Below are 45602 nucleotides of genomic sequence, written 5' to 3' on the forward strand. Positions count from 1 at the left end.
CCCTCACCCCGCCCCTCTCCCCGCGCGCGGGGAGAGGGAGCGCGCCGGCGCCTCGGCCAGCGTAGGGCTCAGCGCGTCAGGTCGAACGAGATGTCGGTCTTGGCCGGGATCTCGCTGTCGCGGTCGAGCTTGTCGAACACCTTGTCGAGGATGGTCCGCAGGAGCTGCAGGCCGCCCTGGTAGCCCATCAGCGGGAAGCGGTGATGGTGGTGGCGATCGAAGATCGGGAAGGTCAGCCGGATCAGCGGCGCACCGGTATCACGCTCGAGATACTTGCCGTAGGAGCTGCCGATCACGAAGTCGACCGGCTCGGTCAGCATCAGCGAGCGCAGCGCCCACAGATCCTTGCCGGCCCACACCTTGGCGTCCTTGCCGAACGGCGAGGAGGCGAGCAGCGTGTTCATCTCCTCCTCCCACGCCTTGCCGCCGTTGGTGGCGAGGCAGTGGGTCGGCTCGCCGCCCATCTCCATGACGAAGCGCGCCATCGCGTAGACGAAGTCCGGATCGCCGAAGATCGCGTACTTCTTGCCGTGCAGATAGGCTTGGCTGTCGGCCATGGCGTCGACCAGGCGACCGCGCTCGAGCGTGAGGCTCTCCGGGATCTCGACCCCGGCCAGCTCGGCGATCTTCATCAAAAGCTCGTCGGTGCCGGCGACGCCGAGCGGATAGTGGAAGCTCGCCGTCTCCTGGCCCGTCTCGCCGATGTAGTCGAGCGTCTTGCGGGTGCAGTAGGCCTGCAGCGAGACGGTCGCCTTAGCGTTCAGGGCGTCGGCCGTGTCGGCCAGCGTGGTGCCGCCCGAATACATCCGGAAGTGGCCGTCGGAGGGCGTGTCGAACTGGTCGGAGGCGTCCGACAGGATCGTGTGGCTCACGCCCATCAGATCGAGGACGCGCTTGAGCTCACGGTTGTTGCCGACGCAGAAGCCGTCGAAGCCCGGGATGATGTTGACCTTGGTCCCGGGGCTACGCTCCTTGCCCTCCCAGAAGTGCTCCAGGACGCCCTTCATCATGTTGTCGTAGCCGTCGACATGGCTGCCGACGAAGGCGGGCGTGTGGGCGTGCGGGACGTGGAAGTCCTGCGGCACCGAGCCCTTGTTCTTGGCGTTGCCGATGAAGGACTTCAGGTCGTCGCCGATGACCTCGGCCATGCAGGTGGTCGAGACCGCGATCATCTTCGGGTCGTAGAGCGAGTAGGTGTTGGCGAGCCCGTCGATCATGTTGTTGAGGCCGCCGAACACCGCCGCGTCCTCGGTCATCGACGAGGAGACGGCCGAGGCGGGCTCCTTGAAGTGACGCGACAGATGCGAGCGATAGTAGGCGACGCAGCCCTGCGAGCCGTGCACGAACGACATCGTCTTCTCGAAGCCGGCGGCGGCGAACACGGCGCCGAGCGGCTGGCAGGCCTTGGCCGGGTTGATCACCAGCGAGTCGCGGGCGAGGTTCTTCTCGCGGTAATCCCAGGTCTTCGCGTACTCGCGCTGGGCGTCGATCGCCTCCTGCGCGGACGGGCACTCGAAGACCTCGCGCTTGCGCTTGAACAGCTCCTGATACTCGGGCTCGTGGAAGAGCTTGGCGTGATCGAGGACTTTTTCGGCCGACTGCGGCATGGGTAGCTCCTGTCTTCTCTGCGCGGCCGCGCCATACGGCGACACGCGGCATAGAGCGCGTTCGGCGAAAGTTCTTCCCCGTTCACGGCGTCCGAACGCGCTCGGACACGAGGGGACGACGATCCGCGAGACCGGCTCGGGCGGGGTGTCCCGCGACGGGCGGCCAAGGCCGCCGTCGCGGGCTCCCCTTCACGCGAGTGCCGGGAACCCGCGCGAACCGTCTATTCGGCGGCTTGCAGGACGGGCGCCTCGCCCTTCTTCTTCCAGGGGGCGTCGAACAGGCCCCACACCGGATTGTTGATGGCGAGGTCCATGTCGCGGGCGAAGATCGCGAAACCGTCGTAGCCGTGATACGGGCCCGAGTAGTCCCACGAGTGCATCTGCCGGAACGGGATGCCCATCTTCTGGACCGGGTACTTCTCCTTGATGCCGGAGCCGACCAGGTCCGGGCGGACCTTCTCGATGAACTTCTCGAGCTCGTAGCCGGTCACGTCGTCGTAGATCAGCGTGCCCTTGCGGACGTAGTGTCCGGTGCGCTGGTAGTCGTCGTTGTGGGCGAACTCGTAGCCGGTGCCGGCGATCTGCATGCCCAGGTCTTCGTAGGCCGTGATCACGTGGCGCGGACGCAGGCCGCCGACATAGAGCATGACGCTCTTGCCCTCGAGCCGCGGCCGGTACTTGGCGACGACGGCGTCGACGAGGGGCTGGTACTTGGCGATGACCGCCTCGGCCTTCTCCTCGATCTCCGGACCGAAGTGCTTGGCGATCTTGCGCAGCGAGTGGGCGATCTGGCTGGGGCCGAAGAAGTTGTACTCCATCCAGGCGATGCCGTACTTCTCCTCCATGTGCCGGCAGATGTAGTTCATCGACCGGTAGCAGTGGATGAGGTTGAGCTTCGCCTTGGGCGACCGCTCGATCTCGGCGAGCGTCGCGTCGCCGGACCAGTTGCCGACCACCCGCAGGCCCATCTCCTCGAGCAGCATGCGCGACGCCCAGGCGTCGCCGCCGATGTTGTAGTCGCCGATCACGTTCACGTCGTAGGGGCCGGCCTCGAAGGTGGTCTCCTTCTTGTCGAGCACCCAGTCGCGGATCGTGTCGTTGGCGATGTGGTGTCCGAGCGACTGCGAGACGCCGCGGAAGCCTTCGCAGCGGACCGGCACGATGGTCTTTCCGATCTCCTTGCCCTTCTTCTTCGACACCGCCTCGATGTCGTCGCCGATCAGGCCGATCGGGCACTCGGACTGGATCGAGATCCCGTGGTTGAGCGGGAACATCTGCTCGATCTCGTCGATCACCTTGGCGAGCTTCTTGTCGCCGCCGAACACGATGTCACGCTCCTGGAAGTCGGAGGTGATCTGCATCGTGACGAACGAGTCGATGCCGGTCGAGCCGATGTAGTAGTTGCGGCGCTGCGACCACGAGTACTGGCCGCAGCCGACCGGGCCGTGGCTGATGTGGACCATGTCCTTCACGGGGCCCCAGACCACGCCCTTGGAGCCGGCATAGGCGCAGCCCCGGATGGTCATCACGCCCGGGATGGACTTGATGTTCGACTTGACGTCGCACTCGGAGAGGAGCTGACCTTCCTCGCCTTCCGCTCCGGCGGCGCCCTCTTCGGCTCCCTTGGCGACGCTGAGGTGCTTCTTGCGCCGCTTGGCGAACTTGTCCGGATAGGCGGACAGGACTTCCTCGATGACCTTCTCGTTGAAGGCGCCATCGTTCTCGTAATCGAGGCTCATGGCTCGTTCCTCGTTCGGATGTCGAAGGCGGCGACCGGCGGTCGCCGCGCTGATGTCGGACGGGACCGGGTCAGACCGCGGCGGCCGCCTTGGCGGCTTCCTTGGCGGCGAGCTCGGCGAGCTGCTGCTCCTCGGTCTTCATGATGCCGAAGTCGAGCAGCATCTGCTCGAGCTCGTCCATCGACACCGGGGTCGGGATGGTGCCCTTGCCGCAGTTGGCGTGGATCTTCTCGGCCAGCGTCCGGTACTCCTTCGCCTGCTGCGAGTCGGGGGCGTACTGGATCACGGTCTGGCGGCGCAGCTCGGCGTGCTGGACGATGTTGTCGCGCGGCACGAAGTGGATGAGCTGGGTGTTGAGCTTCTTGGCGAGCGCCTCGGAGAGGTCGATCTCGCGGTCGGTCTGGCGCTCGTTGCAGATGAGCCCGCCGAGCCGCACGCCGCCCGAATGGGCGTACTTGAGGATGCCCTTGGAGATGTTGTTGGCGGCGTAGAGCGCCATCATCTCGCCGGACATGACGATGTAGATTTCCTGCGCCTTGTTCTCGCGGATCGGCATGGCGAAGCCGCCGCACACCACGTCGCCGAGCACGTCGTAGGAGACGTAGTCGACGTCGTCGTAGGCGCCGTTCTCCTCGAGGAAGTTGATCGAGGTGATGACGCCGCGGCCGGCGCAACCGACGCCCGGCTCCGGACCGCCGGACTCGACGCACTTGATGCCCTTGAAGCCGATCTTCAGGACGTCGTCGAGCTCCAGGTCCTCGACCGAGCCGGCCTCGGCGGCGAGGCTGAGCACGGTGTCCTGCAGCTTGGTGTTGAGGATGAGGCGGGTCGAGTCGGCCTTGGGATCGCAGCCGACGATCAGGATCTTCTGGCCCATCTCGACGAGGGCCGCGAGGGTGTTCTGCGAGGTGGTGGACTTGCCGATGCCACCCTTGCCGTAGAAGGCGATCTGCCGAAGAGAGCTCATACCGGTTCCTTTCGTCTCGCGCCTTGCGTCGCTGGTGACATCGGCGCCCGTTCCGCACCCTTGATCAGCAACGCCCGTGCCAACAGCGCAGCGGCGCCTTGCGACATCGCGGAAGTGCTTGTCTCCCAATGGTTTGTCGGACCGTGTCGGTGCCGCTGTCGGCTCCTGCAGGGCTGTTTGGAACCCGACAAAGGTGACAAGCCTGTCGGAGGTCGGCGGGGAGTCGACGGGAGCAGTCGGGCCGGAGGTGAGCTATCGCCGGCGCCGCTCACCCCCCTCCCTGTCCCTCCCCCACAAGGGCGGAGGGAACGACGACAATAAATGCCGCCGTCGACGCGTGATCAGAAGCGGTCGACCGAGCCGCTCGTGCATTCGCGTGAGATGAAATTCCGACAGTGCAACACCCCGTTCCCTCCCCCCTTGTGGGGGAGGGATAGGGAGGGGGGTGAGCCCCGGGCACGAGCGATGTGGGGAGAGGAGAAGGGCCGGAGACGTAGGGTGGGCAAAGCGAAGCGTTCCCACGCGGTCGCGCACCGGCGGCCGAGTGTGATCGACAGCGCCCGTCGGCGTGGGCACGGCGCGCCTCGGCGCACCTTTGCCCACCCTACGCTGCGTGTTGGCGCTCAGCCCAACGCGGCGGCGAGGTCGGCCGGGCCGGCGGCGATCGGGGCGACGCCGGCGGCGGCGAGGAAGCGCGCCTCGTTGCGGGTCAGGACCGCGGGGTCGACCAGGGCGACATGGCCGTCGCCGGACCGCTTGGAGATCTGGCGGGCGAAGATGCGCAGCGTCTGGTCGTGGAAGCGGGTACCGACGAACAAGAAGGCGCGGTCGACGCGGCGCTCCTGCACCGGCACGGGAATCGGGGTTTGAATGTCGATCTCGGTCAGAACCTCGACATAGTCGGAATCCGACACGAGGAAGTTTTCCGCCGGAACGACGCCGCCATGCGGCTTGTAGAGGATGGTGGTCCAGTCCACCGCGGTCTCCGGCGCGACCTCGCGGCCCTGCGCGTCGTAGGCCCGCCACCAGATGTCGCCGGTCGCGTGCGCTCGGGTGACGCCCTGGATCTCGCCCCAGTCCGAACGGCCGGACTCGACGAAGGCCCGCCGCATGGCGCCGTCGTACCAGGTGTCGACGACCATCGGCAGCGGCAGGGCGGCCAGCGCCCGCTGCAGGGGTGTCGGCACCACGGGCTTGCGGAAGATCTCCGCCATCAGGGCCGTCAGGGTCTTGCGGTGGCGGCGGCTCTCGATCGACTGCGCCGTCGCCCACAGATTGCCACGGATGCGGGCCGAGACGGCGGCCCGCGCGTTGAGCGCCAGCGCCAGCGCCTCGGGCGTGCGCGGCACGCCGTCGGTCTCGTCGGGCAAAAGGTCGGGGCCGAGATAGGGCACCACGCGGCCGGCCTTCAGGGCCGCGACCAGCCCGGGCAGGCGCTCGGGGCCGAGCGGCGGCAGCGCCGCAAGCGTGGCGGCGAGCGCCGTGTCGGCCGCCGTCGCGGCGGATGTCCCGGCCAGAACCTCGGGCGTGCTCATGCGTCCTCGCTGATCCGCTTCGCCTCGACCGTGATGGGCAGGCGCGTCTCGGCCGGCATCTCGGGCAGGACCAGCACCCAGCCGTTCTTCAGCTTCACCCAGCCGCCCCACATCGCGTCCTTCTCCAGCTCGACGATGGGCTGCTCAAGATCCTTCTTGGGGACGTAGGCGGAGAGGCCCTTCTCGGTCTTGCGGATCATGATCTTCACGGCGTGGGTTTCCCGGGCTCGGAGGTCGTTTTTCAAAAAATCTGCGATTGTCGGATATCGACCGTCTAGGAGGCGACGGTCTCGGACGTGCGAGTCGCGGCGGTGTCGGTCGCGGCCGTGATCACATCGGCCGCATCGGCCGCGACGGCCGGCCGGTCGAGGCTCACGAGCTCGCGGCCGCGCATGCCGACGATGACGCCGCGGTCGACGAACTCGACGGCATAGACATAGAACTGCTGCAGGAAGGTGCCGATATCGCGCACATAGCCGACATCGCCTTTGCGCACGAGAATGTCGCCGATCTCGCGGCGCGGATAGGTGCCGTCGTTCTTGATGTGCTTGGTCGACTGCACCTTCTCGCCCGGCATGAAGCGCGGAGCGGCGCGAATTTCGACCTCTTCCTCACGGCCGAGGCCCATCGTGCCCCTCCCTGGGTTCGATGACGGTGGAGATGACGGGGGACACGAGGGTGGGCGGGGGGAGGCCGGCGAGCCGGTCGCGCGCCCGCTGCCGCACCTCGGGATCGGGATCGTCGCGCAGCAGCGGCAGCGCCGCCGGCGCGCCGCGCTCGGCGACGATGAAGCGCACCCGCAGATCCTCGTCGTCGGCGAGCGCGACGAGCTGCGACGGCTCGAGCCGCTCGGCGACCGCGATGCGCACCAGCGGGTCGAGATCGTAGAGCATGGCCGGCAGCACGTCCGGCTTCACCCGCCGCGCCACCTCGCAGCGCACCTGCGGGTCGGGATCCTGCATGGCGCCCGGCAGCACGTCCGGCGGCACGTGGCGCACCGCGACGAGTCGCACGGCGTAATCGGGATCGCCCAGCATGGCGACGAGGGCCGCGCCCTCCAGGCGCTGCGCCATCACCATGCGGACCTTACGGTCGGGATCCTCGCGCAGCTTGATGACGCGGGTGAGCGGCAGACGCTGCGCCACCACGGCGCGGACGTCGGGCTCCGGATCGTCGATCAGCGCCGGCAGCAGGAACAGGCTCGCGCGCCGCGCCGCGAGGGCACGGATCTCGAAATAGGGATGATTCAGGTACTGCTCCGCCTCGCCGGGATTGCCGGCGAAGAATCGGTCGATCCGGCGGGCGCGGCGGTCGCGGACGCAGATGCGCCCGCGGTCGCAGCGGCCTTCGGCCCGGATCTCCTCGTGCGGGCAGTCGGCACAGGACACCGGATGACCGAGCCAGTCGGTCGGCTCCGGTGCGGCGGCCTGGCTGCCCGCGGCGACCATGGCGCGGCGCTCAGGCGGCGATGCAGGTGTTGGGGACCGGGCACACGGCCGCGCATTGCGGCGCGTCGAAATGCCCCTCGCATTCGGTGCACTTCGCCGGGTCGATCACGTAGATGTCGCGCTTCATCTTGATGGCGCTGTTCGGGCACTCGAACTCGCAGGCCCCGCACACGGTGCACTGCGACGCGACGATCTTCAGGGCCATGACAGTCTCTCCTTCTTCGCGACGGTGCGGTCAGGCGACCTGCGCCTGGACGGGCCGTCCATAACGATCGGCGTAGCAGGCCGAGATGGCGGTCTCGATGTACTCGAACGCGAAGGCGTCGGTCGCCGTGATGCCGGCGCTCTTCAGCTGCCCCTGCGGGCAGTCGCCGATTTTCGCGCACAGCACCGTGTCGACGCCCTCCAGCGTCTTCAGCACGCTGTCAAGCGTCGCGTCCTCGCCGAAGCCGCCTTCGCAGTAGGCGTCCTCGACCTTGCGATGGCCGATGAAGCGCACGCCCGACGCCGAGGCCTCGTAGACCTGGAACTCCTTGGCATGGCCGAAATGCTGGTTGACGCGGCCGCCACCCCTGGTCGCCACCGCGATCAGGATGCGGGCGGCGCTGTCGGTCTCGTCGAGCACCGCGGTCGCCTCCTGCTTGGCGGCGACGTGATCCTGGCGCTCGCGCGCCACGACCTCGCGATAGGTCGTCCGCACCGACGGGTCGTAGGCGACCTCCTCCGGGATCTGGTCGAGCGTGAACTCCTGGCCGCGGTCCTCGCCCAGGAGGCCCACCGCGTCGGCCCGGCACTGGCGGCAGTGACGCATCAGGTTGGCGCCGCCCGCGCAGGCCTCCTGCAGGGCCATCAGCTCGGCGTGCTTCGGCCCGCGCTGGCCGGTGAGGCCGAAATGGGTGCCGTGCGCCGGGTCGGAAATCAGCGGCATGATGTTGTGCAGGAAGGCGCCGCGCGCCTTCACGGCGGCGTTGACCTCCTTCAGGTGCTCGTCGTTGATGCCCGGGATCATCACCGAGTTGACCTTCACGAGGATGCCGCGCTCGGCCAGCATTTCGAGGCCGAGCATCTGCCGCTCGTGCAGGATCTGCGACGCGACGAGGCCGGTCCAGCGCTTGTGGTCGTAGAAGATCCACGGATAGATCTTCGTCCCGATCATCGGGTCGATCATGTTGATCGTGATCGTCACGTGGTCGATGTTCATATCGACCAGCTCGTCGACATGATCGGGCAGCGCCAGCCCGTTGGTCGAGATGCACAGCTTGATGTCGGGAATCTCTCGCGCGACCAGCTCGAACGTGGCCTTCGTCTTACGCCAGTCGTAGAGCGCGTCGCCCGGACCGGCGATGCCGAGCACCGAGAGCTGCGGCACCTCGTTGGCGACCGTCACGACCTTGCGGAAGGCCTGGTCGGGCGTCAGCTTCTCGGAGACGACGCCGGGGCGGCTCTCGTTGGCGCAGTCGTACTTGCGGTTACAGTAGTTGCACTGGATGTTGCAGGCCGGCGCCACCGCCACATGCATGCGGGCGAAGTAGTGGTGCGCCTCCTCCGAGTAGCACGGATGGTCCTTGATCCTGGCCCACAGATCGGCCGGCATGTCGCCCGGCCCGCCGCTCGACCCGCACGAGGAGGACTGACAGCCCGAGGCGCCGAGGGCCTGACGCATGGCGTCGGCCGAGGTCGTTCCGGAGAGGCTGTCGAGCGACACGAAGCTGGCCATCGGTGGTCCTCACGGGCGGTGACGCGAGATCGTGTTTCAAGACCTGTGCCACGCGGGGAACACTTGCGTTGTCAGTCATTTGCCGGTTTCGTCCGACACCCGGTCCTGTCGCGCGTCCGACAAGTCGACGCTCATCCGACGCGATCGTGTCGCATCCCCGACAGGGGGTGTCGGTGCCCGGAAGGCCGACCGAGAGGCTCACTTGGCTCGCCGTGAGGTGACCGCTGGCGTGCAAAAGCGCCGCGCCCGGTGGACCCGACATCTGATGACGATCGGCGCCAGGACACGAAGCTCGTGTCCCGGGCGCGGCGCAATGCGCCGCGACCCGGGACCCAGGGGCGATCAGGCGATGTGATTGCCGGACCGCCCCTGGGCCCCGGCTCTGCGGCGCGACAGGCCTGCGGCCGGTCGCGCCTTGTCCGGGGCACGCACCGGAGAATCAGGCCGGGTTCGCGTCAGACCGCGGGTCCGAGCCCCACCTGATCAGAACCGCTTCAGCTCGACGCCGTGCTTTTTAAGGGCGTAGCCGATCTGGCGCGGCGTGAGGCCGAGGATGCGGGCGGCCTTGGCCTGCACCCAGCCGGCCCGCTCCATCGCCTCGACGAGGCGTTCGCGCTCGGAGCCGCGGCCGCCGCGGAAGTCGTCGCCGTCATGCAGCGGCGCGGTCGCGTCGGGCTGCTGCGGCAGTTCGTCCGGCATCGGGCGCGAACCGCACCCGGCGGGTGGCGACACGGCCGACGGCATCGGTGCGGCCGACGGTATCGGCACGGCGGGCGGGACGAAGGCTTGCGGATTGCGCCCCCGCCACAGCATCGCCGAGACGCATTGGTCGTTGCGGCACGCGAAGTCGTCGGCGGCGAGCGTCGGGCCGGCGGCGAGGGTCGCGGCGCGGCGCACGCAGTTCTCCAGCTCGCGGACATTGCCGGGGAACAGGCAGCTCGACAGCACCTCGACGGCGCCGGCGCCGAGCTCCAAAGTGCGGCCGTTCTCGTGATTGAAGCGCGCCAGGAACTCGCGACTCAGCAGCGGAATGTCGCTCTTGCGGTCGCGCAGCGGCGGCAGGATCACGGGCACGACGTTGATGCGATAGTAGAGGTCGGCGCGGAACTCGCCCTTCGCCACCGCCTCCTCCAGATTGCGGTTGGTCGCGGTGACGAGCCGCACCGCCACCTTGATGGTCTTGGTGCCGCCGACCCGCTCGAACTCGCCCTCCTGCAGCACGCGCAGCAGCTTGGCCTGGAAGACCAGCGACATCTCGCCGATCTCGTCGAGGAACAGCGTGCCGCCATGGGCGAGCTCGAAGCGGCCCTTGCGGGCCTGGATGGCGCCCGTGAAGGCCCCCTTCTCGTGGCCGAACAGCTCCGACTCGAGCACCGACTCGGGCAGCGCCGCGCAGTTGACCTTGATGAACGGCCCGCTGGCGCAGGGCGACAGGTCGTGGATGGCGCGGGCGAACAGCTCCTTGCCGGTGCCGGACTCGCCGCGCAGCAGCACGGTCGAGCGCGAGCGCGCCACCAGGGCGACCTTGTCGAGCAGCGAGCGGATCGCCGGGCTCTCGCCGACGATGCCGGCGATGGCGGCGCTGCCGACGTTGCGCGGCTTGTACTCGTCGAGCTCCTTCTGCAGCCGGTGGCTTTCGGTCAGCAGGCGCTCGCGGTCGCGCAGCAGCACGCGATGCAGCTGCACGGTCTGGCCGATCAGGTTCGCCACCATGACCAGGAAGCGGACGTCGAAGTCGAGCCGCTGCGCCGACTGGGCGTCGAACACGCGGTCGATCGTCAGCGTGCCGACGACCTTCTGGCCGATGCGGATCGGGACGCCGACGAAGGAGACCACCTCGGTCGTGTCGCGCGTCAGCTTGTCGACGTCGTCCGGCTCGAACAGCGGATGCGACGCGATGTTCGGCACCACGAGCGGCATGCCGGTGACGATCACCTGGCCGACCGCCTTCTGCGGCAGGCTGGCGTGGAAGCGGTCGGCCGCCTCCTCGGTCCAGCCGGCACCGACCGCGATGGCCGGGATGCCGTCGTCGTCCTGCAGCGAGATGACGCCGTGGCGCATCTGCATGAACGAGGCGAGCAGATTCACGACGTTCGCCAGCATCGTCTCGAGCCGGCTCGCCGAGGTCAGGATCTTCGAGATTTCGTAGACGCCCGTCAGGGCGATCTCGCTGCGCGCGGCCGACGGCGTCGTTGCTACCGCCGCTCGGATCGGGCGCTCGGGATCAGCATGAAGCATGCGCTGCGCTCCATCGTCCTCGGTGCTCCATCCCACTGCAGTGTTTTTCAATCATAAGTATGCGTGGGAATCGCAATGCTGTCGCGCCTATATTTGGTGCCGCGACACGCTCGAAAAGCCCATTCGGTGCGCATCATCCGCCGCGCCGGCCGTGTGACCAATCTTTGGCACAGCCGACGTTGTTCTCGATCAGAGCACGACTTTTCGCGGACGGAAGCAATAAAACAGACGTTGTCATCAAATTCGCCGCAACAAGAAGAAGGGCCGTCGCTCCGGTTCAGAGAGTCTGACCACCGTTGATGTGAATCTCCTCGCCCGTCACGTAGCTGGCCGCGTCCGAGCAGAGGAACTGCAGAACCGACGCCACCTCCATGGGCGAGCCGACCCGCCGCATCGGGATCAGCGGCGCGAGCCGCTCCTCGGTCTCGGGCGACAGGATGTCGGTCTTGATCTCGCCGGGCGCGATCGCGTTGACGCGAATTCCATGGGGCGCGAAATCGTGCGCCATCTCACGGGTCAGGCAGGCGAGCGCCGCCTTCGACGTCGCATAGGCCGTCCCGGCGAAGGGATGCACCCGCGAGCCGACGATCGACGTGACATTGACGACCGTGCCGCGCCCGGCCTTCAGCTCGTCGAACAGCCCGCGCGCCAGGAGCACGGGCGCCAGGAAGTTGACGTTGAACACCTCGGTCCAGGTGGCGACCGGCGTGGTGAGCGACGACAGTCGAGCGCCGTCGGGCGCCTTCGGCGAGATGCCGGCATTGTTGATCAGCGCATGCAGGGGCCGGCCGGCGAGCCGGGCCTTGATGTCGACGATCGCGAGATTGAGCGCGCGCAGATCGTTGAGGTCGACCTGGACGTGATCGTCCGGCCCCTCTTCCCACGGGCAGCGCGCGCGGTCGAAGGGCTGGCGCGAGCAGGTGATGATCCGCCAGCCGCTCTCGGCGAACAGCCGCACGGTGGCGTGGCCGATGCCGCGCGAGGCGCCGGTCAGCACCATCACCTTGGGGCCGCCGTCGGCGGCCGGCCCGGGCTGCGGCGCGGGGATGGCGCCCGGCATCCCGGGGGCACCCATCGCACCGCTGTGGAACGGGCAGCGCGCTTCGGCCGGCGGGGCTCCCGCCTCCGAGGCCGGGGCAGCGACCGCCGGGGCGCCCGGCCTCTCGTCCACGGTCGTGCTGTCGGTCATCGAGGCCCCCAACGCCAGTCCCGCAGGCGACCGAGCCAACCCTCGGGCGTCCCGAAGTCGACCGTCGCCGCATCGGCACGCCGCGGAACGAACGTTGCAGCGCACCCCGCCGCGACCATAGCAGGAAGCAGGCCAGCCCCGCCCTCCGGGGGATCGCGGATTACGCGCATGAATTATGGGCACATTCCCGTGATCGCCGGAAGCGCCACCTGAAGCCCTGTCGACTTCACGACACCCATTCGGGCGCGGCGCCGGAGACCATCGCTGTCGCAAACGCGACAATCGCGATGCCCCGCGCGATGCCGCTGCATCAGGCGCCGTCGCTCACCGGGAATTGCACGTGCCGCACCTTACTTCCAATACGGGCATTCGTCATAGTCGCAACCATTGCGCGAGCGCGAGCCATCGTCCGGCTCGTGGCGTCAGGGAGGCCGCATGGCGAAGTCCGACACCGACCCGCGGACCGGAGCGACACCGGCCGCAGCTGCTCCGCCGCGCCCGACCGCCGGGCGTTTCGCCTTCCTGCGCCAGCTCGTCGCCGACGGCATCCCGTATGTGTTCGGCAATCCCGGCAGCTCGGAGGAGAACCTGCTCGACGCGCTGCGGGCCGAGGAGTTCGCCGGGCTGAAGTACATCCTCGCCCTGCACGAGGGGCCCGCCGTGGCGATCGCCGACGCCTATGCGCGCGCCGCTCCGGCGGTCCAGCGCGCCGGCGATCCGCGACCGTGGCGACGGCCGGCGCTGGTGCAGCTCCACTCCTATGCGGGCCTCGCGAACGGGCTTGGCATGATGTACTACGCGCGCCGCGGCTATACGCCCCTGGTGGTGTTCGCCGGCGAGGCGGGGCTGCGCTACGAGGCGCTCGACGGCCAGATGGCGGCCGATTTGCCGACCATCGCAAAGCCGTTCGTGAAGTCGGACCACGCCGGCCCCTGCGCCTCGCGGGTGGTCGATCCGGGCTCGCTGCTGCGCCTCACCCGCCGCGCCATCAAGACGGCGGCGACGCCGCCCTGCGGGCCGGTGTTTCTCACCCTGCCCATGGACGTGCTCGACCAGCCCTGCCCCGAGGCCGTGGAGCCGACCCGGCTGGTCGAGACCCGCGTCGTTCCCGAGGACGCGACCATCGTGGCGGCGGCCGCGCTCCTGCGCACCGGCGCCTCCCCGCTGATCCTGACGGGGGACGGGGTCGCCGCCTCCGAGGCGCAGCCGGAGCTCAGCGCGGTCGCCGAGCTGCTCGGCGCCGTGGTGTGGGGCGGTAACGCCTCCGAGGTGAACATGCCGGCCTCGCACCCGCTGCTCGGCGGGTTCCTGGGCCACATGTTCGGCGCCGCCAGCCGGCCCGTCACGGCGGCCGCCGACGTGGTGCTGATCGTCGGCACCACGGTGCTGCCGGAGGTCTTCCCGCTGACCAGCGGCGTGTTCGCGGACGGCGCGCGGCTCGTGCAGATCGATCTCGGCGTCTCCGAGATCGCCAAGAACGAGGGCGTCGAGATCGGGATGCTGGCGGACCCGAAAGTCGCGCTCGGCCGGCTCGCCGCGGCGCTGCGCGAGACCATGACGGAGACCGAGCGCGCCGCCGCGACGGCGCGGCGCGAACGGCACGCCGCCACGAAGGCCGAGGCGCTGAAGGCGGCGCTCGCCGCCGACGCGGCCCTGCCCGACACGGTGCCGCTGCGGGCGCCAAAATTCTTCGCGGCGCTCGCCGCCCGGCTGAAGGCGCTCTCCGAGCCCGCTTTGATCTTCGACGAGGCGCTCACCCATGCCCCCGAGCTGTTGCGCCATCTGCCGCCCGACATCCCCGGCACCTGGTTCCAGACCCGCTGCGGCATGCTCGGCACCGGCCTGCCCGGCGCCGTCGGGCTGAAGCTCGCGCATCCCGGCCGGCTCGTCTTCGGCTTCGCCGGCGACGGCGGCGGCATCTCGACCGTGCAGGCGCTGGCGACCGCGGCGCGCTACCGCATCGGCGCCAAGTTCGTGCTTCTGAACAATCGCAAGTACCGCATCCTCGAATACAATCTGCTGGATTATCGCCGCGGCCTCGGCCTACCCGAAACCGATCCCTTCCCGGACAGCTTCGACCTCGCCGCCCAGAACCTGCGCTTCGATTTTCTCGCGCACGGGCTCGGCGTCGCGGCCGTGCGGGTCGAGCGCCCCGACCAGATCGCCCCGGCTCTCGACCGCGCACTGGCCGACGACGGCCCGTTCCTGATCGAGCTGATGGTGGACGGGAGATTGTGAGCTCTCCTCCACGTGTCCCCGCGAAAGCGGGGACCCAGGGCGACACGGCAGGACTGCTGATGGTGGCCCCTGGGTCCCGGCTCGCGCTGCACCGCTGCGCGGCGCAGCGCGTCCGGGACGCGAGGCTCGCGGGCGACAGCCCGCGACACGGCATCGCTTGCGCGGCCGGCATCGCGTCGCCATACCGGCGGGGCTTCGCCAAAAGCTCCGCAGAGGTCCCGTGTCCCGGTTTCGCGCTTCCATCGTCGGCCCTGTTCTCACAATCGCACTCGGGCTCGCGGGCGCGCTCGCCGTCGCGATTGCGCTGTGGCAGCTCCTCGCCACCACGACCGGGCTGACGATCGAACGCACAAATGTCGGGGCGACGCCGGTGACGATCTATCGCCAGGCCGGGGCGCCGCCGGCGCCCGTGATCGTCATCGCGCACGGCTTCGCCGGCTCGCAGCAGCTGATGCAGCCCTTCGCCGTGACGCTGGCGCGCAACGGCTACGTCGCCGTGACGTTCGACTTCGCCGGCCACGGGCGCAACGCCGAGAAGCTCGGCGGCGACATCACGAAGGTGAGCGGCACGACCATCCTGCTGGTCGAGGAGGTCGGTCGCGTCGCCGCCTTCGCGAAGGGGCTCGCCGGCGGCGACGGGCGCATCGCACTGCTCGGCCACTCGATGGCGTCCGACATCATCGTGCGGGCCGCGCAGGAGAACCCCGAGATCGCCGCCGTCGTCGCCGTGTCGATGTTCTCGCCGGCGGTGCGGGCCGACAGCCCGAAGAACCTCCTCGTCGTGGTCGGCGACTGGGAGCGGCGGCTGAAGGAGGAGGCGCTGCGCGCCGTCGGCATGGCGGTCGGCGGCCCGGTCGAGGCCGGCGTCACCTATGGGAGCTTTTCCGACGGCACGGCGCGGCGCGCCGCCTTCTCACCGAGCGTCGAGCACATCGCGGTCCTCTACAGCCCGGCGAGCAGCCGCGAGGCGCTGCTCTGGCTCGACCAGGTGTTCCGGCACGCGGGCTCCGGCTTTGTGGACGATCGCGGCGCCTGGATCGGCCTTCTGATCCTCGGCATCGTGCTCTTGGCAAAACCGCTCGCCGGCCTGTTGCCGCGCGTCGCGGCGACGCCGCAGGGCGCCGGCCTGCCGTGGCGGCGGCTGTGGCCCGTCGCCGTGGTGCCGGCGATCGCGACACCGCTGCTGCTGTGGAAGGCGCCGACGAGCTTCCTGCCCGTGCTGGTCGGCGACTATCTCGCCGTGCATTTCGCCGTTTACGGCCTGCTGACGGCGCTGATGCTGGTCGTCGTGAGGCGCTGGTCAGTCCGGGGTCCGGGTGTGCAGACGGCACCCCGAACTGACGGAGGCTTTCATTGGTCCGCCCGCGCCGTCGCCGCCTTCGTGCTCGCCGCCACGCTCGTCACCGCCTATGCGATCGGGGCGCTCGGCGGAGCGATCGACTGGTTCGTGACGTCCTTCGTGCCGGTCGGGCCGCGCTGGCTCCTGGTGCTCGCGCTCGCCGCCGGCACGGTCCCCTACTTCCTCGCCGACGAGTGGGCGACGCGCGGCCCCGGCACCGGGCGCGGCGCCTATGCGGCGACCAAATTTCTGTTCCTTTTGTCGCTCGCCGGCGCGGTCGCGCTGAATCTGCGCGCGCTGTTCTTTCTCATCCTGATCGTGCCCGTGATCCTCGCCTTCTTCGTCGTCTACGGCCTGTTCAGCCGCTGGACCTTTGCGCACACCGGCCACCCGTGGGTCGGCGGTCTCGCCAACGCGCTCGCCTTCGCCTGGGCCATCGCGGTCACGTTCCCGATGCTGGTGAGATAGACGCAGCGACGTCGCACATCGCCGTGTCCCGGACGCGCTGGACCGCAGAACGGTCCAGCGCGAGCCGGGACCCAGGGGCAGCAAGGTCGGCTTCGATGGCGAGGCACGGCCGTGCCGCCCCTGGGCCCCGGCTCTGCGGCGCATCGCGCCTATGGCCGATGCGCCTTGTCCGGGGCACGAGGCCCGTCGCAACCAGAACGTCCCTACCGCGAAAACACCGGCGGCACGGAGAACTCCGCCGCGACCTTGTCGAGCTGGACGATCAAGGCCTCGGGCAGCGGGATGCCGGAGGCCTCGCGCTCGGCCCGGCATTCGCGCCGGCGGTCGCCGGGCAGCCGGATCGCGTCGACGCCCTGCATCCGGCCGGTGGCGCGCAGATCCGCCAGATGCCGGTCGACCTCGCCGACGAACTTGTCCAGCCCGACGAAGCGGGCGACGTCGATCGCCACCACGAACTGGCCCGTGTTGGTGACGCTCGTGTCGTCGGCGTTGAAGTCGACGCAGTCGCGCCCGAACGCGGCCCCGTTGAGCACGCCGGCCAGCACGCCGAGCATCAGCGCCAGACCCGAGCCCTTGTAGCCGCCGATTGGCAGCAGCAGGCCGCGGCCGCTCTGTGCCGGATCCGTGATCGGCTCGCCGGTCTCGCGGTCGATCAGCCAGCCCTCCGGCATCGGCAGGCCCTGCAGCGTGTGCTTCTTGATGGTGCCGTAGGAGACCACCGTGGTAGCCATGTCGAGCACCATCGGCCCCGCCCCGGTCGGCACCCCGATGGCGAGCGGGTTGGTGCCGAGGAGGAGCTCGTTGCCGCCCCACACGGCCATGTGGTTGGCGCTCGCCACCGCCGAGTAGAGGCCGACCATGCCGTGCTGGACCGGCATCTCGGCATAGAGCCCGGCCGAGCCCGCATGGTTGGAGTCGCGCACCCCGACCCAGGCGACGCCGGTCTCGCGGGCGAGCTCGATCGCCGTCGCGGCGGCGCGCTTCACCACCAGATGGCCCATGCCGTTGTCGCCGTCGACCAGCGCGGTCGCCGGCGCGGTGCGCTCGACGCGGATATTGGGCGTGCGGTTGAAGCCGCCCGCCTTCAGGCGGCGGGCGTATTGCGGCAGGCGGAAGACGCCGTGCGCGTCGGCGCCGGTGAGATCCGCCTCGGTCATCAGCGCCGCGACGGTCTCGGCGTCGTCGCGCGGCGCGCCGGCGGCGGCGAGGCAGTCGGCGATCAGGCTCTTCACCGCGGGCGCGGGCGCGCGCCTGACCGACGGCGACGAGGTGGGCTTGTGGGGCGCGTTCATGCGGCGCTCCGCTGCTCGGCCGCACCGGCGAGCGCCAGCGGCCCGCCGCGCAGGATGCGGTCCTTGTCGGCATCCGGGATCGACAGCGCCCGGACCTGACGGACGCATTCGAGCGTGCCCATGTCGTAAGGATAGTCGCTGCCGAGCACCACGCGATGGACGCCCGCCGAGGCGACCAGATACTCAAGCGGCTCCTTGGCATGCAGGATGCTGTCGAACCACAAGGTCTTCAGCGCCGCCTCGGGCGACTCCTTCAGATGCACCTGCGGCTCGGAGCGCACCTGCCAGCCGTGGATCCAGCGGCCGAACTGATACGGCACGAAGCCGCCGCCGTGGACGAACAGGAACCTGATCTTCGGGAAGCGCGAGATCACGCCGCCGAACACCAGCGACGCCGCCGCGATGGTCGAGTCGAGCGGATTGCCGATCAGGTTGGCGAGGTAATACGACTTCAGCCGGTCGCTGCCCGCCACCTGGGTCGGATGGATCATGATGAAGGCGGAGAGCGCGTTCGCGGCCTCCCACAGGGGCTCGAGCGCCGGGTCGTCGAGATTGCGGCCGTTGACGTTGGAGCCGATCTGGGCGCCCTTCAGACCCAGCGTGCGCATCGCCCGCGTCAGCTCGGCGGCGGCGGCTTCGGGCGCCTGCATGGGCAGCGTCGCGATCCCCATGAAGCGGTCGGGATGCGCCTTCACGGTGGCGGCGATCTGGTCGTTCTGCAGCGCAGCGAGCGTGGCGTTCAGCGCACCGTCGATGTTGTAGAGGAAGGTCTGCGGCGTGTTCGACAGCACCTGCATGTCGACCTCGGCCGCGTCCATGTCCTGCAGCCGCGTCTCGAGATTCCAGCCGCCGCGCGGAAACGGACGGTACGGCACGCCGGCAACCTCGAGCACCGAGAAGGCGTCTTCGATCGGCGTGATCTTCGGCGCGACGGCGGGGGCCTCCCTGGCGATCATCCGCATGGTCTCGTCGCTCAGGATGTGAGCGTGCGTGTCGATCGTCTTCGCTGTTGGCATTTTTGTTTCCTCCGAGAGCCGCCTGTCATAGCGGCTGGCGGAGGGACGGACCACCCCTTGTATGACATGTGCCGATGCAAGGCGCGCAGGGCATCCCCTTGCCCCTCATGGTGAGGAGCGGTCCGCAGGACCGCGTCTCGAACCATGAGGCCCGGTATTCGGCCCGGACTGAAAGCCTACCGGCTTCGGAGGCCGCCCTCGCCCTTCGAGACGCGAACCTCCGGTTCGCTCCTCAGGGTGAGGGCGGAGGGAGGGGTGTGACGACGCTCGGCAAGCGTCGCAGCGCGCCAAGATCACCCCGCTTTGCGGGTGGGCGGCATGTCGGGCTCGCTGATCACCAGGCCGGACATCGGCTCGATCCAGGCGAGGTGGCTGACCACGCCCTTCACGCCGGGCGTGTTCTCGGCCAACACCTTGAGGCCCTCGCCCTGCTTCGATTCGGTGATGCTGCCCCACAGTTCGACGATGCCGTCCTTGACCACGACATCGACGAGGGCGACCGGCGCCCAGGGCTGGCGGGCGATCTCGGCCATCACCCGGGTGCGGATCTCGGCGTCGCCGGCGGGGGCGTCCGGCAAGTCGCGGCTGACGCTCGCCAGCGCGTGCAGCAGGTTCGACCGGCTGACAATGCCGACGACCTGTCGGTCGCGCACCACCGGCACGCGCTTCACCCGTTTGCGCTCCATGATCGACACGATGGCGTCGAGCCCGGCCTCCTCGTCGACCGTCACGGGCGAGCGGGTCATCACCTCCTCGACCCGGCGGCCGTGCGAGCGGACATAATCGGTGGCGAGGTTTTGCGGGCCGACCAGGAACTCGAGCCAGCGCGGCCGCTTGCGCGCCGTGCCGGTCTCGGCGCGGCGCAAAAAGTCCCCTTCGGTGACGATCCCGACCAGCACGCCGCCGGCATCGACCACCGGCAACCCGCTGATGCGGTTGTCCAGCATCAGCCGAATCGCCTCCTCGATGGAGGCTTCGGGCTGAATCGTCAGCACCCGGCTCGTCATCACGTCTCGGGCTTTCATCGCGGCCTCTCCTGCTCGGATCGCTCCGGTGCCGCACCGCCCGCCCCTCGGCGGCGCGCCTGGCCGCGATCCGCGGCCGCACCGTGCTCCGAGCCGGCCGAGTATCGGCCCGCCCTCCGGGGGCGGCAATCGAAATCGGCAGCGCGTCGCCGGCACTGATGCCCCATAAGCAACACTGCGTAAGGGCTCCATGACAAGGGCCCTGTAAAGCCAAGGATGTTGCGTCCGGCGGGGGTGTGCTATGCGGTAGATTAGGAGCTGTTCGGTCCAGAGCCGGGGGGAGAACGACATGGAGTCAGCGGTCGCGACACAGGCCGTTTCGGGCGGCGCCCAGACGGGAATGCCGCACTGCGAGGCGACCTCGGCGACGGCGATTCCGTCGTATCTCGACGTGCACTACTGGTGGGCCTATGTGCATCCGAACGCCGTCAAGGTGTTCGAGCGGCAGTGGCTCGCCAATCTGATCCTGTGGGGCAACTACGCCCGGCTGCGCGACGCCGCGCTCGACCTCCTGGGCGATGTTCTGCCCGGCCGCACCCTGCAGGTGGCCTGCGCCTATGGCGACTTCACGCCGCACCTGGTCGACCGGGTGAGCGCCGGCAAGGGCGCGGTCGACATCGTCGACGTGCTGCCCGTCCAGCTCGACAACCTGCGCCGCAAGCTCGCCGCCGACGCGCCGGTGCGGCTCCTGGAGACCGATTCGTCTGCCCTGCCGCTGCCCGACGCGAGCTACGACCGCGTGCTCCTGTTCTTCCTGCTGCACGAGCAGCCGGAGAGCTGGCGCCGCCGCACGCTGGCCGAGGCGGTGCGGGTGCTGAAGCCCGGCGGCCGCCTCGTCATCGTCGACTACGCGAAGCCGCACTGGTGGAACCCGCTGCGCTACGTATTCGCACCGGTGCTGGCGGCGCTCGAGCCGTTCGCGCTCGATCTCTGGCGCGAGGAGGTCTCGGGCTGGATGCCGGCCCTGCCGCCCGACCGGAAAATCGAGCGGCGCTCGTATTTTGGTGGACTTTATCAGGCGCTCGTCGTCGATCGCTGACCATCGTCGCGCCGCCCGCGCATGGCGGACGTGCCCGGAGTTTCAGTCTTGCGTTTTCTCAAGGTGTTGCACGGGGGCCAATGCGATGGTCGATCCCAGGGGGCATGAACTCTTGCGGGATCCCCCACCCGCTTCGAGGTCACTACACATGCAGAGTGCTGCAGTTCGATCGTCGACTTCGGTGCGAATCGAGGCCGGCTCGCCGGTGGACAGTGCGAAAGCTCCCGTCGTCTCCATTCCTTCTTATCTCGAGAAGCATTACTGGTGGGCCTATATTCACCCGAACGCGATCCGTTTCTTCGACCACCAGCCGATCATCAACTTCATCCTGTGGGGCAACTACGCCAAGCTGCGGAACGCCGCGCTCGCCGAGATGGGCGACGCGCTTCCCGGCCAGACCCTGCAGGTGGCCTGCGCCTATGGTGACCTGACGCCGCATCTCGCCGATCGCGTCGCCGCCGGCGGGGGCCGGCTCGACGTCATCGACATCGTGCCGGCGCAGCTGCGCAACGTGCGCCGCAAGCTGAAGGCCGACGCGCCGGTCCGCCTCCTCAACATGGATTCGGCCGACCTGAACTTCCCGGATGCGAGCTACGATCGCGCCATCGTCTACCTGCTGTTCCACGAGCAGCCGGTGGAGCATCGCGAGAAGACGCTGGCCGAGATCTTCCGGGTGGTGAAGCCGGGCGGCAAGGTGGTCATCGTCGACTACGCCAAGCCCGACTGGTGGCACCCGTGGCGCTACTGGTTCAAGCCGGTGCTCGGCTATCTGGAGCCGTTCGCGCTCGACCTGTGGAAGCACAAGCTGACCACCTGGATGCCGGCACCCTGGTCGAAGACCGAGTGGCCGCGCCAGTCCTACTTCGGCGGCCTGTACCAGAAGATCGTGATCACGCGCTGACGGCGGCACTTACCCTCTCCCTGAGGGAGAGGGTCGGGCGCGAGCATAGCTCGCGACCGGGGTGAGGGTTTGGGGCGCTCGTTGGAGAGCTCGGCACCCCCTCACCCGACGCGCTGCGCGCGTCGACCTCTCCCCGCAGGGGAGAGGTGAGCCGAGTGTTGATCTCGTTCAGAGCTGCATCACTGCCCCGGCCAGCCGCTCGACCGCGGCGGCCGGAAATGCGGTCCCCATCGCCTGCGCCAGTGTCTCGATGTTGGCCCGCACCGCGGCCGTCGGCGGCGTGCCGTCGGAGGCGGGCAGCATCGCGGCGAGGCCGAACAGCGCCTCCTGCTCCAGCCGCTCGGCCTCGAGCTCCAGCCGCTTCACCTCGCTCCGGAACGCCTGCGCGGTGGCGGGTTCGACCAGCGGCGGCGCGTCCTTCAGGCGCCGCCGGACCAGGCGCAACGGCACCACCACGTCGCGCGCCCAGCCGGCCGCAGCGTCGAGAACACGCCGCATCTCGGCCGCGTCGAGCCGGCGCCCCTGGGTGCCGAGCCACATCGCGAACAGCAGCACGTTGACGTCGACGCCGTGGCCGTCCTGCAGCGCGAGGCAGGCCTCGGCGACGCCGGGCTTTCGGTAGGTCGCGAGCGAGAACCGCCAGAACGGGGAGCCATTCTCTTCCGGCGCGTCCATGCGGTTGGCGCTCACCGCTCGCGCGACGACAGCACCGTCGCGAGCGCGTTGGCCGAGTAGTCGGCGAGCCCGCGCGGCTCCATGTGATAGGCGACGCGCAGAAAATCCTTCACGGCGACCAGCGACGGCGCCGCCCGCGACGTGACGGTCGCCAGCACTTTTTCCAGAGTCGCATCGAGATCGGCTTCCGGCACGACCGTGCTGACGAGCCCGATCTGCAGGGCCTGCGCGGCCGTCAGCTCCTCGAGGGCGAGAACCATCCAGGCGAGCGCCTTCTTCGACACGTTCGGCACCACGGCCGACATGGCGAGCGTCGGCGGCAGATTGTGCTCCATCTCGGGCAGCTTGAAGCGCGCCGTGTCGGCCGCGATGGAAATGTCGCAGGCCGACGTGACGGCCGAGCCGAAGCCGTGCGCGGCGCCGTGCACGAGCGCGATGACGGGCTGCGGCGCCGCCTCGATCGCAGCATAGGCGGCGAGGATCGGCTCCAGCGTCGAGGTGCGCAGCGCCAGCGCGTTCGGGGCGCCCGATCCGTCGCGCGGATCGCGGCCGCGGCAGAAGTCCGGCCCGTTCGCCCGGATCACGATCGCCTTGGCATCGGTCGCCGAAGCCTCCCTGATCGCGGACGTGAGCTCGCGCACCTGCGCGATGGTGAGGAGGTTCTTCTCCTCCGGCCGGTCGATCACCAGGGTCACGACGGCGCCGGCGCGCGACGATCTGATCACATTGGTCATGGGGGGTCCTGCAGTGTGCCGTGTCGTCAGGTTTCTCCCACGGCCTCCGGTCCCGCACCGGATCGGCTCGGGGCACTCACCCCCTCCCTGAGGGAGAGGGTCGGGGCGCGCGACAGCGCGCACCGGGGTGAGGGTTTAGGGCGCCCGTTGGAGAGCTCGGCACCCCCTCACCCGACGCGCTCCGCGCGTCGACCTCTCCCCGCAGGGGAGAGGTGAAAACAAGAAAGCCGCGAGCGCGCGGATGCGCCTCACCGTCCCGCCGCGTAGCCCTGCATGCCGCGGGCGTTGGCGGCGGCGCGGCGGCGCCAGCCGTCGCGCGAGGCCGCGGTGAGGCGGCCCTCCGACCACGAAGGCCCGACCTCGACGACATGGCCGCGGGCGGCGAGATCGCGCCGCGCCTCCTCCGACACGCGGTCCTCGACGACCAGCACGCCGGGGCGCGCCGTGCGCGGCCAGAACGAGATGGGGAAATGCTCGGAGTGCCAGGCCGGCGCGTCGATCGCCTCCTGCAGGTTCATGCCGGCATGGACGTGGCGCAGGAAGAGCTGCAGGTTCCACTGGTCCTGCTGGTCGCCGCCCGGCGTGCCCCAGGCGAGATACGGCTCGCCGTCGCGCAGCGCCAGCGTCGGCGACAGCGTGGTGCGGGGCCGCTTCCCGGGCGCGAGCGCCGCCGGGTGCCCCTCCTCCAGCCAGAACATCTGGGCGCGCGTGCCGAGGCAGAAGCCGAGCTCCGGGATGATCGGCGACGACTGCAGCCAGCCGCCCGAGGGCGTCGCCGAGATCATGTTGCCGTCGCGGTCGATGATGTCGAAATGCACCGTGTCGCCGCGCACCTCGCCGGGCTTCGCTGCGATCTTGCCGACCGTCGGCTCGCCGGCGCCGGCCGCGACCGGCACCTCGCCGGCACGGCGCAACTTCACATCGCCGCCGAAGCCCTCGACCGAGCCGGGCCGCAGCTCCAGCGACGCCGCGTCGCCGACGAGCTTGCGGCGCGCGTCGTTGTAGGCGTCCGACAGCAGCACATCCATCGGCACCTTCACGACGTCCGGATCGCCGTAGAACTTCTCGCGGTCCGCATAGGCGAGCTTGGCGCATTCGACCACGGTGTGGATGAACTGCGCACCGGCGACGTCCAGCCCGTCGAGCTGGAAGCCTTTGAGGAGCGCGAGCTGCTGGAGCAGCACCGGCCCCTGCGACCACGGCCCCGCCTTGCAGACCGTGTAGCGCCCGTAGTCGTAGGTGAGCGGCGCCTCGACGCGCGGCCTGAAGGTCGCCATGTCGTGGCCGGTGAGGATGCCGCGATGCGCCCCGCCCGACGTGTCCATCACCTTCTGGGTGCGGCAGAAGCGGTCGATCGCGTCGGCGACGAAGCCCTCCGACCACGCTTTCCGGGCCCGCGCGATCTCCTGTTCACGTCCGCCACCGCCGCTTTCCGCCTCGCGCAGGATGCGCGCATAGGTGTCGGCGAGGCCACGGTTCACGAACAGGCTGCCGGTCTCCGGCACCTTGCCGCCGGGGAGCCAGACGGCCGCCGAGGTCGGCCAGTGCTGGCGGAACAGCGTCTCCACCGAGCAGATGGTCGCATGGGCGCGCTCGACCAGCGGGTGGCCCTCGCGGGCGTAATAGATGGCGGGCGCGAGCACGTCGGCCGGACGCAGCGTGCCGTACTCGGCGAGCAGCATCATCCAGGTCTCGAACGTGCCCGGCACGCAGGCGGCCAGAAGGCCGGTGCCCGGCACCATGTCGAGGCCGAGGCCGCGATAGTATCCGATGGTGGCGCCGGCCGGGGCCGGGCCCTGGCCGCAGATCACCTCGGGGCGCCCCTTGCGCACGTCGTAGAGCACGATCGGCACGTCGCCGCCGGCGCCGTTGAGATGCGGCTCCACCACCTGCAGCGTGAATGCGGTGGCGACCGCCGCGTCGAAGGCGTTGCCGCCCTTCTCCAGGATCGACATGCCGACCGCGGTCGCGATCCAGTGCGTCGAGGTGACGACGCCGAACGAGCCTTCGATCTCGGGACGGGTGGTGAAGGGATTGGGATTGACGTTGCTCATTACCGTTTCGGGGTGGGGACGCGGGGCGGCCATTCGGCGGTCCGACGCCGGCTTTGTCAACGGACCCGAAACGAAAAAAGCGGCCGGTTTGGCCGGCCGCTCCTCGATCTCCTGCGCCACGGCAGGACGCGGGCACGCCCGCGCCGCCGGAGACCGTCCCGCCTCATGCGGCCCGCACCATCGACAGGAACGTCTCGATCTCGGTCTTCAGGCGGTTGCTCTCGCCGGCCAGCGACTGGGCCGAGGAGAGGACCTGCGAGGCGGCCGCGCCGGTCTCGCCTGCGCCGAGATTCACCTGCGAGATGTTGTCGGCCACCTGGGTGGTGCCCTGCGCGGCCTGCTGGACGTTGCGGGCAATCTCGTGCGTCGCCGCCCCCTGCTCTTCCACGGCCGCCGCGATGCTGCCGGAGATGTCGGAGATCCGCTTGATGGTGCCGCCGATCTCCTTGATCGCGCCGACCGCAACCTGGGTCGCCGACTGCATGCCGGCGATCTGGGCCGAGATGTCGCCGGTCGCCTTGCCGGTTTGGGCGGCGAGCGCCTTGACCTCCTGGGCGACGACCGCGAAGCCCTTGCCGGCCTCGCCGGCGCGGGCCGCCTCGATCGTGGCGTTGAGCGCGAGGAGATTGGTCTGCTCGGCGATCGCCGTGATCAGCTTGATCACGTCGCCGATGCGGTTCGCCGCCTGCGACAGCTCGTTGATCTGATCGTCGGTCCGTTGCGCCTGCTGGACGGCCTCACCGGCGATGCGGGCGGATTCGGCGACCTGGCGGCTGATCTCGCCGACCGACGACGACATCTGATTGGTGGCGGAGGCGACCGACTGCACGTTGGCCGAAGTCTCCTCCGAGGCGGTCGCGACCGTCGTCGACAGGGTCTGAGTGGTCTCCGCGGTCTTGCTCAACGTCACCGCCGCCCCCTCGAGATGCGACGACGCCGTGGAGACGGTCCGGACGATCTCGCCGACCGCCGCGTCGAACCGATCGGCGAGGCCGAGCATGGCCTGCTTGCGCTCGACGGCCACGCGCTCGTCGCGCTCGCGCTGCTGCTTGGCGAGCGCCGCCATCCGCTCGGCATTGGCCGCGAAGGCGCGGGCGATGTCGCCGATCTCGTCCTTGCGCTCGCCGCCCGGGACGACGGGCGACTCGCCCGCCGGAACAGACTGCACGGCACGGCTGATCGCCACCATCGGCTGCACCATGCCCTTGTTGAGCAGCATCAGGAAGCCGCCGACCATCGCCAGAATCACGACGGCGCCGCCGATCATCGTGACCCGGGCCAGCTCGGCCGCTGCTGCCGCCGCACCGCTGCGCTCCTTCAGGAGATTCAGCTCGATGTCGGAGATCTCCTTCGCCTTCGCCCGGATCCCGTCCATCGCGGTCTTGCCGGCGCCGGACAGCTCGATCTGACGCGCCTCGTCGAGCTTGGCGGGGTTCTGCAGGATCGACTGGACGCGATCCGACACCGCCTGCTTCCAGGACTGGACCATCCGGTCGACGTCGTCGAACCGGCGCTGCTGGGCCGGATTGTCGGCGGTGAGCTGGCGCACCTCGGCCAGGGCCTTGGCGTAGGTGGTCTCGCCGTTGCGCAGCGGCTCGAGGAAGCGCGCGTCACCGGACAGCAGATAACCACGAACCCCGGTCTCGCGATCGACCATGGCGGCGACCAGAGTGTCGACTCGCATCAGGACCTTGTAGGTGTGCTCGGTCATCTGGGCAGCAGATTCGAGCCGGCCGGTGACGACCCAGCTGATCCCGCTGATGGCGAAGCTGACAGCGAGCAGACAGACGAAAGCGATCGAGATCTTCCGCAGCGTCCCGAGGTCGCTGAAGCGCCGAATCATGTCCTGGTCCTTGATCGTATCGAGAGGAAGGCGCGGGGGTGCGCACGCGCTGGCACGCGTAAAACCTGCGACGGTTTTGGAGAAATTCGCCTCGGCCCGATTAAGAACTCGTGTATGGGCGAGCGTCCCACCTTCGGTGTTTTGCTTATTTTTTCCGGAGCGGATCGGCTCCTGAAAGCCGGTCGACGTGATTTGTCGGCCCTCCGCTAGCCCTTTCTGGCTATGGATCGATGGTCGTCCGACCAGAAGCGGCTATTCTGGTCGGCCGCCGGCGCCGCCGGTGATCACACGCGCCGCCATCCGAAAGGCCGTGGCCGTTGCGCTTCTGGATCGGCCCCGTCCTCACACCTCCGCCATCGGGCCGTGCGCGTGCTTCTCGATGGTGCGGGAGGGGGTGCCGCCGCGATGGTTCACGCCCATCGGGATCCAGGTGCAGACCTTCGACGGGTCGGCCCAGACGGTGGCGACCGCGCTCGGCACGAAGAACTCCGAGAAGATCATGTCCTCGGTCTCGCCGCCCTTCACCCAGTGCGGCTCACGGTCATGATAATAGACGACGTCGCCGGTCCTCACCTTCATCTCCTGGTCCTCGCCCGCGTAGCAGGTCCCCTGCCCGGCCAGGAAATACATGAAATGCGCGCCGCCCTCGTGATGGTGCACCGGGCAGGTGGTGCCCGGCGGATAGATGATCATCTCGCCGCGGATCGCCCGCACGCCGAACATCTTCGGCGTGACGATGTAGATGCGCTTGCGGGCGTCGTGCTCGGACTTCAGGAGCGGCTCCTCGCGCCAGTCGACGAGCCGAAACGGCGGTGCGTTCGCCAGCACGGCCGGGTCGAGCGTGCCGACGTCCGGCACCAAGGCGAACAGCAGCGTCGCACCGCCGTCGCTGTCGAGCGTGCCCGACAGGCCGGGCGGCAGCAGACCGATATGGGTCGGCAGCACGGTGGCATCGCCGCCCGCCATGCGCAGCGTCGCGGTGCCGTCGATCATCTGGAACCAGCCGAGGGCATCGGGCGCGATGTCGAACGTCACGGCGGCGCCGGGCGCTAGCACGATGCGGTCGAGCTCGAACAGCACGCCCGGCACCCGCGCCGCATCGAGCAGCCGCTGCCGCGTCACGCCATCGGCCAGCGCCTCGGCCGCGACCTCGCTCTCGTTGAAATGGATCGCCATGGTGGTTCTCCTTGCGGCGGTGTCCCGCACCGAACGACATTGATCACTTCATAGGAGCGCACTGCTCGCGCCCCGCCCTCCGCTCATCCCCGCGAAGGCGGGGATCCAGAGCCCCGTGCCGTGCCGCCCCTGGGTCCCCGCTTTCGCGGGGACGAGCGGAGCGCATGACCAACTGCATCACCCGGAACAGATTACTCCTGGAAGGCCTGCTCGCGGCCCGCCCGGATCGCCGGCAGGGCGACGATCAACAGGAGAATCGCGGCGCAAATCAGGAGGCCGAGCGAGATCGGCCGATCGACGAAGATCATCGGGTCGCCGCCGGAGACGCGCAGCGCGCGGCGCAGGTTCTCCTCCATCAGCGGGCCGAGCACGAAGCCGAGTATCAGCGGCGCCGGCTCGCAGGAGAGCCGCTGGAACACGAATCCGACGACCCCGAAGATCGCCGCCATGATCACGGCCGCGGCGCTGTTGCTCACCGTATAGACGCCGATCGCGCAGAACAGCAGGATGGCGAGATAGAGGAACCGGTAGGGCACCTTCAGGAGCTGCACCCAGAAGCCGATCAGCGGCAGGTTGATGATGACCAGCATCAGGTTGCCGATCCACATCGAGGCGACCATGCCCCAGAACATCTGCGGCCGCTCGGTCATGATCTGCGGCCCCGGCTGGATGCCGTGGATCATCAGCGCACCGATCATCAGCGCCATCACCGGATTGCCGGGGATGCCAAGCGTCAGCATCGGGATGAACGAGCTCTGCGCGCCGGCGTTGTTGGCGGCCTCCGGGGCCGCGACGCCCTCGATGGCGCCGCGCCCGAACATCGCCGGCCGGTCGGAGACGCGCTTCTCCAGCGCGTAGGCCGCGAAGGCCGACAGGGTCGCGCCGCCCCCGGGCAGCACGCCGAGCACGGCGCCGAGCGAGGTGCCGCGCAGCACCGCTGGCCAGCCGCGGGCGAAGTCGTCGCGCGTCGGCCACAGCCGGGTGATGCGCCTGGTGACGACGTCGCGGGCGGAGTCGTCGCGCCCGGCGAGGTTCGCCATGATCTCGCTGATGCCGAACAGGCCGATGGCCAGCGTGGCGACGTCGAGCCCGTCGGCGAGCTCGTTGAGCCCGAAGGTGAAGCGCTGGCCGCCGGTGTTGCCGTCGGTGCCGATCAGCCCGAGCAGCAGGCCGAGCACGATCATGGCGATCGCCTTGATCACCGAGCCGTGCGCCAACACCACGGCGGCGATCAACCCGAGCAGCATCAGCGAGAAGTATTCGGGCGAGCCGAAGGACTGGCCGAGCAGCGCGAGCGGCGGCGCGAAGCCGGCGATCAGCGCGGTCGCGACGCAGCCGGCGAAGAACGAGGCGAGCGCCGCGGCGGCGAGCGCCGCGCCGGCGCGGCCCTGGATCGCCATCTGGTGGCCATCGATCGTGGTGACGACCGACGAGGTCTCGCCGGGCAGGTTGATCAGGATCGCCGAGGTCGAGCCGCCGTACTGGGCGCCGTAGAAGATGCCGGCCAGCATGATCAGGCCGGCGGTCGGCTCGAGATGGAAGGTGAGCGGCAGCAGCATCGCGATGGTGGCGATCGGCCCGATCCCGGGCAGCACGCCGATCAGCGTGCCGATCATCGCGCCGATGAAGGCGAACAGCATGTTCCACGGCGTCAGCGCCACCGAGAAGCCGAGCGCCAGGTTGGACAGCAGCTCCATGGCGACCTACCACACGGGCCAGACCGGGATCGTCAGCCCCAGCCCGGCGATGAACACGGCCCATGCGAGGCCGACGAGGAACAGCGCGGCCAGAACGGCCTCGGCGACGCGCAGGCCGCGCCCGGCCAGTGTCCCGATGGCGACCAGGAGCAGGATCGAGACGACGAGCCCGAGCCGCTCCAGCGAGAGGCCGAACACCACCAGCGCGACGAAGACCAGAATGACGGGGCGCGCCGCCTCGCGACCGATCGGGGCCTCGCTGCGCTCCGCGCCGGCCGCCGTGAAGCCCCGGACCGCGACGACGGCGCCGAGGCCGAGCAGGATCCAGCACAGGAGGCGCGGCATGTAGCCCGTGCCCATCCGGCGCGCGGTGCCGATCGGATAATCCTGCGACAGCCACAGGCCGAAGCCGGCGATCGCGACGAACAGGAGGCCCGCCAGCACGTCGCGGTGGATCAGCCGCCGCCACGGCCGCGTCATCGGGAAGCCGGACGAGTCGGTCATGGGCGGTACCGAACCGATGTTCCGCTCGTCCCCGCGAAGGCGGGGACCCAGGGCGACCCGACGTGTGGCCCTGGAGTCCCGCCTTCGCGGGAATGAGCGGAGAATGAGGCAAGCCTTCTCAGACAATGCCCTGGAGCCATGGAGTCCGGGCTCGCCGCTTCGCGGCGCCCCGGAATGACGAAGTTCTGAACCGCCGCCGTCATCGCGCCGGGATCACCGGCAGCAGCAGGAACGACTCCTTGTCGCCACCGGAATAGATGGTGTTGGTGCCGGTGTTGTAGTCGGCGTGATAATGCGTGTAGTGCACGCTCCCCACGCCGTCGCGCGGCTGGATGTCGAGACGCAGGCGGTGGCCTTTGCGGAACACCATCGAGGTCGGCCAGATCTCGACCTCGACCTTCACGATCTCGCCGGGCGCCAGATAGAGCCGCCGCGCGTGCTTGTGATAAGGCCGCCACGGCTTCGTCAGCTCCGGATCGAGCTCGCGATGCGAGACGCGCAGCCAGCCCTTGGCGATCGGCACCTGCTGGCCCTGCTGGCCGATCTCCCAGACGTCGTTGCCGTCCGGATCGATATCGCGGATCGTCAGGAACAGATCCATGTCCTCGGTGGCGCTCGACACCCAGAGCGTCGCGGCGACCGGCCCGGTGATCTCGGTGTCCTGATCGAAGGGCGCGGTGTCGAGCGAGATCCCCATCCCGGCCTGCATGGCGCCGGACGCGAGAAACGTCGACGAGGCCGAGGCCGAGCCGCCCTTCGACGCGCCGCTCGCGTTGTAGGTGCGCGACGAGGTGACGGCGGGGTTCTCCGGCACCAGCGCGCCACGGTTGGCCGGCGCTCCCGGCGCGGGGGCCGAGAGGTCGAGATGCATCCTGGTCCACTGCGTGCGGGCGAGCGGCCATTCGTGCTCGTCGCGCCAGACGCCCTCGCCGTTGCCGTGGCGGACGAACAGCCGCACCGGCGGCTCGTCCATCACGCCGTTGTCGACACCCTTGAGGAAATGATCGAGGAAGCGGAGCTGCTCGTTTCGCGCGGCCTCCGTGTAGAAGGGATGCACATGCGTGCCGGAATGCATGCGCAGCTTCTTGTGCTTCGACGCGGCCCGCATGAAGCCTTCGGTGTTGCCGCGCAGATGCAGCCCCATGCCGGACCAGTTGCCGACCGAAAACAGCGGCACCGTGATCCTGTCCCACTGCGCCTGCTCGCCCGCGAAGGCGCCGGTGTCGAGATTGTGCCGCACCCAGCGCCACAGCGTGTCGGCCGTGAAGGTGTCGGGATTGTCGCGATAGGCGCGGCCGATCAGATGATGGCAGAGGTGGGTGACGAACCAGTTGGTCATGAACTGGTTGAGGATGCCGCCGTGGAACAGCGCGTCGCGATAGAGATCGGCGAAGCCCTCCCACGGGACGATCGCGGCGAGCGCCGGCGGCTGATGGTTGGCGACGAACCACTGGTTGATGGCGAAATAGGAGATGCCGATCAGCCCGACCTTGCCGTTGCACCAGGGCTGCGCCGCCGCCCACGCGATGGCGTCGCAATAGTCGAGCGACTCCTGCAGCGACCACGGCTCGGTGCGGCCCGGCGATTTGCCGGTGCCGCGCGCGTCGACCCGCACGCAGGCATAGCCGCGCGGCACCCACCATTCGGGATTGACCGTCTCCCAGTTCATCAGCGGGTTCGGCTTCTCCTCCAGATTGTCCGGCGGGATCCAGACCTTGTCCTTCTGATAAGGACCGAGATTGAGGAGCGCCGGCACCCGCGTGTCGGCGGCAGGCCGCAGCACGTCGGCCTTCAGGCGCGAGCCGTCGCGGGTCGGCACGTCGACGTCGCGCTCGACCACGATGCCGCTGCTCGCCCCGCCGGCAGGTCCGGCGCCGCCGGCCGTCTCGCTCTTCACGTCCAGCACCGAAAGACTCCATGTCATTTTGATCCGAGCCACGTCGAACCGAGGACAGCAGATCGAATTCGAGAGAAGCGGGTTGTTCTCACCTCTCCCCGCTGCGCGGGGAGAGGTCGACGGTCGCGCGTTCAGCGCGGATGTCGGCTGAGGAGGCGTCTCGTGGATACGGAAGCGCCCCCTCACCCGACTCGGACCTTCGGTCCGAGCCACCCTCTCCCCGCGCAGCGGGGAGAGGGAACACCGGAGGCTGCGCGCCGCCCCTATTTATTCGGCGAGCTCGATCTTCACCTCGTCGGCGATCGTCTTCCAGGTCTTCATCTCGCCGGCCAGCCAGGTCTTCGCCTCGGCGACCGACGGGCTCGGCACGACGTTGAAGTTCTGCTTCTTGAACGCTTCCTGGACGGCCGGCGCCTGCATGGCCTTGACCGCGGCCTTGTACAGCGTCTCCAGCACTTCGGGCGGCGTGCCGGCGGGCGCGAACAGGCCTTGCCAGGCGATGGTGCCGACGCCCTTGTAGCCGAGCTCGTCCATGGTCGGGACGTCCGGATAGTCCGGCAGCCGCGCGTGATTGACGAGCGCGAACGGCCGCAGATTGCCGGCCTTGATCATCGGCGCCGTGGAGGCGACGTTGAGGAAGGCGAACTGCGCGTCGCCCGACACCAAGTCGTTGATCACGCCCGACGCGCCCGCCTTGTTGTGGATCGCCACCATGTCGAGATCGCCGGCACGCTTGGCGAACAAGGCGGCGTCGTAATGCGGATAGCTACCGACGCCGACCGAGCCGTAGCGCACCTTGCCGGGGTTCTTCTTGGCGTGGTCGACCAGCTCCTTGACGTTCTTCGGCGGGAAGTCCTTGGTGGTGGCGACCATGAACTCCGGGATGTCGACCAGGCGCGTGACCGGAACGACGTCCTTGACGTAGTCGATCTTGAACTTCTTCGGGAACAGCACGGGCGTGATGGCGTTCGTCGAGACGTTGCCGACCATCAGCGTGTAGCCGTCGGGCTTCGCCCGCGCCATCTCTTCGATGGCGATGATGCCGAACGCGCCGGGCTTGTTCTCCACCACGAAGGACTGACCCAGATCCTGGCGCATGTGCTCGCCGATCAGCCGCGCCACGATGTCGGTGGCGCCGCCCGGCGCGTAGGGAACGATGATCTTGACCGGCTTGGACGGAAACTTGTCCTGCGCGGCCGCGGTCGTCGCGACGACGAGGCTTCCCGCCACGCCGCCGGTCACGGCCAGGCAGACGGCCGCCGCCAGGCTCAGCACGCTCTTCCTCATGCTCTCCTCCTCGGGATGCGTCCGTCGATTTTTCGGGGGCTGACGGATCGTTGCTTCGCTTCATGAAACGTCTCGGCCGCGCAGCGCGGCGGCGCGATCGACGGGCGCCCTCGGCGCGGGCGCGGCGCCTCACGGGCGCCGCGCGGAGCCCAATGCCGTCACGCCTTGATGCCGTGCAGCGAGTGCGAGGCGTCCTTGACGGTGAAGAACAGCACATCGCCGGCCTCGGTGGCGCCGCCCGAGTGGATCGTGCCGGCCGGGATGTAGACGAGCGAGCCCGGCCCGGCCTCGACCGGCCGGTCGCCGATCGTCGCTCGGAACGTGCCCTCGAGGATGTAGATCCATTGCTCGTTGGGATGCGAATGCGGCTCGGCGCCGGTGCCGGCCGGCATGCGCATCAGCCCGACGATCATGCGGTCGCCCTCGACGCAGGCGCCGTTGGCGGTCGAATAGTCGGGACCGCCGAGGATGTGGTTGACCTTGGCGAGCTCGAACACGTACTCGCCCGGGGCGGCCCGCTTGGCGCCCGGCGTCCGCGCCGCGCCGTGTTCGCTCACGGTGGGATCGCTCGCGCGCGGGTCTCTCGCAGCCGCGGCCGGCTCGCTCATGCGTCTCTCCCTGGTCGATTCTTGTTGTCCGTGTCGCGGTCGTGTCGCCGCGTCGGTTGGAGCGAGCTTCGGCGGGCGCTCCTCAGTTTGTCAATTGCGAAACCCGCGGCACTGCGAAGCGGGTTCCGCATGCCGACGTGGGTGACAGGCCGCGGCCGCGAGCCGCCGGCGTTCCGCGATGCTTCGTATAACAAGCCTGTGCGGGGACCTCTCGCACCGCACAACGAAACGGACCTCTCCGCCGGCGCGCGCCGCCGGATCCGGTGCGCGAGGCGTTTCGTCCCGCCCACGCGCGCGTCGTCCCGCTTGCGCGAGCGCGGGCGGCGCGGCAGCATGCGGCGCCTTCTTCCCCCGCGCCCTTCCGTTTCGCGGCACGACACGACGCCGGCCCGCCTCGCGCGGCCCGCGGTCGCCGCCGCGGCGGACGGCGCCAACCCCCGAGGAGAACCACGGTGGAGATCGGATTCGTCGGTCTCGGCGACATGGGGTCCCTGATCGTGCCGCGCCTGATGGCGGCCGGTCACCGGGTCACCGGCTGGAACCGCACCAGATCGAAGGCCGAGCCGCTGATCGCGGCCGGGATGGCGTTCGCCGAGACGCCGCGCAAGGCGGCCGCCAACGCCGACATCGTCTTCTCGATCGTGACCGACGGCGCCGCCGTCGAGCAGGTCGCGCTCGGGCCGGACGGCATTCTCGCCGGCCTGCGCGAAGGCGGCATCTATGCCGACATGAGCACCATCGCGCCGCATGTCAGCCGCGGCGTCGCGGAGAAGTTCGCCGCCGCCGGCCGGGTGATGCTCGACGCGCCGATCTCCGGCAGCCCGGTCACCATCCAGGCCGGCCAGGCCTCGGTGATGGTCGGCGGCGACGAGGCGGCTTACGAGACGATCACGCCGGTGCTGCTCGCCATCGGGCCGAAGGTGATGCGTGTGGGCGGCAACGGGCTGGCCTGCCAGATGAAGATCGCCGTCAACCTGCTTCTGATGGTCGAGGTGATCTGCTTCGGCGAATCGGTGGCGCTCGCCGAGAAGGGCGGGGTCGATCGCGCGATCGCGGTCGAGGCGATCCTCAAGAGCGTCGCGGCGTCGCCGGTGCTCGGCTATCGCGGCCCCTTCATCCTGGAGGGCAAGATGCCGGCCAAGCCTCTCGCCGACGTGACGCTGCAGCAGAAGGACATGATGCTGGCGCTCGATCTCGGCCGCCGGCTCGGCAGCCCGGTGCCGCTCGCCGCCGCCGCCAACGAGATGATGAACGCCTGCCGCGGACTCGGCATCGACCACCGCGATTTCGTCGCCGCCCACGAGGTCTACCGGCGGCTGGGAGGACAGTCATGAGCAAGATGTTCCGCACCACCATGGACGCGGTGCCGCTGGTCGAGGGCCTCAAGCGCGACGACGGCTGGATCGACATGCAGGTCCAGTTCCTGATCGACAAGAAGTCGGCCGGCGCCGACCACGTCGTCGGCTGGACCGTGTTGAAGCCGGGCGCCAGCCACGAGGCCCACCTGCATCGCAACTGCGACGAGTTCTTCATCGTGCTGGAGGGCGAAGGCCACATCATCACCGGGGACGGCCTCGAGCCGTCCAAGAAGGGCGACGTCGTCTACTCGCCGCGCGGCTGCTGGCACGGCTTCAACAACACGTCCGACAAGGACGTCGTGCTGGTGTGGGGCTGGATGGGCGCCGGCTCGATCGCCGACTCGGGCTACGAGACGCCGGAGAGCAGCACGGAGGGCAAGCGATGAGCGGTCCGCTCGACGACCCACGGCTCGCCCGCGGCATGGCGGCCCAGATGGAGCTGCGCCGCGGCGCGCTCGCCGGCGGCGCCCGGCCGATCGGCTGGAAGGTCGGCTTCGGCGCGCCGGCCGGCCTCGCCAAGCTGAAGATCACCGCCCCGATCGTCGGCTTCCTGCTCGATCGCAACGTCGTCGCCTCGGGCGGGACGGTGGCGATCTCGCGTTTCACCATGCCGGTCGCCGAGCCGGAGATCGCCGTCGAGATCGGCACCGACCTGCCCGGCGGCGGCGACGAGGCGGCGGCGGCGGCCGCGATCGCGGCGCTCGGTCCCGCCATCGAGCTCGCCGACTTCTCGCCGCTCGACGACCCGGAGCCGATCCTCTCCGGCAACATCTTTCACCGGCACGTGATCTTCGGCCCGCGCATGCCCCGGCCGAGCGGCGACACGACCGGTCTCGTCTCCACCGTGCTGCGCGACGGTACGTCAGTGCCGACTCCGGACGACGTGACCGCCAACACGGGCGGGCTCGTGCGGATCGTGCGCCACGTCGCCGATACGCTGGCGGCGCTCGGCGAAACGCTGCGGGCCGGCGACGTGATCATCGCCGGTTCGATCACGCCGCCCCTGATGCTCGGCGCGGAGGATCGCCTGCTGGCGCACCGTCTGGCGCCGATCGGCGAGGTGACGGTCCGGTTCTCCTGATCCGCGCCCCGCTTGCCCGTCGCCGGTCCGGCGGCGGGCATACTTGGCCACCGTGCAGGAGACGGAGGCGCCGTAATACCCCTTATACGTTGTCGTTATGATCGATCGCCTCGGGCACGCGAAAGTTGCGTGACTCCGAAAATTTCGCGAGAACCCTGAAATTCGAAAGAGTTGCACGTCCCGATAAGGACTCGTCCGACTATAGGGCATTCCCCTTTCTTGATACGCCAGCCGCAGTGAACGTTTATTGCGTGCCGCGTGTTCTCGTTGCGGCCGCGCCTCACTGCACCTCTCTGCACCTGTCACTGCACTGGCGGATCCGGATCAGGAGAATCCCATGACTGCACTCGTGCGCAGCAACCCCAGAGGGCACTGGGCCCTCTGGGTCTTGATCGTCTTGGTAGGCACCATCTCGCTCGGAATGGTCGCCCTCAACCGAGGCGAGAGCATCAATGCCGCTTGGCTGGTGGTGGCCGCCGTCTGCGTCTACCTGATCGCCTACCGGTTCTACGGCCTGTTCATCGCCGAGAAGGTGCTGAAGGTCGACCCCGCGCGGCCGACCCCGGCGCAGCGCCACAACGACGGGCTCGACTACGTCCCGACCAACAAGTACGTGCTGTTCGGGCACCACTTCGCCGCCATCGCCGGCGCCGGCCCGCTGGTCGGCCCGGTGCTCGCGGCGCAGATGGGCTATCTGCCCGGCACGCTGTGGATCCTGGCCGGCGTCGTGTTCGCCGGCGCCGTGCAGGACATGATCGTGCTGTTCATGTCGACGCGGCGTGACGGCCGCTCGCTCGGCGACATGATTCGCGCCGAGATGGGCCCGGTCGCCGGCGGCATCGCGCTGGTCGGCGTGCTCCTGATCATGATCATCCTGCTGGCCGTGCTGGCCCTGGTGGTCGTCAAGGCGCTGGTCGGCAGCCCGTGGGGCACCTTCGCGGTGGTCGCGACCATCCCGATCGCCATGCTGATGGGCGTCTACACCCGGTTCATCCGGGTCGGCCGCATCATGGAGATGTCGATCATCGGCTTCGTGCTGCTGATGACCGCGCTGATCTTCGGCAAGACCGTCTCCGAGACGCCCTCGCTCGCCGTCCTGTTCGACTGGAAGGGCGAGACGCTGGCCCTCGCCATCATCGGCTACGGCTTCGTCGCCTCGGTGCTGCCGGTGTGGCTGCTGCTCGCACCGCGCGACTATCTCTCGACCTTCCTCAAGATCGGCACCATCTGCCTGCTGGCGATCGGCATCATCGTCGTCCAGCCCGAGCTGAAGATGCCGGCCTTCACGAAGTTCATCGACGGCACCGGGCCGGTATGGGCCGGCAGCCTGTTCCCGTTCCTGTTCATCACCATCGCGTGCGGCGCGGTCTCGGGCTTCCACTCGCTGATCTCGTCGGGCACCACGCCCAAGATGATCGAGAACGAGGATCAGATCCGCCTGATCGGCTACGGCGGCATGCTGATGGAGTCGTTCGTCGCCATCATGGCGCTGATCGCCGCGACCGTCATCGAGCCCGGCGTCTACTTCGCCATGAACAGCCCGGCCGGCGTGATCGGCACCACGGTCGAGAAGGCCTCGCAGGTCATCTCCACCTGGGGCTTCCTGGTGACGCCCGAGATGCTCAGCCAGATGGCGACCGACGTCGGCGAGCACACGATCCTGTCGCGCGCCGGCGGCGCGCCCACCCTCGCCGTCGGCATGGCCCACATCCTGTCCGGCCTGATCGGCGGCAAGACCATGATGGGCCTGTGGTATCACTTCGCCATCCTGTTCGAGGCCCTGTTCATCCTGACGACGGTCGACGCCGGCACCCGGGTCGCCCGCTTCATGATCCAGGACCTCGTGGGCAGCGTGATCCCGCCGTTCAAGAACACCGAGTCGTGGGTCAACAACCTGATCGGCTCGGCCCTGTCGGTGACCTGCTGGGGCTACTTCCTGTACCAGGGCGTCGTCGACCCGCTCGGCGGCATCAACACCCTGTGGCCGCTGTTCGGCATCTCCAACCAGATGCTGGCCGGCATCGCCCTGATCCTGTGCACCACCGTCCTGTTCAAGATGAAGCAGGAGCGGTACGCCTGGGTCACGCTGCTGCCCACCACCTGGCTGCTCGCCTGCACCCTGACGGCCGGCCTGCAGAAGATCTTCCATCCGAGCCCGCGCATCGGCTTCCTGGCCCACGCCCAGGTGTTCGGCGATGCGCTCGCCCAGGGCAAGGTGCTGGCTCCGGCCAAGAACCTCGAGGAGATGAGCCGGGTGGTCTTCAACGACTACATCAACACGGCGCTCTCGGCGGCCTTCGTCGCCGTGGTCCTGTCGATGCTGGTGTTCGGCTTCATCAGCATTCGCAAGGCGCTGGCGAGCTCGCGGGTCACCACCGCGGAGGTCGGAGGCGTCAGTGGCACCGCGCGGGCGGCCCATGCCTGAGCCGGGCCCCAGCACGCTCGGTCTCGCCGGGTGGGCCGTTCGCACGGCCCGCCTGATGGTCGGGGTGCCCGACTACGACACCTATGTGGAGCACCGCAAGGTGACCCACCCGGACGAGCCGGTCATGACCTGGGAGGAGTTCTTCCGGGAACGGCAGGACGCTCGGTACGGGTTCGGCAAGAACGGCCGGTTCCGCTGCTGCTAGGCCGGCGCGGAGCCGGGCGGGATGCGAAGGGGCGGCCCACGGGCCGCCCCTTTCGTTTGGCGCACGCCACCCCGAGACGGCCGGCGCCCGAACCGGTGGATGGCCCCGTCGCCCGCGCGTGACCGCGCCCGGGTTCATGGCTATGCTCCGCCGCTCCGCCATTCCAGTCCCGTCACCGCCCAGGTGAGTTGCCTCCGATGATCCGATTGCTCGCCGTCCTCGGCCTCTCGATCGCCGCCGTGATCTCGGCTCACGCGCCTGCGCAGGCGCAGGCGCCCGCCCGCGTCACCGTCGTCACCTCCTTCTCCAAGGACGTCACCGATCCGGTGAAGAAGGCCTTCGAGCAGGCCGCCCCCGGCTTCACGCTCGAGGTCCAGAACCGCAACACCAATGCCGGCGTGAAGTACATCGAGGAGACTCGCGCCAAGAACCAGGTCGACCTGTTCTGGGCCTCGGCGCCGGACGCCTTCGAGGTGCTCAAGGGCAAGGGCCTGCTGGCCAAGCACCAGCCCAAGGCGACCGGCATCCCGGACAAGATCGGCGCCTTCCCGATCAACGACCCCGAAGGCTTCTATTTCGGCTTCGCGGCGTCGGGCTACGGCATCATGTGGAACACCCGCTACGCCCGCGCCAACAAGCTGCCCGACCCGAAGGAGTGGAGCGACCTCGCCAAGCCGGTCTATTTCGACCATGTGGCGATCGCGGCGCCGTCGCGCTCCGGCACCACGCATCTCACCATCGAGACCGTGCTGCAGGGCGAGGGCTGGAACCAGGGTTGGCGCACCATCAAGGAGATGGCCGGCAACTTCCGCCAGGTGACCGAGCGCTCGTTCGGCGTGCCGGAGGGCGTCAACTCCGGCCAGTTCGGCGTCGGCATCGTCATCGACTTCTTCGGCTTCTCGGCCCAGGCCGCCGGCTTCCCGGTGAAGTTCGTCTATCCGAGCGTGACCACCATCGTGCCGGCCAACGTGGCGATCGTCGCCAACGCGCCGAACCGCGCCGGTGCCGAGGCGTTCATCGACTTCCTGCTGTCGGACAAGGGCCAGGAGGTGCTGCTCGAGCCGACCATCCGGCGCCTGCCCGTGAACCCCGCGACCTACGCCAAGGCGCCGGCCGACTATCCGAACCCGTTCAAGGATCCCTCGCTCGGCGCCAAGGTGAGGTTCGACCCCGACGTCTCGGAGAAGCGCACCGCCGTCGTCGACGCGCTGTTCGATCAGCTGATCACGTTCCAGCTCGACAACCTCAAGGCCGCCACCAAGGCGATCCACGCGGCCGAGGCGGCGCTGGTGAAGAAGGACAACGCGCAAGGCCGCGCCCTGGTGAAGGAGGCCCGCGATCTCGTCGCCGCCATGCCGGTGACGGCCGCGGAGGCCGCCTCGCCCGAGATCGGCGGCGCCTTCACGGGCGCCAAGGAGAAGGGCGCCCGCCAGGCCGAGCTGGAGAACCGCTGGGCCGGCTTCGCCCGCGACAACTACGCGAGCGCCAAGGCCAAAGCCGAAGAAGCCACGCGGCTGGCGAAGTGAGGCGGCAGCGCGGCTCGCCCGAATGATCGCCCCGATGCAGAGCGCCGTCTTTCCTTCTCCCCGCGTGCGGGGAGAAGGCGGCTCGCCGCCGCGCGGCGAGCCGGATGAGGGGGCGCCACCGCGAATCGCAAGTGCTCAGCATCTGGGAGACGCCCCCTCACCCGACCTTCGCGCTGATCGCGCGAAGATCGACCTCTCCCCGCACGCGGGGAGAGGTGAATGACCGTCGCCGTCCCGGCCTCCAGCACGTCGGTCACCGCGCCCCGCGCGCGTGCCGCACTCGCGACGCCCGGCCAGTGGGCCGTAGCGGCCGCCATCGTCGTGTTCCTCGCGGTCGCGCTGGTGATCCCGGTCGGCACCGTCGTGTGGGTCGCCTTCACCGAGAAGGGCACCGGCGCCTTCACGCTGGTCAACTTCTACGACTTCGCCCGCACCGACCTCCTGGTGCGCTCGACCTGGAACTCGATCATCGCCGCCGCCATGACGGTCGCGCTGGCGACCGTGCTGGCGCTGCCCCTCGCCGTGATCACGACGCGCTTCGACTTCCGCGGCGCCGCGCTGGTGCAGACGCTCGGCTTCCTGCCGCTGATCATGCCACCCTTCGTCGGCGCGGTCGCCATGCAGCTCGTGTTCGGCCGCAGCGGCACCGTCAATCTCCTGCTCGGCGACTGGTTCGACATCGAGATCCCGTTCATGGAGGGACTGAACGGCGTGGTCTTCGTCGAGGGCGTGCACTACTTCCCGTTCATCCTGCTCAATCTCTCGACGGCGCTGCGCACCATCGACCGCAGCATGGAGGAGGCGGCCCAGAACCTCGGCAGCTCGGGCCTTCGGCTGTTCCGTCGCATCGTCTTCCCGCTCGCGATGCCGGGCTACATCGCCGGCGCCTCGCTGGTGTTCGTCAAGGTGTTCGACGATCTCGCCACGCCCCTCCTCCTCAACGTCAAGGACATGCTGGCGCCGCAGGCCTATCTGCGCATCACCTCGATCGGCATTGCCGACCCGATGGGCTACGTGATCTCTGTCGTGCTGGTGCTCTTGTCGGTCTCGGCCATCGCGCTGTCGATGCTCGCCATGCGGGGCCGCGACTACGCCACCGTGCAGCGCGGCGGCGGCGGGCTGGAGAAGCGCCGCCTCCGTCCGCTGGAGCATGTCGTCGCATGGGGCGTCGTGTTGCTCATCCTGGTGATCGTGCTGGCCCCGCACGCCGCCCTGCTGATGCTGTCGCTCGCCACCGTCTGGTCCTACAGCCCGCTGCCGGACGGTTTTACGCTGGCCCATTACGCGCGGGTGTTCGGGGAGTCGTCCCTCTACATCACCAACACGCTGCTCTATGCGTCGCTCGCCGGCATCATCGACGTGGTGCTGGGCGCCGCCATCGCCTATCTGGTGTTGCGTACGAAGCTGCCCGGCCGACAGTGGCTCGACTGGATCGCGATGGCGGCCGTCGCGGTGCCGGGCGTCGTCATCGGTATCGGCTACCTGCGCACCTTCTACGGCATCGACGTCGGCGGCGTGCCGCTCGCCACGCTGTGGATCGTCATCGTGCTGGCGCTCGCGGTGCGCCGCCTGCCCTATGCGCTGCGCGCCTGCTACGCGGCGCTCCAGCAGGTCTCGGTGTCGCTCGAGGAGGCGGCCGAGAACCTCGGCGCCACCAAGGCCCGCACCATCCGCCGGGTCGTCGTGCCGCTGATCTCGGGCGGCATGCTGGCCGGCTTCATCTCGTCCTTCGCCACCGCCTCGGTCGAGCTCGCCGCGACGCTGATGCTGGTGCAGTCGAACTCCGACGCGCCGCTCGCCTACGGGCTCTACGTGTTCATGCAATCGCCGGCCGGCCGCGGGCCGGGCGCGGCACTCGGCGTCATCGCCGTGGTGCTGGTGGCGGTCTGCACCTTCCTGTCCCACCTCGTGGTCGAACGCCAGCACCGCCGCCAGAGCCGCGGCGCCGCCGGCCCGGCCATCCCCGGAGCCACCGGATGACTGCGCTCGCCGTCGACACCCTCGCGACGCCCTCGGTCGACATCGCCATCGAGCATGTCGATCTCTGGTACGGCGCCAATCACGTGCTGCGCGACGTGGACCTGCGGATCGAGCCCGGCGAGTTCTTCGCCTTTCTCGGGCCGTCGGGCTGCGGCAAGACCACGCTGTTGCGGCTGATCGCCGGCTTCAACCAGGCCGACCGCGGCCGGGTGCTGATCGCCGGGCGCGACGTCTCCGGCCTGCCGCCGTGGAAGCGCGACGTCGGCATGGTGTTCCAGTCCTACGCCCTGTGGCCGCACATGACGGTCGAGCAGAACGTCGCCTTCGGGCTGGAGGAGCGCCGCCTGCCACGCCAGGAGATCAGAAAGCGTGTCGCCGCCGCCCTCGATCTCGTCGGCCTCGGGGGCTTGGAAAAGCGCCGGCCGGCGCAGCTCTCCGGCGGCCAGCAGCAGCGCGTCGCGCTCGCCCGCACCATCGTGGTCGAGCCCAAGGTGCTGCTGCTCGACGAGCCGCTGTCGAACCTCGACGCGAAATTGCGCGGCGAGGTGCGCCGCGAGCTGCGCGAGCTGCAGCAGCGGCTCGGCCTCACCGCGATCTTCGTCACCCACGACCAGGAGGAGGCGAACACGATCTGCGACCGGATCGCCGTGATGAAGGACGGCGCCGTGCAGCAGGTCGGCGCCCCGACGGCGCTCTACGACGCGCCGAAGAACCTGTTCGTCGCCGGCTTTCTCGGCACGACCAACATCCTGGACGGCCGCGTGGTGCGCGACGGCGCCGCGGCGGCGTTCGAGACCGCGGCCGGCACCATTCCGTTGCCGGCGGGCGCGCTCCCGGTCGGCGCGCCGCCGCCCGGGGCGAAGCTCGTGTTCCGCCCGCACCACGCGGTCCTGTCGCGCCCCGATGCCCCGCCGGCGGAGGGCCGCGTTCGCATTCCCGGCACGATCCGGTTCAAGGAATTCCTGGGGGCGACCGAGCGCTACGGCATCGCGGTCGGCACGGCCACGGCGAACGCCACCGATGCGAGCGCGGCCACGCTCCTCCTTGTCGACCTCGGCCACGGCACCGCCCCCGAAAACCTCGCGCCCGGCACCGCGGTCGCGATCGACATCGCGACCGACCGGTTGCACGTGCTGGGGCCATGAGGAGGCACCCGTAGCCCGCATGGAGCGCAGCGGAATGCGGGATCCTTGCCCCGCGTGTGCCCCGCATTGCGCTCCGCTCCATGCGGGCTACGGCGCCCGCCCCCTCGCGCCGCCGGCCCGGACCCACTATCTTCCCGGCAGCCGTCTCCTCACCGAAAGATCCGCCATGACCGCCACGACCTCGCTGATCGACCGCGCCGGGCTCGACCGGACCAACGTGTCGCGCCTGATCGCGCGCGGGCTCGACGGGGCCGACGACGGCGAGCTTTTCCTGGAATACCGCCAGTCCGAGATGCTGATGTTCGACAACGGCCGCCTCAAGCAGGCGACCTACGACACAACGCAGGGGTTCGGGCTGCGGGCCGTCAAGGACGAGGCGGTCGGCTACGCGCACGCCTCGGACATGTCGGAAGAGGCGATCGGCCGCGCCGCCGACGCCGTGAAGGCGGTCAAGGGCGGCTACGCGGGCACGCTGGCGGCAGCGCCGCCGCGCACGAACGCGAAGCTCTACACCGACGCCAATCCGCTCGCCGGCATCGCCTTCGCCGACAAGGTGCGGCTGCTGGAGACCATCGACGCCTACACGCGCGGCAAGGACCCGCGAGTCCGGCAGGTGACGGCCTCGATCGCGGCGACCTGGCAGGCGGTCGAGATCGTCCGGCCAGATGGCGAGAGTTATCGCGACGTGCGGCCGATGGTGCGGGTGAACGTCTCGGTGGTGGTCGGCGACGGCGACCGCCAGGAGACCGGCAGCCACGGCTATGGCGGACGCGCCACCATGGAGCAGTTCGTCAGCGACGCGGCCTGGCACGGCGCGGCCGATGACGCGGTGCGCCAGGCGCTGGTCAACCTCGAGTCGGTCCCCGCCCCGGCCGGCGAGATGGACGTGGTGCTCGGCCCCGGCTGGCCCGGCGTGATGCTGCACGAGGCGGTCGGCCACGGTCTCGAAGGCGACTTCAACCGCAAGAAGACCTCGGCCTTCGCCGGGCTGCTCGGCCAGCAGGTCGCGGCCAAGGGCGTCACCGTGATCGACGACGGCACCATGGCGTCGCGCCGTGGTTCTCTTTCCATCGACGACGAGGGCACGCCGACCAACCGCACCGTGCTGATCGAGGACGGAATCCTGGTCGGCTACATGCAGGACCGCCAGAATGCCCGGCTGATGGGCATGGCGCCGACCGGCAACGGCCGCCGCGAGAGCTTCGCCCATGTGCCGATGCCGCGCATGACCAACACCGTGATGACGGCCGGCAGCCACGACCCGGCCGAGATCCTCGCGTCGGTGAAGAACGGCATCTACGCCGTGTCGTTCGGCGGCGGCCAGGTCGACATCACCTCGGGCAAGTACGTGTTCCAGTGCACCGAGGCGTACCGGATCGAGGACGGCAAGGTCGGCGCGCCCGTGAAGGGTGCCATGCTGATCGGCAACGGCCCGACCGACCTCCACCGCGTCACCATGGTGGGCAACGACCTCGCCCTCGACCACGGCATCGGCACCTGCGGCAAGAACGGACAGGGCGTGCCGGTCGGCGTCGGCCAGCCGACGCTGCGCATGGACCGCATCACGGTCGGCGGCACGGGGGGCTGAGCGGCGCGGCCGACGTCAGCCCGCGCCGCTCACACCTCGATGTCGAGGATGCGGCCGACGA

General features: G+C 69.3%; 37 protein-coding genes. 13 read left to right on the plus strand and 24 right to left on the minus strand.

Going from position 1 to position 45602, the window contains the following annotated elements; all coding sequences use genetic code 11:
* Nucleotides 1-68: 68 nt before the first annotated feature.
* The 11 genes from nifK to ABTU92_RS07620 all read right to left on the minus strand — a co-directional run bounded on the left by nifK (nt 69) and on the right by ABTU92_RS07620 (nt 12311).
* Entirely contained in the window at nt 69-1607 is a 1539-nt protein-coding gene (gene nifK, locus ABTU92_RS07570; protein ID WP_408089220.1) for a nitrogenase molybdenum-iron protein subunit beta, read from the minus strand.
* 221 nt (nt 1608-1828) lie between these two features.
* A complete protein-coding gene (gene nifD / locus ABTU92_RS07575) occupies nt 1829-3346 on the minus strand; it encodes a nitrogenase molybdenum-iron protein alpha chain (protein ID WP_408089222.1) in 1518 nt (505 codons plus the stop codon).
* A gap of 70 nt (nt 3347-3416) precedes the next feature.
* Entirely contained in the window at nt 3417-4313 is an 897-nt protein-coding gene (nifH, locus tag ABTU92_RS07580) for a nitrogenase iron protein (protein ID WP_111359696.1), read from the minus strand.
* Between the two features lie 623 nt (nt 4314-4936).
* Nucleotides 4937-5848 (minus strand): SIR2 family NAD-dependent protein deacylase, encoded by a 912-nt coding sequence (locus ABTU92_RS07585; RefSeq protein ID WP_408089224.1) that lies wholly within the window; start codon nt 5846-5848, stop codon nt 4937-4939.
* Nucleotides 5845-6057 carry a putative nitrogen fixation protein NifT gene (gene nifT / locus ABTU92_RS07590; protein ID WP_111358172.1) on the minus strand — a complete coding sequence of 71 codons (213 nt, stop codon included), beginning with the start codon at nt 6055-6057 and terminating at the stop codon, nt 5845-5847. Before nifT ends, ABTU92_RS07585 begins: the two co-directional genes overlap by 4 nt.
* A 65-nt stretch (nt 6058-6122) precedes the next feature.
* Nucleotides 6123-6476 carry a nitrogen fixation protein NifZ gene (locus ABTU92_RS07595; RefSeq protein ID WP_408089226.1) on the minus strand — a complete coding sequence of 118 codons (354 nt, stop codon included), beginning with the start codon at nt 6474-6476 and terminating at the stop codon, nt 6123-6125.
* Nucleotides 6460-7296, minus strand: a complete 837-nt coding sequence (locus ABTU92_RS07600) for a 4Fe4S-binding leucine-rich repeat protein (protein WP_408089228.1) — start codon at nt 7294-7296, stop codon at nt 6460-6462. Before ABTU92_RS07600 ends, ABTU92_RS07595 begins: the two co-directional genes overlap by 17 nt.
* A 10-nt stretch (nt 7297-7306) precedes the next feature.
* Nucleotides 7307-7501 carry a 4Fe-4S dicluster domain-containing protein gene (locus tag ABTU92_RS07605; protein ID WP_111358169.1) on the minus strand — a complete coding sequence of 65 codons (195 nt, stop codon included), beginning with the start codon at nt 7499-7501 and terminating at the stop codon, nt 7307-7309.
* 30 nt (nt 7502-7531) lie between these two features.
* Nucleotides 7532-9013: a nitrogenase cofactor biosynthesis protein NifB gene (nifB, locus tag ABTU92_RS07610; RefSeq protein ID WP_408089230.1), complete on the minus strand. Its 1482-nt coding sequence runs from the start codon at nt 9011-9013 to the stop codon at nt 7532-7534.
* Nucleotides 9014-9496: 483 nt separating this feature from the next.
* On the minus strand, nt 9497-11251 hold the full coding sequence (gene nifA, locus ABTU92_RS07615) for a nif-specific transcriptional activator NifA (protein ID WP_408089232.1): 1755 nt from the start codon (nt 11249-11251) through the stop codon (nt 9497-9499).
* A gap of 277 nt (nt 11252-11528) precedes the next feature.
* On the minus strand, nt 11529-12311 hold the full coding sequence (locus tag ABTU92_RS07620) for an SDR family NAD(P)-dependent oxidoreductase (RefSeq protein WP_408089282.1): 783 nt from the start codon (nt 12309-12311) through the stop codon (nt 11529-11531).
* Between the two features lie 564 nt (nt 12312-12875).
* Here ABTU92_RS07620 and ABTU92_RS07625 point away from each other — a divergent pair.
* The gene (locus tag ABTU92_RS07625) at nt 12876-14678 is read left to right on the plus strand and encodes a thiamine pyrophosphate-binding protein (protein WP_408089234.1); all 1803 of its coding nucleotides are present in this window, start codon (nt 12876-12878) and stop codon (nt 14676-14678) included.
* Nucleotides 14679-14898: 220 nt separating this feature from the next.
* Nucleotides 14899-16485, plus strand: a complete 1587-nt coding sequence (locus tag ABTU92_RS07630; protein ID WP_408089236.1) for an alpha/beta hydrolase — start codon at nt 14899-14901, stop codon at nt 16483-16485.
* A 203-nt stretch (nt 16486-16688) separates the two neighbouring features.
* Here the strand turns inward: ABTU92_RS07630 and ABTU92_RS07635 are convergent, their stop codons facing one another.
* From ABTU92_RS07635 to ABTU92_RS07645, 3 genes are all read right to left on the minus strand, one after another.
* Entirely contained in the window at nt 16689-17777 is a 1089-nt protein-coding gene (locus ABTU92_RS07635; protein ID WP_408089238.1) for an Ldh family oxidoreductase, read from the minus strand.
* Complete coding sequence (locus ABTU92_RS07640) at nt 17774-18793, minus strand: amidohydrolase family protein (RefSeq protein ID WP_408089240.1); 1020 nt, start codon at nt 18791-18793, stop codon at nt 17774-17776. Before ABTU92_RS07640 ends, ABTU92_RS07635 begins: the two co-directional genes overlap by 4 nt.
* Nucleotides 18794-19086: 293 nt before the next feature.
* The gene (locus ABTU92_RS07645; protein ID WP_408089242.1) at nt 19087-19818 is read right to left on the minus strand and encodes a CBS domain-containing protein; all 732 of its coding nucleotides are present in this window, start codon (nt 19816-19818) and stop codon (nt 19087-19089) included.
* Between the two features lie 289 nt (nt 19819-20107).
* Here ABTU92_RS07645 and rquA (ABTU92_RS07650) point away from each other — a divergent pair, with 289 nt between their 5' ends.
* Nucleotides 20108-20857, plus strand: coding sequence for a rhodoquinone biosynthesis methyltransferase RquA (gene rquA / locus ABTU92_RS07650; RefSeq protein WP_408089244.1), 750 nt, complete (start codon nt 20108-20110; stop codon nt 20855-20857).
* A 205-nt stretch (nt 20858-21062) separates the two neighbouring features.
* Complete coding sequence (rquA, locus tag ABTU92_RS07655) at nt 21063-21758, plus strand: rhodoquinone biosynthesis methyltransferase RquA (protein WP_408089246.1); 696 nt, start codon at nt 21063-21065, stop codon at nt 21756-21758.
* A gap of 168 nt (nt 21759-21926) precedes the next feature.
* Here rquA (ABTU92_RS07655) and ABTU92_RS07660 read toward each other — a convergent pair whose 3' ends face one another.
* From ABTU92_RS07660 to ABTU92_RS07705, 10 genes are all read right to left on the minus strand, one after another.
* Nucleotides 21927-22433: a TIGR02444 family protein gene (locus ABTU92_RS07660; protein ID WP_408089247.1), complete on the minus strand. Its 507-nt coding sequence runs from the start codon at nt 22431-22433 to the stop codon at nt 21927-21929.
* Nucleotides 22434-22444: 11 nt separating this feature from the next.
* The gene (locus ABTU92_RS07665) at nt 22445-23167 is read right to left on the minus strand and encodes an enoyl-CoA hydratase/isomerase family protein (RefSeq protein WP_408089249.1); all 723 of its coding nucleotides are present in this window, start codon (nt 23165-23167) and stop codon (nt 22445-22447) included.
* 248 nt (nt 23168-23415) lie between these two features.
* Nucleotides 23416-25221 carry a gamma-glutamyltransferase family protein gene (locus tag ABTU92_RS07670; protein ID WP_408089251.1) on the minus strand — a complete coding sequence of 602 codons (1806 nt, stop codon included), beginning with the start codon at nt 25219-25221 and terminating at the stop codon, nt 23416-23418.
* Between the two features lie 163 nt (nt 25222-25384).
* Nucleotides 25385-27064 carry a methyl-accepting chemotaxis protein gene (locus ABTU92_RS07675; protein WP_408089253.1) on the minus strand — a complete coding sequence of 560 codons (1680 nt, stop codon included), beginning with the start codon at nt 27062-27064 and terminating at the stop codon, nt 25385-25387.
* Between the two features lie 342 nt (nt 27065-27406).
* A complete protein-coding gene (locus tag ABTU92_RS07680; RefSeq protein WP_408089255.1) occupies nt 27407-28240 on the minus strand; it encodes a cupin domain-containing protein in 834 nt (277 codons plus the stop codon).
* A gap of 191 nt (nt 28241-28431) precedes the next feature.
* Complete coding sequence (locus ABTU92_RS07685; RefSeq protein WP_408089256.1) at nt 28432-29937, minus strand: tripartite tricarboxylate transporter permease; 1506 nt, start codon at nt 29935-29937, stop codon at nt 28432-28434.
* Nucleotides 29938-29943: 6 nt separating this feature from the next.
* Nucleotides 29944-30441 (minus strand): tripartite tricarboxylate transporter TctB family protein, encoded by a 498-nt coding sequence (locus ABTU92_RS07690; protein WP_408089258.1) that lies wholly within the window; start codon nt 30439-30441, stop codon nt 29944-29946.
* Nucleotides 30442-30640: 199 nt separating this feature from the next.
* Nucleotides 30641-32365 (minus strand): CocE/NonD family hydrolase, encoded by a 1725-nt coding sequence (locus ABTU92_RS07695; RefSeq protein ID WP_408089260.1) that lies wholly within the window; start codon nt 32363-32365, stop codon nt 30641-30643.
* A 240-nt stretch (nt 32366-32605) separates the two neighbouring features.
* On the minus strand, nt 32606-33625 hold the full coding sequence (locus tag ABTU92_RS07700; RefSeq protein WP_408089262.1) for a Bug family tripartite tricarboxylate transporter substrate binding protein: 1020 nt from the start codon (nt 33623-33625) through the stop codon (nt 32606-32608).
* Between the two features lie 158 nt (nt 33626-33783).
* The gene (locus ABTU92_RS07705) at nt 33784-34233 is read right to left on the minus strand and encodes a cupin domain-containing protein (protein ID WP_408089264.1); all 450 of its coding nucleotides are present in this window, start codon (nt 34231-34233) and stop codon (nt 33784-33786) included.
* Between the two features lie 452 nt (nt 34234-34685).
* Between ABTU92_RS07705 and ABTU92_RS07710 the strand changes: the two genes are divergently transcribed.
* The 9 genes from ABTU92_RS07710 to tldD all read left to right on the plus strand — a co-directional run bounded on the left by ABTU92_RS07710 (nt 34686) and on the right by tldD (nt 45541).
* Nucleotides 34686-35567 carry an NAD(P)-dependent oxidoreductase gene (locus tag ABTU92_RS07710; RefSeq protein WP_408089266.1) on the plus strand — a complete coding sequence of 294 codons (882 nt, stop codon included), beginning with the start codon at nt 34686-34688 and terminating at the stop codon, nt 35565-35567.
* The gene (locus tag ABTU92_RS07715; RefSeq protein ID WP_408089268.1) at nt 35564-35977 is read left to right on the plus strand and encodes a cupin domain-containing protein; all 414 of its coding nucleotides are present in this window, start codon (nt 35564-35566) and stop codon (nt 35975-35977) included. Before ABTU92_RS07710 ends, ABTU92_RS07715 begins: the two co-directional genes overlap by 4 nt.
* Nucleotides 35974-36672, plus strand: a complete 699-nt coding sequence (locus ABTU92_RS07720; protein ID WP_408089270.1) for a 2-keto-4-pentenoate hydratase — start codon at nt 35974-35976, stop codon at nt 36670-36672. Before ABTU92_RS07715 ends, ABTU92_RS07720 begins: the two co-directional genes overlap by 4 nt.
* 337 nt (nt 36673-37009) lie before the next feature.
* Nucleotides 37010-39097: a carbon starvation CstA family protein gene (locus ABTU92_RS07725; protein ID WP_408089272.1), complete on the plus strand. Its 2088-nt coding sequence runs from the start codon at nt 37010-37012 to the stop codon at nt 39095-39097.
* Nucleotides 39090-39302, plus strand: coding sequence for a YbdD/YjiX family protein (locus ABTU92_RS07730; RefSeq protein WP_111359116.1), 213 nt, complete (start codon nt 39090-39092; stop codon nt 39300-39302). Before ABTU92_RS07725 ends, ABTU92_RS07730 begins: the two co-directional genes overlap by 8 nt.
* A gap of 197 nt (nt 39303-39499) precedes the next feature.
* Nucleotides 39500-40828, plus strand: coding sequence for an ABC transporter substrate-binding protein (locus ABTU92_RS07735; protein WP_408089274.1), 1329 nt, complete (start codon nt 39500-39502; stop codon nt 40826-40828).
* A 219-nt stretch (nt 40829-41047) separates the two neighbouring features.
* Nucleotides 41048-42808 carry an ABC transporter permease gene (locus ABTU92_RS07740; protein WP_408089276.1) on the plus strand — a complete coding sequence of 587 codons (1761 nt, stop codon included), beginning with the start codon at nt 41048-41050 and terminating at the stop codon, nt 42806-42808.
* Complete coding sequence (locus ABTU92_RS07745; protein ID WP_408089278.1) at nt 42805-43953, plus strand: ABC transporter ATP-binding protein; 1149 nt, start codon at nt 42805-42807, stop codon at nt 43951-43953. Before ABTU92_RS07740 ends, ABTU92_RS07745 begins: the two co-directional genes overlap by 4 nt.
* Nucleotides 43954-44119: 166 nt before the next feature.
* Nucleotides 44120-45541, plus strand: a complete 1422-nt coding sequence (gene tldD / locus ABTU92_RS07750; RefSeq protein ID WP_408089280.1) for a metalloprotease TldD — start codon at nt 44120-44122, stop codon at nt 45539-45541.
* Nucleotides 45542-45602 lie beyond the last annotated feature (61 nt).

The sequence above is a fragment of the Rhodoplanes sp. SY1 genome (assembly GCF_046000175.1).
Classification (GTDB): Bacteria; Pseudomonadota; Alphaproteobacteria; order Rhizobiales; family Xanthobacteraceae; genus Rhodoplanes.

What these genes read in the sequence shown, in the direction of transcription:
- ABTU92_RS07605 (WP_111358169.1), bottom strand. Translation starts at nt 7,501, where the DNA reads ATGGCCCTGAAGATCGTCGCGTCGCAGTGCACCGTGTGCGGGGCCTGC.
- ABTU92_RS07640 (WP_408089240.1), bottom strand. Translation starts at nt 18,793, where the DNA reads ATGCCAACAGCGAAGACGATCGACACGCACGCTCACATCCTGAGCGAC.
- nifA (WP_408089232.1), bottom strand. Translation starts at nt 11,251, where the DNA reads ATGCTTCATGCTGATCCCGAGCGCCCGATCCGAGCGGCGGTAGCAACG.
- ABTU92_RS07665 (WP_408089249.1), bottom strand. Translation starts at nt 23,167, where the DNA reads ATGACCAATGTGATCAGATCGTCGCGCGCCGGCGCCGTCGTGACCCTG.
- ABTU92_RS07600 (WP_408089228.1), bottom strand. Translation starts at nt 7,296, where the DNA reads ATGGTCGCCGCGGGCAGCCAGGCCGCCGCACCGGAGCCGACCGACTGG.
- ABTU92_RS07595 (WP_408089226.1), bottom strand. Translation starts at nt 6,476, where the DNA reads ATGGGCCTCGGCCGTGAGGAAGAGGTCGAAATTCGCGCCGCTCCGCGC.
- tldD (WP_408089280.1), top strand. Translation starts at nt 44,120, where the DNA reads ATGACCGCCACGACCTCGCTGATCGACCGCGCCGGGCTCGACCGGACC.
- ABTU92_RS07745 (WP_408089278.1), top strand. Translation starts at nt 42,805, where the DNA reads ATGACTGCGCTCGCCGTCGACACCCTCGCGACGCCCTCGGTCGACATC.
- ABTU92_RS07695 (WP_408089260.1), bottom strand. Translation starts at nt 32,365, where the DNA reads ATGACATGGAGTCTTTCGGTGCTGGACGTGAAGAGCGAGACGGCCGGC.
- ABTU92_RS07740 (WP_408089276.1), top strand. Translation starts at nt 41,048, where the DNA reads ATGACCGTCGCCGTCCCGGCCTCCAGCACGTCGGTCACCGCGCCCCGC.
- nifK (WP_408089220.1), bottom strand. Translation starts at nt 1,607, where the DNA reads ATGCCGCAGTCGGCCGAAAAAGTCCTCGATCACGCCAAGCTCTTCCAC.
- ABTU92_RS07700 (WP_408089262.1), bottom strand. Translation starts at nt 33,625, where the DNA reads ATGAGGAAGAGCGTGCTGAGCCTGGCGGCGGCCGTCTGCCTGGCCGTG.
- ABTU92_RS07690 (WP_408089258.1), bottom strand. Translation starts at nt 30,441, where the DNA reads ATGACCGACTCGTCCGGCTTCCCGATGACGCGGCCGTGGCGGCGGCTG.
- ABTU92_RS07585 (WP_408089224.1), bottom strand. Translation starts at nt 5,848, where the DNA reads ATGAGCACGCCCGAGGTTCTGGCCGGGACATCCGCCGCGACGGCGGCC.
- rquA (WP_408089244.1), top strand. Translation starts at nt 20,108, where the DNA reads ATGGAGTCAGCGGTCGCGACACAGGCCGTTTCGGGCGGCGCCCAGACG.
- ABTU92_RS07675 (WP_408089253.1), bottom strand. Translation starts at nt 27,064, where the DNA reads ATGATTCGGCGCTTCAGCGACCTCGGGACGCTGCGGAAGATCTCGATC.
- nifD (WP_408089222.1), bottom strand. Translation starts at nt 3,346, where the DNA reads ATGAGCCTCGATTACGAGAACGATGGCGCCTTCAACGAGAAGGTCATC.
- nifB (WP_408089230.1), bottom strand. Translation starts at nt 9,013, where the DNA reads ATGGCCAGCTTCGTGTCGCTCGACAGCCTCTCCGGAACGACCTCGGCC.
- ABTU92_RS07715 (WP_408089268.1), top strand. Translation starts at nt 35,564, where the DNA reads ATGAGCAAGATGTTCCGCACCACCATGGACGCGGTGCCGCTGGTCGAG.
- ABTU92_RS07720 (WP_408089270.1), top strand. Translation starts at nt 35,974, where the DNA reads ATGAGCGGTCCGCTCGACGACCCACGGCTCGCCCGCGGCATGGCGGCC.
- ABTU92_RS07625 (WP_408089234.1), top strand. Translation starts at nt 12,876, where the DNA reads ATGGCGAAGTCCGACACCGACCCGCGGACCGGAGCGACACCGGCCGCA.
- ABTU92_RS07735 (WP_408089274.1), top strand. Translation starts at nt 39,500, where the DNA reads ATGATCCGATTGCTCGCCGTCCTCGGCCTCTCGATCGCCGCCGTGATC.
- ABTU92_RS07725 (WP_408089272.1), top strand. Translation starts at nt 37,010, where the DNA reads ATGACTGCACTCGTGCGCAGCAACCCCAGAGGGCACTGGGCCCTCTGG.
- ABTU92_RS07705 (WP_408089264.1), bottom strand. Translation starts at nt 34,233, where the DNA reads ATGAGCGAGCCGGCCGCGGCTGCGAGAGACCCGCGCGCGAGCGATCCC.
- ABTU92_RS07680 (WP_408089255.1), bottom strand. Translation starts at nt 28,240, where the DNA reads ATGGCGATCCATTTCAACGAGAGCGAGGTCGCGGCCGAGGCGCTGGCC.
- ABTU92_RS07730 (WP_111359116.1), top strand. Translation starts at nt 39,090, where the DNA reads ATGCCTGAGCCGGGCCCCAGCACGCTCGGTCTCGCCGGGTGGGCCGTT.
- ABTU92_RS07685 (WP_408089256.1), bottom strand. Translation starts at nt 29,937, where the DNA reads ATGGAGCTGCTGTCCAACCTGGCGCTCGGCTTCTCGGTGGCGCTGACG.
- ABTU92_RS07645 (WP_408089242.1), bottom strand. Translation starts at nt 19,818, where the DNA reads ATGAAAGCCCGAGACGTGATGACGAGCCGGGTGCTGACGATTCAGCCC.
- ABTU92_RS07635 (WP_408089238.1), bottom strand. Translation starts at nt 17,777, where the DNA reads ATGAACGCGCCCCACAAGCCCACCTCGTCGCCGTCGGTCAGGCGCGCG.
- nifH (WP_111359696.1), bottom strand. Translation starts at nt 4,313, where the DNA reads ATGAGCTCTCTTCGGCAGATCGCCTTCTACGGCAAGGGTGGCATCGGC.
- ABTU92_RS07660 (WP_408089247.1), bottom strand. Translation starts at nt 22,433, where the DNA reads ATGGACGCGCCGGAAGAGAATGGCTCCCCGTTCTGGCGGTTCTCGCTC.
- ABTU92_RS07620 (WP_408089282.1), bottom strand. Translation starts at nt 12,311, where the DNA reads ATGCCGGGCGCCATCCCCGCGCCGCAGCCCGGGCCGGCCGCCGACGGC.
- ABTU92_RS07670 (WP_408089251.1), bottom strand. Translation starts at nt 25,221, where the DNA reads ATGAGCAACGTCAATCCCAATCCCTTCACCACCCGTCCCGAGATCGAA.